The sequence below is a fragment of the Aliidiomarina sp. genome, from assembly GCF_022565475.1.
Classification (GTDB): Bacteria; Pseudomonadota; Gammaproteobacteria; order Enterobacterales; family Alteromonadaceae; genus Aliidiomarina.
Map to the genome: position 1 here is coordinate 1 of NZ_JAIUMR010000008.1, position 57,671 is coordinate 57,671.

Annotated in this window: 48 protein-coding genes, 1 tRNA gene and 1 pseudogene (1 of these 50 running past the window's edge); 24 read left to right on the forward strand and 26 right to left on the reverse strand. The window is 49.4% G+C overall.

From position 1 onward, the window contains the following. The coding region (locus LAT77_RS08100; RefSeq protein ID WP_290564056.1) for a hypothetical protein at nt 1-196 on the forward strand (196 nt) is incomplete at its 5' end. Nucleotides 197-395: 199 nt separating this feature from the next. Here LAT77_RS08100 and pssA read toward each other — a convergent pair. The 4 genes from pssA to rluD form a co-directional block, all read right to left on the reverse strand. Beyond that, a complete protein-coding gene (pssA, locus tag LAT77_RS08105; protein ID WP_290564057.1) occupies nt 396-1,241 on the reverse strand; it encodes a CDP-diacylglycerol--serine O-phosphatidyltransferase in 846 nt (281 codons plus the stop codon). A 216-nt stretch (nt 1,242-1,457) separates the two neighbouring features. Next, nucleotides 1,458-4,034 (reverse strand): ATP-dependent chaperone ClpB, encoded by a 2,577-nt coding sequence (gene clpB / locus LAT77_RS08110; RefSeq protein WP_290564058.1) that lies wholly within the window; start codon nt 4,032-4,034, stop codon nt 1,458-1,460. 132 nt (nt 4,035-4,166) lie between these two features. After that, nucleotides 4,167-4,898 carry a peptidoglycan editing factor PgeF gene (gene pgeF / locus LAT77_RS08115; protein WP_290564059.1) on the reverse strand — a complete coding sequence of 244 codons (732 nt, stop codon included), beginning with the start codon at nt 4,896-4,898 and terminating at the stop codon, nt 4,167-4,169. Then, nucleotides 4,895-5,863, reverse strand: a complete 969-nt coding sequence (rluD, locus tag LAT77_RS08120; protein ID WP_290564060.1) for a 23S rRNA pseudouridine(1911/1915/1917) synthase RluD — start codon at nt 5,861-5,863, stop codon at nt 4,895-4,897. The genes pgeF and rluD overlap by 4 nt, the downstream gene beginning before the upstream one ends. 175 nt (nt 5,864-6,038) lie before the next feature. On the opposite strand from rluD, the gene LAT77_RS08125 reads away from it, so the two are divergent. Then, entirely contained in the window at nt 6,039-6,764 is a 726-nt protein-coding gene (locus LAT77_RS08125; protein WP_290564061.1) for an outer membrane protein assembly factor BamD, read from the forward strand. Nucleotides 6,765-6,800: 36 nt separating this feature from the next. On the opposite strand, the gene glnB is transcribed toward LAT77_RS08125, so the two are convergent. The 4 genes from glnB to LAT77_RS08145 all read right to left on the reverse strand — a co-directional run bounded on the left by glnB (nt 6,801) and on the right by LAT77_RS08145 (nt 10,023). Next, nucleotides 6,801-7,139 carry a nitrogen regulatory protein P-II gene (gene glnB / locus LAT77_RS08130; protein ID WP_290564062.1) on the reverse strand — a complete coding sequence of 113 codons (339 nt, stop codon included), beginning with the start codon at nt 7,137-7,139 and terminating at the stop codon, nt 6,801-6,803. 26 nt (nt 7,140-7,165) lie between these two features. Beyond that, on the reverse strand, nt 7,166-8,785 hold the full coding sequence (locus tag LAT77_RS08135) for an NAD+ synthase (protein ID WP_290564063.1): 1,620 nt from the start codon (nt 8,783-8,785) through the stop codon (nt 7,166-7,168). Between the two features lie 62 nt (nt 8,786-8,847). Further along, nucleotides 8,848-9,381: a DUF1285 domain-containing protein gene (locus LAT77_RS08140; protein ID WP_290564064.1), complete on the reverse strand. Its 534-nt coding sequence runs from the start codon at nt 9,379-9,381 to the stop codon at nt 8,848-8,850. A 33-nt stretch (nt 9,382-9,414) separates the two neighbouring features. Then, on the reverse strand, nt 9,415-10,023 hold the full coding sequence (locus LAT77_RS08145) for a response regulator transcription factor (protein WP_290564065.1): 609 nt from the start codon (nt 10,021-10,023) through the stop codon (nt 9,415-9,417). A 301-nt stretch (nt 10,024-10,324) separates the two neighbouring features. Here LAT77_RS08145 and LAT77_RS08150 point away from each other — a divergent pair, with 301 nt between their 5' ends. Genes LAT77_RS08150 through pdxH form a run of 3 tightly spaced genes read left to right on the forward strand, consistent with a single transcriptional unit; the run spans nt 10,325 to nt 13,758 of the window. Next, on the forward strand, nt 10,325-12,082 hold the full coding sequence (locus LAT77_RS08150) for an amidohydrolase (RefSeq protein ID WP_290564066.1): 1,758 nt from the start codon (nt 10,325-10,327) through the stop codon (nt 12,080-12,082). Nucleotides 12,083-12,124: 42 nt separating this feature from the next. Beyond that, nucleotides 12,125-13,075, forward strand: a complete 951-nt coding sequence (locus tag LAT77_RS08155) for a DUF3369 domain-containing protein (RefSeq protein WP_290564067.1) — start codon at nt 12,125-12,127, stop codon at nt 13,073-13,075. Nucleotides 13,076-13,116: 41 nt separating this feature from the next. Further along, complete coding sequence (pdxH, locus tag LAT77_RS08160; protein ID WP_290564068.1) at nt 13,117-13,758, forward strand: pyridoxamine 5'-phosphate oxidase; 642 nt, start codon at nt 13,117-13,119, stop codon at nt 13,756-13,758. Here the strand turns inward: pdxH and LAT77_RS08165 are convergent. Further along, entirely contained in the window at nt 13,755-14,837 is a 1,083-nt protein-coding gene (locus LAT77_RS08165; RefSeq protein WP_290564069.1) for an Ldh family oxidoreductase, read from the reverse strand. The genes pdxH and LAT77_RS08165 overlap by 4 nt on opposite strands. Before the next feature lie 173 nt (nt 14,838-15,010). On the opposite strand from LAT77_RS08165, the gene LAT77_RS08170 reads away from it, so the two are divergent. The 7 genes from LAT77_RS08170 to aceA all read left to right on the forward strand — a co-directional run bounded on the left by LAT77_RS08170 (nt 15,011) and on the right by aceA (nt 24,043). Beyond that, nucleotides 15,011-16,015, forward strand: coding sequence for an ATP-dependent 6-phosphofructokinase (locus tag LAT77_RS08170; RefSeq protein ID WP_290564070.1), 1,005 nt, complete (start codon nt 15,011-15,013; stop codon nt 16,013-16,015). Between the two features lie 71 nt (nt 16,016-16,086). Beyond that, nucleotides 16,087-17,004, forward strand: coding sequence for an agmatinase (gene speB, locus LAT77_RS08175; protein ID WP_290564071.1), 918 nt, complete (start codon nt 16,087-16,089; stop codon nt 17,002-17,004). Then, nucleotides 17,001-18,929 carry a biosynthetic arginine decarboxylase gene (gene speA / locus LAT77_RS08180; RefSeq protein ID WP_290564072.1) on the forward strand — a complete coding sequence of 643 codons (1,929 nt, stop codon included), beginning with the start codon at nt 17,001-17,003 and terminating at the stop codon, nt 18,927-18,929. Before speB ends, speA begins: the two co-directional genes overlap by 4 nt. Nucleotides 18,930-19,076: 147 nt before the next feature. Further along, nucleotides 19,077-19,152 (forward strand) — tRNA-Phe (locus tag LAT77_RS08185). Between the two features lie 256 nt (nt 19,153-19,408). Continuing rightward, the gene (nhaD, locus tag LAT77_RS08190; RefSeq protein WP_290564073.1) at nt 19,409-20,857 is read left to right on the forward strand and encodes a sodium:proton antiporter NhaD; all 1,449 of its coding nucleotides are present in this window, start codon (nt 19,409-19,411) and stop codon (nt 20,855-20,857) included. Between the two features lie 220 nt (nt 20,858-21,077). Next, nucleotides 21,078-22,670 carry a malate synthase A gene (aceB, locus tag LAT77_RS08195; RefSeq protein WP_290564074.1) on the forward strand — a complete coding sequence of 531 codons (1,593 nt, stop codon included), beginning with the start codon at nt 21,078-21,080 and terminating at the stop codon, nt 22,668-22,670. A 32-nt stretch (nt 22,671-22,702) separates the two neighbouring features. Continuing rightward, the gene (gene aceA / locus LAT77_RS08200; protein ID WP_290564075.1) at nt 22,703-24,043 is read left to right on the forward strand and encodes an isocitrate lyase; all 1,341 of its coding nucleotides are present in this window, start codon (nt 22,703-22,705) and stop codon (nt 24,041-24,043) included. Between the two features lie 35 nt (nt 24,044-24,078). Here aceA and aceK read toward each other — a convergent pair whose 3' ends face one another. Continuing rightward, on the reverse strand, nt 24,079-25,827 hold the full coding sequence (gene aceK, locus LAT77_RS08205) for a bifunctional isocitrate dehydrogenase kinase/phosphatase (RefSeq protein ID WP_290564076.1): 1,749 nt from the start codon (nt 25,825-25,827) through the stop codon (nt 24,079-24,081). Nucleotides 25,828-25,925: 98 nt separating this feature from the next. On the opposite strand from aceK, the gene LAT77_RS08210 reads away from it, so the two are divergent. Continuing rightward, entirely contained in the window at nt 25,926-26,861 is a 936-nt protein-coding gene (locus LAT77_RS08210) for a LysR family transcriptional regulator (RefSeq protein WP_290564077.1), read from the forward strand. Nucleotides 26,862-26,904: 43 nt separating this feature from the next. Here LAT77_RS08210 and LAT77_RS08215 read toward each other — a convergent pair whose 3' ends face one another. The 5 genes from LAT77_RS08215 to LAT77_RS08235 all read right to left on the reverse strand — a co-directional run bounded on the left by LAT77_RS08215 (nt 26,905) and on the right by LAT77_RS08235 (nt 35,077). Continuing rightward, a complete protein-coding gene (locus LAT77_RS08215) occupies nt 26,905-30,081 on the reverse strand; it encodes an amidohydrolase family protein (RefSeq protein WP_290564078.1) in 3,177 nt (1,058 codons plus the stop codon). Nucleotides 30,082-30,215: 134 nt separating this feature from the next. Then, nucleotides 30,216-31,577, reverse strand: coding sequence for a GntP family permease (locus tag LAT77_RS08220; protein WP_290564079.1), 1,362 nt, complete (start codon nt 31,575-31,577; stop codon nt 30,216-30,218). Between the two features lie 72 nt (nt 31,578-31,649). Further along, nucleotides 31,650-32,975 (reverse strand): MFS transporter, encoded by a 1,326-nt coding sequence (locus LAT77_RS08225; protein ID WP_290564080.1) that lies wholly within the window; start codon nt 32,973-32,975, stop codon nt 31,650-31,652. Then, nucleotides 32,975-34,327: a hypothetical protein gene (locus LAT77_RS08230; protein WP_290564081.1), complete on the reverse strand. Its 1,353-nt coding sequence runs from the start codon at nt 34,325-34,327 to the stop codon at nt 32,975-32,977. Before LAT77_RS08230 ends, LAT77_RS08225 begins: the two co-directional genes overlap by 1 nt. A 15-nt stretch (nt 34,328-34,342) precedes the next feature. Next, nucleotides 34,343-35,077: a VC0807 family protein gene (locus LAT77_RS08235; protein ID WP_290564082.1), complete on the reverse strand. Its 735-nt coding sequence runs from the start codon at nt 35,075-35,077 to the stop codon at nt 34,343-34,345. Between the two features lie 186 nt (nt 35,078-35,263). On the opposite strand from LAT77_RS08235, the gene LAT77_RS08240 reads away from it, so the two are divergent. Together LAT77_RS08240 and LAT77_RS08245 are read left to right on the forward strand one after the other, a co-directional pair. Next, nucleotides 35,264-36,283, forward strand: coding sequence for a M28 family peptidase (locus tag LAT77_RS08240; RefSeq protein ID WP_290564083.1), 1,020 nt, complete (start codon nt 35,264-35,266; stop codon nt 36,281-36,283). An 84-nt stretch (nt 36,284-36,367) separates the two neighbouring features. Beyond that, nucleotides 36,368-37,732: a serine hydrolase gene (locus LAT77_RS08245; RefSeq protein WP_290564084.1), complete on the forward strand. Its 1,365-nt coding sequence runs from the start codon at nt 36,368-36,370 to the stop codon at nt 37,730-37,732. A 33-nt stretch (nt 37,733-37,765) separates the two neighbouring features. Here the strand turns inward: LAT77_RS08245 and LAT77_RS08250 are convergent, their stop codons facing one another. The 3 genes from LAT77_RS08250 to LAT77_RS08260 form a co-directional block, all read right to left on the reverse strand. Then, nucleotides 37,766-38,197 carry a hypothetical protein gene (locus LAT77_RS08250; protein ID WP_290564085.1) on the reverse strand — a complete coding sequence of 144 codons (432 nt, stop codon included), beginning with the start codon at nt 38,195-38,197 and terminating at the stop codon, nt 37,766-37,768. A gap of 171 nt (nt 38,198-38,368) precedes the next feature. Continuing rightward, nucleotides 38,369-38,743 carry a DUF2200 domain-containing protein gene (locus tag LAT77_RS08255; RefSeq protein ID WP_290564086.1) on the reverse strand — a complete coding sequence of 125 codons (375 nt, stop codon included), beginning with the start codon at nt 38,741-38,743 and terminating at the stop codon, nt 38,369-38,371. A 120-nt stretch (nt 38,744-38,863) separates the two neighbouring features. Continuing rightward, entirely contained in the window at nt 38,864-39,301 is a 438-nt protein-coding gene (locus LAT77_RS08260) for a PH domain-containing protein (RefSeq protein WP_290564087.1), read from the reverse strand. A gap of 451 nt (nt 39,302-39,752) precedes the next feature. On the opposite strand from LAT77_RS08260, the gene LAT77_RS08265 reads away from it, so the two are divergent. Both LAT77_RS08265 and LAT77_RS08270 read left to right on the forward strand, forming a co-directional pair. Further along, nucleotides 39,753-41,105: a triple tyrosine motif-containing protein gene (locus LAT77_RS08265; protein ID WP_290564088.1), complete on the forward strand. Its 1,353-nt coding sequence runs from the start codon at nt 39,753-39,755 to the stop codon at nt 41,103-41,105. 48 nt (nt 41,106-41,153) lie between these two features. Further along, nucleotides 41,154-41,657, forward strand: a complete 504-nt coding sequence (locus LAT77_RS08270; protein ID WP_290564171.1) for a GGDEF domain-containing protein — start codon at nt 41,154-41,156, stop codon at nt 41,655-41,657. A gap of 471 nt (nt 41,658-42,128) precedes the next feature. On the opposite strand, the gene LAT77_RS08275 is transcribed toward LAT77_RS08270, so the two are convergent. Both LAT77_RS08275 and LAT77_RS08280 read right to left on the reverse strand, forming a co-directional pair. Then, nucleotides 42,129-42,293 carry a hypothetical protein gene (locus tag LAT77_RS08275; RefSeq protein ID WP_290564089.1) on the reverse strand — a complete coding sequence of 55 codons (165 nt, stop codon included), beginning with the start codon at nt 42,291-42,293 and terminating at the stop codon, nt 42,129-42,131. 12 nt (nt 42,294-42,305) lie between these two features. Continuing rightward, nucleotides 42,306-42,890 (reverse strand): DUF6338 family protein, encoded by a 585-nt coding sequence (locus LAT77_RS08280; RefSeq protein ID WP_290564090.1) that lies wholly within the window; start codon nt 42,888-42,890, stop codon nt 42,306-42,308. 585 nt (nt 42,891-43,475) lie between these two features. Here LAT77_RS08280 and LAT77_RS08285 point away from each other — a divergent pair. The 6 genes from LAT77_RS08285 (at nt 43,476) to LAT77_RS08315 (ending at nt 49,050) form a co-directional block, all read left to right on the forward strand. Then, the gene (locus LAT77_RS08285; RefSeq protein WP_290564091.1) at nt 43,476-43,748 is read left to right on the forward strand and encodes a CopG family ribbon-helix-helix protein; all 273 of its coding nucleotides are present in this window, start codon (nt 43,476-43,478) and stop codon (nt 43,746-43,748) included. Next, nucleotides 43,745-44,026, forward strand: a complete 282-nt coding sequence (locus LAT77_RS08290; RefSeq protein ID WP_290564092.1) for a type II toxin-antitoxin system RelE/ParE family toxin — start codon at nt 43,745-43,747, stop codon at nt 44,024-44,026. Before LAT77_RS08285 ends, LAT77_RS08290 begins: the two co-directional genes overlap by 4 nt. A gap of 561 nt (nt 44,027-44,587) precedes the next feature. Continuing rightward, nucleotides 44,588-45,682 (forward strand): class A beta-lactamase, encoded by a 1,095-nt coding sequence (gene bla, locus LAT77_RS08300; RefSeq protein WP_367118145.1) that lies wholly within the window; start codon nt 44,588-44,590, stop codon nt 45,680-45,682. Nucleotides 45,683-45,829: 147 nt separating this feature from the next. After that, the gene (locus LAT77_RS08305; protein ID WP_290564093.1) at nt 45,830-46,165 is read left to right on the forward strand and encodes a hypothetical protein; all 336 of its coding nucleotides are present in this window, start codon (nt 45,830-45,832) and stop codon (nt 46,163-46,165) included. Nucleotides 46,166-46,230: 65 nt separating this feature from the next. Further along, on the forward strand, nt 46,231-46,770 hold the full coding sequence (locus LAT77_RS08310) for a hypothetical protein (protein ID WP_290564094.1): 540 nt from the start codon (nt 46,231-46,233) through the stop codon (nt 46,768-46,770). Nucleotides 46,771-46,872: 102 nt separating this feature from the next. Further along, entirely contained in the window at nt 46,873-49,050 is a 2,178-nt protein-coding gene (locus LAT77_RS08315) for a S41 family peptidase (RefSeq protein WP_290564095.1), read from the forward strand. Between the two features lie 237 nt (nt 49,051-49,287). Here LAT77_RS08315 and gcvP read toward each other — a convergent pair whose 3' ends face one another. The 3 genes from gcvP to gcvT form a co-directional block, all read right to left on the reverse strand. Continuing rightward, entirely contained in the window at nt 49,288-52,170 is a 2,883-nt protein-coding gene (gcvP, locus tag LAT77_RS08320; RefSeq protein WP_290564096.1) for an aminomethyl-transferring glycine dehydrogenase, read from the reverse strand. A 111-nt stretch (nt 52,171-52,281) separates the two neighbouring features. Next, nucleotides 52,282-52,671, reverse strand: a complete 390-nt coding sequence (gcvH, locus tag LAT77_RS08325; protein ID WP_290564097.1) for a glycine cleavage system protein GcvH — start codon at nt 52,669-52,671, stop codon at nt 52,282-52,284. Nucleotides 52,672-52,736: 65 nt separating this feature from the next. Next, a complete protein-coding gene (gene gcvT / locus LAT77_RS08330; RefSeq protein ID WP_290564098.1) occupies nt 52,737-53,822 on the reverse strand; it encodes a glycine cleavage system aminomethyltransferase GcvT in 1,086 nt (361 codons plus the stop codon). A gap of 166 nt (nt 53,823-53,988) precedes the next feature. Here gcvT and LAT77_RS08335 point away from each other — a divergent pair, with 166 nt between their 5' ends. Continuing rightward, nucleotides 53,989-54,840, forward strand: coding sequence for a LysR family transcriptional regulator (locus tag LAT77_RS08335; RefSeq protein WP_290564099.1), 852 nt, complete (start codon nt 53,989-53,991; stop codon nt 54,838-54,840). Here the strand turns inward: LAT77_RS08335 and LAT77_RS08340 are convergent. The 3 genes and pseudogenes from LAT77_RS08340 to pepP form a co-directional block, all read right to left on the reverse strand. Further along, nucleotides 54,837-56,033 (reverse strand): annotated as a pseudogene (locus tag LAT77_RS08340) (FAD-dependent oxidoreductase); the annotation flags it as partial. The gene LAT77_RS08335 and the pseudogene LAT77_RS08340 overlap by 4 nt on opposite strands. A 16-nt stretch (nt 56,034-56,049) precedes the next feature. Next, nucleotides 56,050-57,231, reverse strand: coding sequence for an FAD-dependent monooxygenase (locus LAT77_RS08345; protein ID WP_290564100.1), 1,182 nt, complete (start codon nt 57,229-57,231; stop codon nt 56,050-56,052). Next, nucleotides 57,228-57,671, reverse strand: the end of a protein-coding gene (pepP, locus tag LAT77_RS08350) for a Xaa-Pro aminopeptidase (protein ID WP_290564101.1). 903 nt of this gene lie beyond the right edge of the window; the window shows 444 of its 1,347 coding nt (coding positions 904-1,347); the start codon falls outside the window, past its right edge; the stop codon is at nt 57,228-57,230. The genes LAT77_RS08345 and pepP overlap by 4 nt, the downstream gene beginning before the upstream one ends.

The following is a 57,671-nucleotide window of genomic DNA, read 5'->3' on the forward strand; positions in this document are numbered from 1 at the left end:
TACCGAAGTAGCTTTGGTCGATGCAGTTCTGATGCAAGTGCCCACACAGATTGCTTGGCTTGATATATTGTTAAAGAACGTTTTGCTTCGGAGCTTGCCGAAGCAGGGAAGCGAATTTTACGCTACCTACCGAAGAAGTCAAGAGCTTGTAAATGATTTTTTCAAGTCTTTCCTCTGTGTTGCCAGTTCTCCCTGACAACGGATGCGCATTATAGAGATCCCAGCGTCTTGATCAAGCACTTTTTTCAAGTTTTTTAGCGTTTGCCGAGATAATAACCAAAATGCCCCGAAAGTGATTAAAAACCACACTTCAGGGCATTGTTATTAACATTTCGTCTACATTGAAAGTACCTTGTGGGTACACTCAAATAGACGACTTTCTACTGCGGAAAGAGCTATTCTTTTGATTTATCGTTCACTTCCTCAGCTTTAACCTCTTTTTCACTGCTTTTCTCTTTGCTTGCTTTGACCGAAGCCTCTGCTTTATTCGTGCCGTCTTCTTGTGGGTCGCCTAAGATGTGCTCCAACTTTAACTTGCTGACACTTTTTATGGTCATCACTGGGCCCGAGATCGCATAGATAGTAAAAAGAATAAACAGAACAATAGCCGGTGCTGTAGCGACAACGACAAAAATAAGGACCACCAGCAAGAGAACGAGGAAGTTTACGTTTTCGCGCCAATCAAGATCTTTAAATGAATGGTACTTAAAGTTACTCACCATGAGCAAACCACAGGCGATCGTGAAGAAAACAACAATATAACTTACTGAATCAGGATCGATCTCATAGCGCGCACCGACCCAAACTAAACCGGCAACAATTGCTGCCGCACTAGGAATCGCTAAACCTTGGAAATATTTCTTGTCCGCAGTGCCGTGCGCTGTATTGAAACGTGCTAACCGCAATGCACCACCGGCAACAAAGATAAACGCAGCCAGCCAACCGAGCTTGCCTACATCATGTAGCGCCCAATTATAAGCGACTAATGCAGGTGCAATGCCAAAAGAGACGATATCGGCCATGGAGTCATACTCAGCACCAAACTCACTTTGTGTATTGGTTAGTCGTGCAACTCGGCCATCAAGACCGTCAAATACCATGGCAACAAAGATTGCGATAGCCGCAAGTTGGAAATCACCATTCATTGACGCAACAATTGCGTAAAAGCCAGAAAATAATCCAGCTGTAGTCAGTAAGTTTGGTAACAAATAGATACCACGACGTTTATTTTGTTCTGGCATAGAGAGTCCTGAGTGGCCACAAATATTGAATTGCTAATTTCTTAGCATACCATGAACATCTGATGGGATGCCAAGTCTCCGTTTACCGCAGACTGAACCTGACTGTGCAGTTTAGTGTCGGTGTGCTTCGCTTCAACGTCTTGGCAATAATAAAACATCGCTAAAGAAAAGCGCGGGTACACACAAAGGTATACCCGCGCTTTTTCAGCTATAAAATTAGCCTTGTCGCATCACTAAGCCATCATCACCGGCATCGACGTAGATCTCCACTCCGGGAACAAACTCACCCGCAAGTATTTTCTGCGCTAACGGGTTTTCCAGCTCCGCTTGAATTGCGCGTTTCAATGGGCGCGCACCATACACAGGATCGAATCCTGCTTTACCGAGTTGAGCCAGAGCCGCGTCGGAAATTACTAAACGGTAATCGCGATCGGCTAAGCGTTTAAACAAACGTTGTAATTGAATTTTCGCAATTCTTTGAATGTGTTCATTGTCCAACGGATGAAACACAACGGTTTCGTCAATTCGGTTTAAAAACTCAGGCCGGAATGAGCTGGTTAACACATCCTGCAGCATGGCTTTCATGCCGTCATAATCTACCTGCCCCGCGTGCTCTTGAATCAAGTGCGAACCTAAGTTTGAGGTCATAATAATGACCGTATTACGAAAGTCGACTGTACGTCCCTGACCATCGGTCAAACGCCCATCATCCAATACTTGTAAAAGGATATTGAAAACGTCTGGGTGCGCCTTTTCAACTTCATCAAGTAAGATCACTGAGTACGGGCGACGTCGAACAGCTTCAGTTAAGTAGCCGCCTTCTTCATAGCCTACGTATCCCGGAGGCGCGCCAACTAGACGTGAGACCGAGTGCTTCTCCATAAACTCCGACATATCAATCCGAACCATTGCGTCATCGGTATCGAACATGAAGTGCGCCAGCGCTTTGCATAACTCAGTTTTACCGACCCCGGTTGGTCCTAAAAAGAGGAACGAACCAATTGGCCGATCTGGGTCACTCAAACCAGCTCGAGAGCGACGAATCGCATTGGCGACAGCCACGACCGCCTCATGCTGACCGACAACCCGCTGATGTAAATTGGTCTCCATCTGCAACAACTTATCACGCTCGCCCTCCAGCATTTTCGCCACGGGAATGCCGGTCCAACGCGATAGCACCTCGGCAATCTCTTCATCAGTAACACGATTACGCAGCAACGACATCTCTTGCATTTCTGCATTCAGAGCCGCTTCAAGTTTTCGCTCGAGGTCTGGAATTTTGCCGTATTGCAATTCGGCCATACGATTCAAGTCGCGGGCACGATTTGCAGCTTCTAACTCAATTCGTGCTTGGTCGAGTTGTTCCTTAATGTGCTGATGCCCCTGCACGGCAAGTTTTTCGCTGTTCCAAACTTCTTCAAGATCGGCATAGCTTTTTTCCAGCGATGTCATTTCCTCTTCCAAAGCCTCGCGCCGCTTTTTACTCGCGTCGTCCTTTTCTTTCGCCAACGCTTGGCGCTCTAACTTAAGCTGAATGATTCTGCGCTCAAGGCGATCAAGTTCTTCAGGCTTGGAGTCCATTTGCATCCGAATACTTGATGCGGCTTCATCTATAAGGTCAATTGCTTTGTCCGGTAGTTGACGATCGCTGATATAACGATGTGACAAGGTAGCTGCCGCGACAATCGCAGGATCAGTAATTTCAACCGAATGATGGATCTCATACTTTTCTTTCAAACCACGCAGTATCGCGATGGTGTCTTCAACGGACGGCTCATCGACCAAAACTTTTTGGAAGCGGCGCTCAAGCGCAGCATCTTTTTCAATATATTGACGGTACTCGTTTAAGGTGGTCGCACCCACGCAATGCAATTCACCGCGGGCTAATGCAGGTTTAAGCATATTACCCGCATCCATTGCACCTTCCGCTTTACCCGCACCGACCATGGTGTGTAACTCATCAATAAAGAGAATGACGTTACCTTCTTCTTGCTGTAGCTCATTCAGAACGGCCTTTAAACGTTCTTCGAATTCACCGCGATATTTCGCACCGGCGAGCAAAGCACCAAGGTCGAGAGATAAAACGCGCTTATGTTTGAGACCCTCGGGCACCTCACCATTAATAATTCGTTGCGCCAACCCTTCAACAATGGCGGTTTTACCCACACCGGGTTCACCGATAAGGACAGGGTTGTTTTTGGTTCGACGTTGCAAAACTTGAATGGCTCGACGGATCTCTTCATCACGCCCAATCACCGGATCGAGTTTTCCTTGCTCGGCACGCTCGGTCAAATCAATCGTGTATTTTTGCAATGCCTGCCGTTGCTCTTCTGCATTTGGGTCATCAACATTTTGGCCTTTGCGCATGTCTGCAATCACCTTTTCAACTTGATTAACTGTGACTCCTTGGCTCTTCAGGAGTCCACCGAGCTTTCCTTTGTCTTCGGTAGCAGCAAGGATAAATAGCTCACTAGAAATATAACTATCTTGACGTTTTTGCGCGTGTTTATCGCACAAATTAAGGAGATTAATGGTGTCTCGCGACACTTGCACATCACCACCGGTGCCCTGCACTTCTGGAAGCGATTCAAGTAACTTGGTCAATTCACTGCGGAAAGTCGCTATATTAATACCGAGCTGTTGCAGCAAAGGTCGCACAGTGCCACCGTCCTGATTTAACAGGGCAAGCATAATATGGACGGGTTCGATAAATTGATGGTCTCGCCCAAGCGCCATGGATTGGGCTTCTGCAATAGCAGATTGAAATTTACTGGTTAGACGATCCATTCGCATGCTGTACCTCACAAAAAGCTGACAAATACCTATGTCACTAATGTGGGTATGATTTGAACAGTTTCAAGGCCTTTATGAATTTTTGTAAACAATTATTTACGAAGGGGTATAGCAAGGTCTAGCTTCTGTCGGTTATTCCATCCAGATCAATGAAGCCATACGCCCAGTCTGGCCATCGCGACGAAATGAAAAGTAATCTTCGGCATTGGCATAGGTGCATATCTGACTTGCTTCGATGGTATTGACGCCAAGCGAGCGCAACGTTTGGCTGGCAATTGCTGTAAGATCTGCAAGATATTTTTCACCATAAGGCTTAAATGCGGACTCATGTTCTGTATTCAAGTCCAGCATGGCACTGCGCACGTCGTCACCCACTTCGAAGTGCTCAGAGCCTATTGCAGGACCTAACCAAGCGTGAATACGCTGCGGTGACGAAGAAAATTGCTCAAGTGTGGCACGAATGATTCCAGCAGCTAGACTGCGCCAGCCACTATGAATCGCGGCAATCTCGCTGCCATCATCAGCAGCAAGTAGAATGGGTAAGCAATCTGCTGTTTGAATCGCTAACACGGTTCCTTTCACGTTCGTGTATGAGGCATCGGCTTCGGGGGTGTCGGCACAGGCTCCGGACATAAGACGAACCACCGTATTCTCATGTACTTGATTCAACCAGCAGGGTTCATGTGGCAATTTTAAGGCTTGGACCAAGCGCTGTCGATTCTTCTGCACTGCAGCGGGAAGATCACCAACATGACTGCCCAGATTTAGCGAAGCAAACGGTGCCGCACTTACACCACCATGTCGGGTTGTACTAAACGCACGTACGCCGGTTATGGTGTTTAGTTGCGGCGTTAATCCCATCATGCTTCGCCGTGTTCCTTATAATCCGTGCGGAGAACGCGCAGCAACTCTTGCATATCTTCAGGAAGCGGTGCTGTCCATTCCATCATTTCGCCAGTGCCCGGGTGAACAAGCGCCAAGCGTGTGGCATGTAATGCTTGGCGATGAAAACCGCGCATCACCTCCATAAACTCTGCCGAGGCTTGTTTTGGCGGACGTGGTCGCCCACCGTATTGAGGGTCACCCACTAAGGGATAAGACAAATGGGCCATGTGGACGCGAATTTGATGTGTACGGCCACTTTCCAAGCGCAAACGTAAACGCGTGTGCGCACGAAAACGCTCCGCCACTCGATAATGCGTCGTTGCCGGCTTTCCATTCGGGTGCACGGCCATGTGCGTACGTTTCGTCGGATGACGTCCAATCGGTGCATTGATTGTGCCGCCGGCGGTCATCACGCCAATCGCTATGGCTTCATACTCACGGGTAATCTCGCGAGCTTGCAACGCTGCAACGAGCGCTGTATAGGTCGCGATATTTTTCGCAACCACCATTAATCCAGTCGTTTCTTTGTCGAGTCGATGGACAATTCCAGCGCGCGGCAACTGCTCTACTTGCGGGCAATGGTGCAGCAATGCATTTAATAACGTCCCATCAGGTGTACCGGCACCTGGGTGCACAACTAGGCCTGCTGGTTTGTTCAACACCAGCAAATCGTCGTCTTCGTAGACAATATTCAGCGCGATGTCTTGCGGCTCAGAGAACACTTCCGCTTCCAACTCGGCTTGTAAGTCGATCTGTTGACCTGACAATACTTTCTCGCGAGGTTTAACGACAACAACGCCGTTCACCGAGACCTTACCGTCAAGGATCCAGTTTTTTAAGCGCGAGCGAGAAAAATCAGGGAACAATTCAGCGAGTGCCGAGTCCAATCGGCTACCCAGTAAATGTTCAGGGACAATTGCTTGTTGTTGGATAATATCAGTCATAGAACCTGTACTTTGTGCCTGCTACTGGCGTGTATTAGTTGCAGCACGCGGATTCAACGCGCGGCTGTGCATTAATTCGAATGTGCGTTACAATCGCAAATCTGAGACTATTGTACTTCAGATAGCAACAAACATCCCAGCAATTCAACGGAAATAATAAGAGAACACAACAACCATGAGAGTCGTTTTAACCATTGCAGTTCTTAGTATGCTCGTTTTGAGCGGATGCTCCTCGAAGCCCGATGACGTTGCTCAACGTTCTCAAGTCGATGAAATGTATCAATTAGCCCAAGGTATGATTCGTAGCGCTCGATTCTCTGATGCCGCCAACGTTTTACGTTCAATCAATACTCGCTACCCGTTTGGGCCTTATGCACAACAAGTCCAACTGGACCTTATTTACGTTGAATATAAAACCGGTAACCAAGATCGCGCATTAACGGTCATTGACCGTTTCTTATCACTCAACCCGAACCACGCCGATAATGACTACGTCCGCTATATGCGCGGTTTAGTTCATTTGCAAGCTGAAGGTAGTTTTTTCCAAGACGCTTTTGGTATTGACCGCAGTGACCGCAATCCAGTCTATGCAGAACGAGCGTTTGACGATTTTGCCGAACTGATTCAACGCCATCCGGACAGCCCTTATGCCGCCGACGCACGTGCGCGCATGGTTGGCATTCAAGCGCGACTGGCGCAACACGAGCTCGCCGCCGCTGAGTATTATTTACGTCGTGAAGCGTATATGGCTGCTGCCAACCGGGGAATCTATATTATCGATAACTTCCCGAACGTTGTTGAAGTAAAGCGTGCGCTGGAAATTATGATTGAAAGTTATGATGCGCTAGGGCTGACGAATCAAGCGAGCGATGCTCGACGCGTTTTAGCGGCTAATTTCTAAGCTCAGCCGCACCGCCCTGAACAACCCATGAGGACGCTAAATAGCGTCCTCATTTTCTTCACCCGTCCGAATTCGAATCACACGCTCAACACTGGAGACAAAAATCTTTCCATCACCAATTTTACCGGTTTGTGCGGTTTCAATAATCACTTCCACACAACGCTCCACATCATCATCGGCAACGACAATCTCGAGCTTCACTTTCGGTAAAAAATCGACCATGTATTCAGCACCCCGATAGAGTTCGGTGTGCCCTCGTTGACGGCCAAAGCCTTTCACTTCTGACACAGTCATACCGGCGATTCCAATTTCAGAGAGTGCAGCGCGCACATCATCAAGCTTAAACGGTTTGATTATCGCTTCGATCTTTTTCATTTTTGTATACTCTCCGAGCTATTGAATCAGTCTTGCATCAAAGCGCCGACATATTGATTGGTAATTGGGTAACGGCGATCTTTGTTAAAGTTGCGACGGGTCACTTTCGGCCCCGGAGCTCCTTGTTTGCGCTTGTATTCGTTGCGTTCGATCAGACGAATCACGTCTTTGACGGTTTGACGGTCATAGCCAAGCGCGACTAAATCAGCAACCGAGAGATCGCGCTCCGCATAACCATCGATTATTTCATCTAACGTGTCATACGGTGGCAATGAGTCTTCGTCTTTTTGATCAGGCGCCAACTCTGCCGAAGGTGCTCGGGTAATGACGCGTTCAGGAATTGCCGGTGATAGCGTGTTGCGATACGTCGACAAACGATAAACGAGTGACTTTGGCAAATCTTTAATCGGTGCAAAGCCACCACACATATCCCCATAGAGGGTGCAATAACCAACAGCGAGCTCACTTTTATTTCCCGTTGTTAGTAATAAACTACCATATTTATTCGACAGCGCCATCAATAAGACGCCACGACAACGGGCCTGCAAGTTTTCTTCAGTGGTGTCTTTTGGGGTATCAGCAAACAACGGATTTAAAGTCGTCAAGAAACTTTCGACCATGGGCGCAATCGGCACAATGTCAAATTGACAACCAAGCCACTTTGCTTGTTCTTCAGCGTCACTAACACTCATTTCTGCGGTATAGTGGTAAGGCATCATCACCGCACGAACCCGATCCGCACCGATCGCATCAACCGCGAGCGCGAGCGTTAAAGCTGAATCTATCCCACCGGAAAGTCCGAGCAACACTGAGCGAAAGCCATTTTTTTCAACATAGTCACGCAAGGCAAGAACCAATGCTTGATAGATACTCGCTTCGTTCTCGACAGCTGCCGGTAATTCATAGGCGTGTGGGGTGTGACCAGAAAACTCAACGGATTGATAAGCAGTTTGGCAATGTGGCAAATGTGCTGAAACCGACCCAGTCGCATCCATCACTAACGAGTTACCATCAAAAACAAGCTCGTCTTGGCCGCCAACTAAGTTCACATAAACCAAGGGGATTTGATTCTCGACGCAACGCGCTCTCAACACCTGCAAGCGCTGTTCATATTTGTATTCTTCGAACGGCGACGCATTCACCGCAACAAGGATCTCTGCGCCTGCTGCACGTGCCTGCGCTGCCGGCTCTGGATGCCACAAATCTTCGCAGATCAACAAGCCCAGCTTGGTTCCTTTTAGTTCAAAAACAGTTGCGGAATCTCCCGGCTTAAAATAGCGAAGCTCATCAAATACAGCGTAATTGGGGAGTCTTTGCTTGCGATAATGTGCAACCTCTTTGCCATTATGAAAAACACTCAACACACTGAAATAATTGCCGTCTTCGTAAAATGGATAACTGACAGCTGCCGCTGTTGTTCGCGTTGCTGCTTTGATACGCTCAAGCTGCTGATTGATTCGACGATGAAAGTCGGCTCGCATCAATAAATCTTCGGGTGGATATCCGCACAGCGCGAACTCTGGGAAAACAATCAGATCATCTTGGCTGTTGGCAGCTATAGCGGCAATCATCTGATCCGTATTGGCAGCAAGCGCTCCCACAGTTGCATTGATTTGAGCAAGACAGATTCGCAAGGACGTCGACATGAGGTTCTCTTCACTAGAAATAAACGGCGCAATCATAGCTGAAGCGCTGAAACGGGGCAAATTCAAAGCGCGGTAGCGGACAAAGGAAACACATCATCGCCACTGCGCAGTACATACTCAGTTTGCTCTTTTGTGATTTGCTCTTCAGCGATTTCGGCCCATTGATAATAAACATTTCGATGCACCCGCGCGTAAAGTTTATCGCGAATCATCACGGCGGGCTGATCGTGAATGATCAGTAATGGATGTTCTTGCGAAAGAAGATAGGACTCACCAATATTCGTTTCAACTTGAATTAAATTGTGCGCCATCTCTGTGGGAACATGCGCCCAGGACACAATGAGGAAAGGAAGGTCTTCAACTTGAATGCGAACTTTTTCAACCGGAGTGACCAGAAAGAACTCATCACCTTCTTGTTTAAGGACCGAAGCAAACAAGCGAACAAGCGGCTGACGGGTGATTTCCGATCCCATATAGAACCAGCACCCATCCGCTTTAATGACAATATCGATGTCACCACAAAAGGCAGGATTCCATCGCTCAACCGGCGCCTTATGTTGAACCTCTAATTGCTGTTGTAACTGCTGTAAATTCATCTGCGATCCTTGGGTTAAGTCAAGAGACCCGCATTAACCTTGGCGCAAGAGATACCAGAGCGTCGCTTCCGTTCGATTCGACACTTTTATCGCTTTAAAAATTGCCGACAAGTGCACTCGAATTGTCCCTTCGGTGATCCCTAAAATGCTCGCGATCTCTTTATTCGACAAGCCCTGCGCTAATAATTGCATGATTTCGCGCTGGCGTGGCGACAATTTCCGCTCAGCCTCTGAAGGCGCATTCGACCCGATTGCGCGCACATCAGGCAGGTAGGGTTTATTCTGTAGCAAACCATGAATTGCTAACTTGACCTCTTCAGCACTCGAATTCTTGCACAAGTAGCTTTGCGCACCTTGAAACAAAGCCGGCTGCACATCCCCGCTTGCTTCGCGCCAAGTAAACAAGGCAATGTGTGACTCAGGAGCAGACTGCTTTAACGTATTTGCAATGTAACGATGATCACAGTCAGGCAAATCTAACTCGGTAAAAATCAAATCGAACGTCTCACCCGATTCAAGGTAGTCCCGGGCAATCGCCATAGTGGTTGCTTCATAGATAGCGATCGAGCCTGGCTGGGCTGTGATTAAATGAATCAGCCCTGTGCGCGTAATAAATTGTGGATCAATAATTAAAATCTTCATAAATTTATGGGGCTCGTTTTTAAGCGCTAGTATCAGCCGAATTGAACGCAGTTTTATTGACCACGTTTAGTAGATCGAATTACTTTTTAACTAAAACACTCATTACTTTAACAAATATAGTATACAAGTCCGACGCCATTTTTGTAGTTTAGTTGCTGAATTGAGTGAAATTTGAGATGAATTCACCGATAAACTTGCCTGCTCTTACGATTTTCTTACACTGCAGTTATGCTAAAGTGACGACTTGTGAGTATAGTATCGCTAAGTTTTCGACGTTGAAATTCGATAGAGGAATCGATATATGCCGGCATTAAAGCACTTTTTCGCCCATACCATGTTGTGCGCAGCCACAGTCAGCTTTGCCCTACTGGGCGGTGGTATCGCCCATGCTAAAGCCGAAGAAGAAAAAGAGAAGGACGCTCAGGCTGTTACCGTATTCCATAATTTGAACGGTTACACGTTTAGCGGTGAACCTGGCGAGAACGCAGTTCTGAAAACCTTTCAAGTTTTGGCCGTAAAAGACGGTCGCGTGGTGGCAGTCGGTGATGAAGATTTGCTCGACGAGTTAGTTATTGACCGCCGTTATGATTTGCGCGGGCGCACGGTTCTCCCCGGACTTATTGATAGTCACGGTCACATTTTAAGTCTCGGTAGTAACCTCATTCAGGTGGATTTACGCGATCTCACGAGCCGGACCCACGCTGTTGCGGCTGTCGCTAACTATGCACATGCGCATCAGGATTTAAATTGGATTCTCGGCCGTGGTTGGAACCAAGAGTTATGGCCAGACCGTCGCTTTCCGTCCCGTCACGACCTGGATGAAGTGATTAGCGATCGCCCAGTTTGGCTGGTTCGCGTTGACGCTCATGCTGGCTGGGCGAACTCAAAAGCACTTGAGTTGGCGGGTATCAATAAAGATACGATCGATCCGCCCGGCGGCCAAATTATTCGCGATAGTGAAGGTAACCCAACCGGCGTGCTCATCGATACGGCGATGCAGATGGTGCAGCAGGTCATGCCTCCAGTCGACGAAGATCAATTAGTTGAGAGTGCGAATCTCGCCTTTGCGCATATCCTCGAGCTTGGCATTACCCAAGTTCATGACGCGGGCGTCAATGCTCGCGAATTGGAGGTCTTCAAGCGCCTCGCTGAAAACGATGAACTACCGGTTCGATTGCATTCACTCATTGCCGCAAGCGAACCAACTTTACCCGAACTTGTCGCAGCAGGCCTATATCGCAGCGACAATGACCGCTTGCAAATTCGTGGTGTAAAAGTTTACGGTGACGGCGCACTCGGTAGTCGTGGCGCGGCGCTCATCGAACCGTATTCAGATGACGAAGAAAATACCGGTCTGCTGATCACACCGGCAGAACAAGTTCGCGCTATTTTCGAACTCGTCCACAATCATGGCTTCCAAATTAATTATCATGCCATCGGTGACTATACCAACCGACTCGCACTCGACGAGTTTAGTGCACTTCTGGATCAAGAAATTGCCGCAGACGAGACCTTATCGAGCTGGAAAAACGACCCTCGGCATCGTGTCGAGCACGCGCAAATTGTGCAAGTTGAAGATATCCCGCGCTTCTTGGAGCTCGGTATTATCCCGTCGATGCAGCCGACCCATGCGACCTCGGACATGAATATGGCTGAAGATCGCGTCGGCAGTGAACGTATAGCCGGTGCATATGCGTGGCGAACCTTCCTCGATCAAGGCTCACTGATTGCCGCTGGCTCTGATTTTCCGGTTGAACTGGCTAACCCATTCTATGGCATTCATGCCGCAGTAACTCGTCAAGACCGTGAGAACCAACCGGTTGAGGGCTGGTATCCAGAACAGCGCATGACGATTCACGAAGCGATTCGAAGCTTTACCATCGACGCTGCATACGCAGGTCATTTTGACGATGTCACCGGCACCTTAGAAGCAGGTAAATGGGCTGATTTTATTATTGTCGATCAAGACCCATTCACCATCGATGCTAGCGATCTGTGGCGCATTCGAGTGTTGCATACGTTCGTCGGTGGTGATCACAGCTATCGTCGTCGGCCGTAATCACCCCATGTTTTTAGGGAAACGAATCGAAGGATTGGAACCATGACCGAGTTTTTATTCGCCAACGAGACGAAAACAACAACTGAGCAAAGCTCGACTGAGCCGTTTCATATCCTTGTTGTCGACGACGATGATGAAATTCATGTCATCACTAAAATGGCGCTGGGTGATTTTAAGCTCGATCAACGACCGTTGCAGTTTCATTCTGCCTATTCAGCGGCAGAGGCAAAGCAAATGCTCCAAGAGCGCGATGACTTTGCCTTGATGCTCCTCGATGTGGTCATGGAAGACGATCATGCGGGTTTAGAAGTTGCCCGCTGGACCCGCGAAGATCTGAAAAACCGACTGATTCGTATTGTGCTGAGAACCGGACAACCTGGTCAGGCGCCCGAAGAGGAAGTCATCGCGAAGTTCGATATCGATGACTACAAAGAAAAAACTGAGTTGACCTATCGCAAACTATTAACGCTCATGTATTCCAGCTTGCGTGCGTTTCGCGACTTACAAGCGATTGAACAGTATAAACAAGGGCTCGAGCGTATTATCCAAGCCTCGGCAGAACTGTTTTCCGCGCGTTCGGTGAGTCAGTTAAGCCAAGGAATCCTTGAACAACTTGTCGCCCTATTAACGCGTTCGAAAGTGGCGGCCTATTATAAATTGCCATTGGCAGGTTATACCGCTAGTGGGCAGGACGACGAGCAATTGCAGATTATCGCCGCCACAGGACAATACAGCGGCCGCGTTGGCGAGCAATTAAAGCAACCTGAAGTTCAACAAATTTTAGATTCTTTGCGCCAGCACAAAGACCAAGTTGCTTATGAGATTCACAATGCGACCTACTACGGCCTGTATCAAACTTCGCATGGCGCCTTTTACATGTTGTTTATTGAAGGCGTCGGCGAATTAACAGAAACAGATCAGCACTTGTTGACGCTGTTTATGAATAATACGGCCATTGCATTTGAACATTCCACATTGCTGCACTCAAACTAATACGCAGCGTGTGACTACTCACTTGTTAAGGTGTATGCAACATGAGTTTGGAACAAATTCGTCGCGACTACGAAAGTCGCACGCTCGAACGTCACGATTTAGTCGACTCCCCTTTTCAACAGTTCGAAAACTGGTTTAACGAGACACTTAACGACGGTCTCGGTACCGACCCAACCGCGATGGTGGTTGCAACCTGTGCCGACAACCAGCCGTTACAGCGGATTGTATTGCTTAAGCATTTCGACCAACAAGGTTTTGTTTTCTACACCAATTACAACAGTCAAAAAGGCCGTCAGCTTGCGCACAATCCGCACTGTAGTTTGCATTTTGCTTGGCTCCCGCAAGAGCGCCAAATTCATATCCAAGGGCAAGCGCAACGGTTAACTGAAGCGCAAAATCGCCGTTATTTTCAATCGCGGCCGCGCGCAAGCCAGATTGCAGCATGGGCCTCGAGTCAGAGTGAACCAATTGACAGCCGCGAAGCTCTTGATGAGCAGTATCGCAGAATAGAAGCGCAATTTAGCGACCAAGATCCGCTGCCATTACCGCCACATTGGGGCGGCTTTTTAGTCAAACCAACCCAGTTTGAGTTTTGGCAAGGGCGCCGCGCTCGTTTGCATGATCGCTTCCGCTATCAGCGCAACGACGAGCAGAGCTGGATCTTGACGCGCTTGCAGCCTTAAACGGCTGCAAATAACGGCAATTCAACCCCTAACTTTTTGGCCACATGCACCAACCGTGGCCACGTTAACTCATCGAGAAGCACACCGTGCTGCATTTGCTCGTGGTAATCATGCCAAGCGCGGTCACCCGGTAATCGTGGAGGCTGTTTTGAGTCAACGGGTGTCGCGTCTTGGCAACGTCGCGCCAAGTCAGCGACGACGTTTTGAAACGTCTGTTCTGAGGTAAACGCCAAGGGGTCAGTGACTTGGATATACACTGAGTTAAACTCACCGTCCGCCCCACCCTGCTCGCGCCCATAGCCCGACAGTCCCATGGTCAAGAGCTCACTCATTAAACACAAGCCATAGCCTTTAAAACCAAGATCCGCGCCACCGAGTGGTAATAATGCACCACCGTGATCGATGTATTCACGCGGGTCATTGGTGACTTCGCCACTGTGGCTAACAATCGCAGGCCACGGCAGCTTCTCATGCCGGTCATAGGCTTGCCGAACCTTACCCGCAGCGGTCACCGAAAAACTCAAATCAAACATGATGCTTTGCTGCCGATACGGCACTGCGAAGCCAAACGGATTCGGCGAGAACACCCGGCTCTTCGCGCCAAAAGGCGCTACACTGGCTTGCGCAGGCGTGCTCGCCATCATCGAAATGACCATCCCCTGCGAGGTCGCGAGGTGCAAGTAAGCCGCCAGACTTGCCACATGGTCACAGCGTTTCACCACGAGCGTTGCCGTGCCACACTGCTTCGCCTTTTGCACCGCCTGCTCGACCGCCAACGGTACCACGTACAAACCGGACAGGCCGTTGGCGTCCCAATGTGCAGTCGCTAGGCGATCTTGGACGATATTCACCGCGCCGTCGCCGCGCGCTTTCCCCTGTTGTATCTGTTTAATATTATAGGGAAGACGCCGGAGGCCATGGGTACGAAAGCCGAATAAATCGCCATATACGAGACTTTTTGCCATACCATCGGCGATATCGTCCGCTGCACCGGCCTGCCGCAAACTGGTACTGGCAAAATTCAATAAGTCAGCATGGCGAACCCGCACGGCTTGCGTTTCATTTTGGTTTAATTGCACAACAACCACCTCAGTTGAAAAATCTTGCCTCAATCGCTTTGAATTCACGGTTTTTACTAGTCAATAGCCATGAAAATCTGTAAAAATGGTTGGTTCTAACAATTTCATCGGCCAAATGCGATTCATACTGTAACGACCGATGTAGAAGTATTGCAAGTTATAAGGAAGGCTCCATGAAGAAAATCGCAGTAATCACCAGCGGTGGCGACGCCCCCGGCATGAATGCATGTATGCGCGCTATTGTGAATACAGCTTGGCAACATGACCTTGAGGTGATCGGCTTTCGACATGGCTTTCGTGGCATCGTAGAAGACTTAAATGTGCCTTTGCACCCAGACGACATGCGCTTAGTAAGCCAACGCGGCGGTACTTTTTTGAAGAGTTCGCGTTACCCAGAGTTTCGTGAAGTCGAAGTCGCCCAAAAAGCTGCAGCTGTTTTAGACAGTCACGGCATTGTTGGTCTCATCGTCATTGGCGGTGACGGTTCATTTCGCGGTGCACACCATCTGAACCAATATTGGGACGGCCAAGTCATTGGTGTTCCCGGCACCATTGATAACGATTTAGCCGGCACTGATGTGACCATTGGCTTTGCCACCGCGGTCGACACGGCGATGGACGCAATCGACAAAGTCCGCGAAACCGCCGAAGCGATGGCACGAGTTTTTATTATCGAAGTGATGGGGCGACATGCCGGATTCATCGGTTTACATGCTGCCATTGCGGCAGCGGCTGAAGCTATGATTCTGCCGGAACTTGAACCACAGCCGAAGCTTGCCGAGTTAGCCGATGGTATTTTGCAAGCCCGCGCGGCTTTCCCCGACAGCAGCTACGTGGTGATTCTCTCAGAAAACCTTTGGCCGGGTGGCGTTCATGAACTGAGCAAGAATTTAAGTAAAGCCACTGGGGTTACCTGTCACCCCTGCCCACTCGGGCATATTCAACGCGGTGGTCGTCCGAACGCGCAAGACCGTATCTTAGCCATGCAACTCGGTGCCGCAGCTGTTGATGCGATTTTAAGCGGCGAAACTGCTATTATGATAGGCCTAGAACAGGAACATGTGGTCACCGTCCCGTTGCATCTGACATTTGAACGAGACAAGCCACTCGACCCAAGGTTAGTACAACTACAACTTGGCTTACAGGGTGTAAATATCGCTTCAAAAGGCGACGAATAAACCGCATAATGTCGGCCTTTTTTTGACCATCAAGGTCGTTGGCAAATTTTAACGTTAGAGGGTATTTGGAATTGGCTAATACGTTTCCTATTCCGGTCCATTTAGACGAGCCGGTTCGTGCTTACTTCGGTGCTGAATTAGCAACCGCGATTACCAGCAATCACAGTTATGTGATTGGCTTTGGTTTCGACGGCACCGCCTGCTTTCGCAAAGGAACTCGCTATGGGCCTGACGGCTTGCGCGCAGTTTCGGAAGATATCGAATCCTACTCACCCTATCTCGATTTAGACCTCGAGGACTTTGAATTCTTCGACCTTGGGAACCTACAACTTGGTGAAAGCACCGATGTAGAGTCACAATGGCGTCATGCCAGTGACGACTTTGCCAAGATTTTTGGTGCTATTGATCTGGCTGCTGAAGGTGTCAAAGTGATGACGCTCGGCGGCGAGCATTCAATTTCGTATGCACCGATTGTTAAATATCTCGAGCAATACCCAGATCTTGTTCTCGTTCATCTTGATGCGCATGCGGACTTACGGGACGGCTTCACTGGCTATCATTACTCGCATGCGTCCATTATTCGTCGTGCTCTGGACCATTTCGGACCAGGCCATGAATTGATTCAATATGGCATTCGTTCTGGCACTCGCGAAGAGTACCAGTACATGCGGGAACATAAGACGGTGCGGACATCGCGCAAAGATTTTCTCGACTCGATTGCAGCAATACCAGCCGATCGACCGATTTATCTGACCCTCGATCTTGACTACTTTGACCCGTCATTTTTACCGGGAACCGGAACCCCGGAGCCAGGCGGTGAAGACTTCCATTCATTTGTGAGTCTCACCAAATTATTGCGCGATCGTAATCTCGTTGGTTGTGACGTGGTCGAGTTATCGCCACAAATCGACCCTACCGGGAATTCCGATGTATTTGCGGCCAAAATCGTCCGTGAATTGATGTTAGTGTTGGAGGACAGCCGTAAATGAGTGATAGCAAGCAAGCTTGGACGATCGACGATGCCGAAGATTTATATGGCGTAAAGCGCTGGGGTGCGGGTTACTTTAGTATTGGCGAGCACGGCAATATTCAAATTTCACCGAATCATCGCAAACCCGATGTCTACATTGATATGGCTGAAGTGTTGGCAGAAATGGAAGCCGAAGGCATTCAGTTTCCCGCGGTTATTCGCTTCCACGATATCCTCCGTTCACAGGTCGAGATCCTCAATGAAACCTTCCGTGACACCATTGAGACCGCAGGCTACGAAGGCGAATATGTCGGAGTTTATCCGATCAAAGTAAACCAAATGCGGGAAGTGGTCGAAGAGATCATGGACGCTGGCGAACCCTACAATTATGGCCTAGAGGCTGGCTCGAAGCCTGAGCTTATGGCCGTAATGGCCTACAACGAGAATCCAGAAGCGTTAACCATTCTGAATGGCTACAAAGACGAAGACTATTTGACCATGGCTCTATTAGGCCGTCATCTTGGTCGTAAGATGATCGTCGTGGTGGAGAAGTTTTCTGAATTAGAAATGCTGGTGCGTCTCGCGAAAAAATACAAAGTTGATCCGATGATCGGCTTGCGCTCGAAAATGATGGTGCGTAGCACCGGCAAATGGTCAAGCTCCAGTGGCGATCGCGCCAAGTTTGGCTTGAGCATCGCCGAAATCGTTAACGCTATGGAGTATCTGCAACAACACGATATGCTCCATTGTGCCAAACTTCTGCACTTCCATATTGGCAGCCAGATTTCTGATATTCGCAAAGTCAAAGAAGCGATTACCGAAGGTGCGCGTTTGTACGCCAAAATGGTGCAAATGGGCATGCCACTCGAGTATTTGGATATCGGTGGTGGTCTCGGTATCGATTACGACGGCAGCAGTACGACAACTGATTCATCGCGCAACTATTCAACTGACGAATACGTTGCTGACGTGGTCTACGGCGTGAAGCAAATCTGTGACTTAGAAAAAGTCGCCCACCCGAACCTTGTCAGTGAAAGTGGCCGGGCTATCACCGCTCACCATAGCTTAGTGGTCACCAATGTGGTCGGCGAAATCAACCCCGGCGCGACTAACTTCGACATCACTGCCGAAGACGGTGAGCACGTGTTAGTGAGTAACATGCGCGAACTGGTTGGCGCCAATGACTTGCACCCGCAAGAGCGCTATAACGACGCAGCAGCCTACAAACAAAGTGCCTATGAAGCGTTCAAGCTCGGGATCCTGAGTATTCGTGAAATGGCGAAAATCGACACCATGTATTGGTTGGTGTTGACTGAAGTTCATCAGAAACTTGATGAAGAAACTCGTCAGATTCAGGAGCTTGAAGAGCTCGAAGACACCCTCGCCAGCCAATATCTCGCCAATATGTCGATTTTCCAATCGGCGGCAGACACGTGGGCGATTGGCCAGTTACTTCCTATCGTGCCGCTGACACGATTGCATGAACAGCCGGAAGTACGTGTTTCAATTGCCGATATTACCTGTGACAGCGACGGCAAGATTGGCAAATACATCGAAAATAACTCGATTAGCGACAATATCCCGATGCATCGCCTGAAACGTGGTGAAAGCTATCCAATCGGCATGTTCTTAACGGGTGCTTATCAAGACGTAATGGGCGACATGCACAATCTGTTTGGTCGCTTAACGGAAGTGCACATTTTTAGCCATGACGATGAGCCGGGCGCATTCTACATCGAAGAAATCGTTCCGGGCCATTCTGCCGAGAAAGTGTTGGAAACCATGCAATACAACACCGACTACATGGCCAAAATGGTAAAAAAAGCCATCGATAAACAAATTCGCAAAGGAAATTTGGCGCCACGTGAAGGCGTACGTTGGACTGATTTTTATGAGCGCTGTTTGGCTGGAAGCACCTATTTGCGTTACGACAAGAAGTCTTAAGGGAATAGCGAAGCGAACACACTGCTCAGGAAACTCGGAAAAATGGGCATTTCCTGAGCAGTTAAACCTGAAAGCGCAAAAAGCGGTTGACTTCAATCCGAAGAAAACGTTTAATTGCACCCACAACGCATCGCGTTAACCGTATTTGCCCAGATAGCTCAGTCGGTAGAGCAGGGGATTGAAAATCCCCGTGTCGGTGGTTCGATTCCGCCTCTGGGCACCATTAAAGAGAAGCTCGTCCAATTGGACGGGCTTTTTTATTGGCTTTTTTTCAGCAACTAGACTTTAGTCGCAGTTACCCCAAAATTGCTGCTGTTTTTTCAAAGTAAGTACTCGCAATATTATTTATTTATGCTAATCTTGCGCCGCCTTTCCGCCCCCGCTTCTGCATGATTGGAAGAACCCGGAGAAGGCAGGCCACTTCTGTTCGCACTACCAGTGCGTTTGCCCCGCGCTGGAAACTCGCTAGGTTTAAGAAAATGAAACTCGCAATAGGATTGCTTACCCTCACCCTCGGACTTTTATTTAGCCCGATGGCGTTTGCTGCTGCGCCTGAACTTGATCTCACCCGCTCTGGTATTGGTTATCTTGCCGTTGGAATTTTTATCATCGCTTACATTTTAGTCATGGGCGAAGAGAAATTACATATGCGCAAGTCCAAACCGGTTCTCGTTGCCGCTGGTATCATTTGGATACTGATTGGTGCCGTTTACACGCAACAAGGCATGCAAGAGGCTGCGGAAACTGCGTTTCGCCATACCCTGCTCGAATTTGCTGAACTCATGCTATTTTTGCTCGTCGCCATGACGTACATCAATGCCTTGGAAGAGCGACGGCTATTTGATGCGTTACGCGCATGGATGATCCGCCGCGGTTTCAGTTATCGCAGCTTGTTCTGGATTACCGGTATCCTTTCTTTCTTTATTTCACCGATTGCCGATAACTTAACAACTGCGCTCCTAATGTGCGCCGTGGTGATGAAGGTCGCCGAAGGTGATAAACGCTTTATTGGAATCTGCTGTGTCAACATCGTCGTCGCAGCGAACGCCGGCGGTGCATTTAGTCCGTTCGGCGATATTACCACACTAATGGTTTGGCAAGCCGGCATGGTCAGCGCCCAAGAGTTCTTGGTGTTGTTTATTCCATCGGCAATCAATTTCTTAGTACCCACGGTGATCATGAGCTTCTTCATTGAGAACCGTAAGCCAAGTGCTGTAAACGAAGACGTTGAGCTCAAGCGCGGTGCATTCCGTATCATGACCTTGTTCTTACTTACCATCGCGACGGCCGTGGCCTGTCATACCTTGCTACACCTGCCGCCGGTATTAGGCATGATGATGGGACTTGGCTATTTGCAATTCTTCGGCTATTTCCTGCGCATGACCTTGCCTGGATCGCTCGCGCGGAAGCGGGCGATGGCGGAACGTGCAGGCGACCAAGAGCGCTTAAAGCGACTCGGAAGCGTGGTTCCATTTGACGTCTTCAGCCGGGTCTCTCGCGCTGAATGGGACACGCTATTGTTCTTCTACGGTGTAGTTATGTGCGTGGGTGGTCTTGGTTTCCTCGGTTATCTCGCACTGATGTCAGACTTCCTCTTTACCCAGTGGAACCCGACCTACGCAAACATTGTGCTTGGCATGGCGTCAGCTGTGATCGATAACATACCCGTGATGTTTGCGGTGTTGACCATGCAACCGGAAATGTCACATGGCCACTGGCTCTTGATCACCTTAACCGCAGGCACCGGCGGTAGCTTGTTGTCTGTGGGTTCAGCCGCAGGTGTCGCGCTCATGGGTCAAGCGCGTGGTTACTACACCTTCATGTCGCATTTAAAGTGGGCGCCGGTAATTTTCCTTGGTTATCTGGCAAGTATTCTTGCGCACCTTTGGTTGAACAGCGCCTCATTTCAAGTATTTGGCCACGTTTAAGGTTAAATTTTAAGCACCATTCAAGCCCTCGAGAGCCCTGCTCCGAGGGCTTTTTTCATCCCTCAATAGACAACTAGTTGACCACTATTCACCGAATTTATGACGCACATGCATAAGTTTTGTGAATGGCTATCATTAAAACCATAAATTGGATGAATAGTAGTTACGGGCACATACTGACCTCAACGCTTAACAACGAACTAACAAATTAGGTCATCCTATGAGCACTTCAGCACAAGTCTTAACCTTTACCGAAACGCTTAGCTCAGAATTTGCCACGTTATACAGTGACGAAGCCAAAGCCCTCTTGGTCGATTTGACCCGTAAGTATCGCCCTCGCCTCGAGCAACTGTTAGCTGCGCGTGAAGAAGCACAAGCCCGATATGACCAAGGGCAACTTCCAGATTTTGATTCTGCCTCGCAATCCATCCGTGAGGGTGATTGGAAAGTCGCCGATATCCCGGCTGATTTGCAAAAACGTCATTTAGAAATCACTGGTCCAGTTGACCGCAAGATGATCATTAACGCCCTCAATGCCGACGTTGACGTATTCATGGCCGACTTCGAGGACGCGCAGTCGCCAACTTGGGACGGACTTATGCAAGGGCAAATCAACTTGCGCGACGCGAATCTCGGCAACATCGACTACACCGACCCGAACAGTGGCAAGCACTACGCCTTAAAAGAAAACTCTGCACTGCTCATCGCTCGCGTCCGCGGCCTGCACTTACCAGAAAAGCATCTGTTAGTGGACGGGAAACCCGTTCCCGGTGGTCTGGTCGATGCAGTTCTCTATTTTCTCCACAATTACCAAGTTCGCACCGCTCATGGCAGCGGCGTCTATTTCTACGTTCCTAAACTGCAGCATCACAGTGAAGCACAGTGGTGGAGTGATCTGTTTAGTGAGTTAGAGGATTACGCCCAACAACCACGCGGTACGATTCGCTGCACGGTGCTGATTGAAACGTTACCTGCTGTTTTTCAAATGCACGAAATCCTGCACAGCCTGCGTCACCATATTGTTGGCCTCAATTGTGGCCGTTGGGATTATATTTTCAGCTATATCAAAACCCTCCGAGCGCACGCTGACCGCGTCTTACCTGACCGCCAAGTCGTCACCATGAATCAGCCATTTTTAAGTGCCTACTCGCGCTTACTAATTAAAACCTGTCACCAGCGCGGTGCCTTGGCGATGGGTGGTATGGCGGCTCTAATCCCAAGTAAAGATGCACAAGAAAATGAACAGATTTTGGCAAAAGTACGCGCCGACAAAGAGCTTGAATTCAGTAATGGCCACGATGGCACCTGGATCGCCCACCCAGGATTGGCGAGTACCGTGCGCGAAGTAGTTGCCAAACACATTGGTGATTACCCCAACCAATTGCATGTCTTGCGCGAACAAGACGCGGACATCACCGCTGCCGAATTACTCGAACCAAGCGCAGGTGAGCGCACCGAAGCAGGCATGCGCACCAATATCCGCGTTGCATTGCAATACGTTGCCGCTTGGTTATCCGGAAAGGGCTGTGTACCGATTTATGGATTGATGGAAGACGCGGCTACGGCTGAAATTAGCCGTACTTCAATTTGGCAGTGGATTCAACATGGCAAAACCCTAAGCGACGGCCGCACGGTCAGTAAAGACCTGTTCCGTACCATGTTGAGGGAAGAAGCGAGCGTGGTGAAAGACGAAGTCGGTGAACAACGCTGGCAGCAAGAAAACTTCGCGACCGCTCAGGATTTACTCGAAAAAATTACCACAGCGGACGAGTTGACCGAGTTCCTCACGCTACCTGGTTATGACTATCTCTAATTAAAATCGACAACACGACAAGGAATCGACGCATGGCTACTCCAACTCATTTTCAAAAAGCAGTCCAAGAACTTCAAGAGCAATGGGACAACAGTCCGCGTTGGCAAGGTGTGCAGCGCACCTACAGCGCCGAAGATGTGATCCGCTTGCGCGGTTCACGCAAAATCACTTATACCCATGCCGAAAAAGGTGCTGAAAAACTATGGCGCCTCGTCAACGGTGCGGCGCAAGAGAAGTTTGGTAAGAACTATGTCAACGCACTTGGCGCACTGACTGGTGGTCAAGCCGTACAACAAGTCAAAGCCGGTTTGCAGGCCATCTACTTGTCTGGTTGGCAGGTGGCTGCAGACAATAACTCAGCAGCTAGCATGTACCCAGACCAATCACTGTATCCGGTGGACTCAGTGCCAAAAGTCATTGAGCGAATCAATAATTCATTTGCTCGCGCTGACCAAATCCAGTGGTCAAAAGGGATTGGTCCTGACGACGAAGGCTATATCGACTACTTTGCGCCGATAGTGGCGGACGCTGAAGCAGGTTTTGGTGGTGTACTGAATGCCTACGAGCTGATGCTGGGTATGATCAAAGCGGGTGCTGCTGGCGTTCACTTTGAAGATCAGCTTGCCTCAGTGAAGAAGTGTGGGCATATGGGCGGAAAAGTTTTAGTTCCCACCCAAGAAGCCGTGCAGAAGTTAATCGCAGCGCGCCTCGCTGCAGACGTCGCTGGCACGGAGACTCTGATTGTTGCGCGTACTGATGCGAATGCGGCTGATCTGTTAACCAATGACGTCGATCCCAACGATACGCCATTCTTAACCGGTGAACGTACGGCGGAAGGCTTCTACCGAGTGAACGCAGGTATTGATCAAGCAATTTCTCGCGGCCTTGCCTACGCACCGTATGCCGACCTCGTCTGGTGCGAAACTGCAAAACCTGACCTCGATGAAGCGCGTAAATTTGCCGAAGCGATTCATGCAAAATATCCAGGTAAACTGCTGGCTTATAACTGCTCGCCGTCGTTCAACTGGAAACGTAACCTCGATGACGCCACCATCGCGAAGTTCCAGCGTGAGCTTGCTGCCATGGGTTATAAGTTCCAGTTCATTACTTTAGCTGGCGTGCACAACATGTGGTACCACATGTTTAACTTGGCTTATGACTACGCGCGGAACGACATGTCTGCTTATGTCAAACTGCAAGAAGAAGAGTTCGCCTCGGCTGACCGCGGCTATACCTTTGTAGCACACCAACAAGAAGTAGGAACCGGCTACTTTGACGACGTCACGAATGTGATTCAGGGCGGTCAGTCTTCGGTCACTGCACTACGCGGCTCAACGGAAGAAGAGCAATTTAATAAATCACCGGCAGCATAAACTGCCCTTACGCTTCCTCATTTTCCCGCTGTCGGTTAGTCCGGCAGCGGGCTTTTTTCATCATATTTAACATGTAGAAAACGGATGTCCTGCGGATACGGGAAAATATCCGGTAGAATACCGGCGGCGATTCGCTCCTGCTGAGCTTGCCAAAACTCAGCTTGGGCAAGCTCCGGATGCAGTTCAAGAAATAGCTCTCGCAGCCGCTTTTGCGGGAAAACATAAGTCGGCAACTGCTCCGGGAACACATCATTTGGAGCCACTGACAGTGAATTACCGTCCATTAAGCTGTCGTCATACGACTGTGCTTTTGGCAAACTACGAAAATTCATCTCATGCAAATACTGCACCTCGTCATAATCATAAAAAACCACGCGACGCGTTCGCGTCACACCAAAGTTTTTTAACAGCATATCGCCGGGAAAAATATTCGCCGCCATCATTTCTTTAATCGCTTTACCATAGTCGGCAATAATCGCTCGAGTTTCCTCTTCGTTCGCATATTCCAGATAAATATTCAGCGGTGTCATGCGTTTTTCGATGTATAGATGGCGAATAATCACCAAATCATCTTCAAATTCGAGTGAGCCGGCAATCGATGTTTTTAATTCGGCCAGTAAATCCTCTGAAATACGGTTTAACGGTAACGCAACATTGGAGTATTCAATGGTGTCGGCCATCCGGCCGACCCGATCATGGCGTTTAACTAACTGGTATCGCGCCAGCACCGTGTCGCGGCCAAACGGCTTGCTTTCCCCAAATTCGTCGCGAATAACTTTGAAAACATAAGGGAACGACGGCATGGTGAATACCATCATAACCAAACCACGAATTCCCGGAGCAGCCACCAGCTGTTCATCGGCGTCACTAAAGTGATGAAGTAACTCGCGATAGAACTCGGTCTTGCCTTGTTTGTGCAAGCCAATCGACGAGTATAATTCAGCAAGCGTTTTGCGTGGCATGATGCCTTTCAGAAAGCGTACCAGCGCGCTCGGAGCACGGCACTCGACCATAAAATAGGCACGCGAGAAGCTGAATATGATGGTCATTTGATTGACGTCGGTAATCAATGCATCGACATACAATTCGCCGTCGCTATTGACCAGAACCGGTACAATAAAGGGATAACTCTGCGACTCGGTGACAATCCGACCGACCACGTAAGCCGCTTTATTTCGATAGAACGGGTTCTCGAGCACATCGACACGCAATTGGTGCGCACTGAGTGCACGGACTTTCGCTTGCCGTTGAAACGAACGCATGAGTTGCGCTACGCTGCTTTCTAGGTCAGCAAACGGCGCTTTAAAATCAAACTCAGTAATTAAACGTCGAAGTGTATCTTGCACCCCTTCCGCCACGGGGAAATATGAACGGTATTCACTTTCTATGGGTAGGGGAATGCGTCTGGCTAATGTTGACTCGACAAAAATGAACTGATTGTGGAAGTAACGCCGATGAAAGAGCTTACAAAATACTGAATTAAAGAAGGTTTCGGCGAGCTCCGCCTGAGGGTGAAACTGCAATAGTTCTTCATAAAAGGTCCGCACATCCTGCCACAAAACCTCGTCCGGTTGTTCGGCAATGCCGTCTTTGCGCAACAAGGCAATGGTTTCTTTGACGCGTAAGTCATAGAAAGAGATACGTTCGCGCGCTGCTCGTTGCAGTGCCCGCCACTCGCGCTGCGCAAAGTGAAATTTCGCTTCCGCCGTAATCGCACTAAAGCGTTGATAGTGGCGATGAAATCCGTGCAAAATCACCCGGGCTATCCGCCGACATTCGGCCATCCTTCTTGCTCCAAATCCTGTTGTTGATTGCAGTTCTATCACTGTGCTTTATAATTCCATTCATCCTATTTATATCTAGCCAATAGAGCAAACCCTTTATGAACCATTTTCGCAATCTTGATCTCAACCTGCTGGTTTATCTCGATGCACTGTTGCGGGAGCAGAACGTGACCCGCGCAGCCGAACAGTTAAATATTACGCAGCCGGCAATGAGCAACGGTTTGAAGCGATTGCGAGCGATTTTAAATGACCCGATTTTAGTGCGCACCAGTGACGGTATGGTTGCCACAGAGCGGGCGTTGGCGATGCAATCGCAAGTGCAGAAAATTTTGTATGCGGTCGAGGAAGTGATTCAGCCGACCCGCACGTTTACCGCAGAAACGAGCGATCGTGTGTTCCGCATTATGATCTCTGACTATGCTGCATCGACCTTGATGTCGCCTTTATTAAAAGCGTTGCGCGAGCACGCACCGCACGTCACCATCGACTTAATGACCCCAAGTGATGTCAGTTTTCATGATGTTGAAAACGGCAAAGTTGATATCGCCATCAACCGTTTTGACGATTTACCGCAGTCGTTTCATCAGAAGCTGCTGTGGCGCGACGACTTTACCTGCTTGGTACAAAAAGACCATCCGATCCTCGCGAACTATAACCTTAAGAATTACCTCGACGCCCAGCATTGCTGGGTGAGTAAAACGGGTTTTGGTGTCGGTATCGGTATGACCCCAGACGCGGTACAGAAACTCGGTTGGGTCGACGAGGCCTTAGCTAAAATCGGTAAACAGCGTCGCATTCGTGTGTTTACGCGGAACTACCATGTCGCAATGCATTTAACCTTGGAAGGGTTAATCGCTACATTGCCAACCCGAGCAGCGAAACTTTATGAAAATCATCCAGAGATGGTTTTACGTGAGCCGCCCTTTGCAATTCCGCCGATTGACCTACAAATGATCTGGAGTCCGCTGTTGCAACATGACGAGGGCCACAAATGGTTCCGTCAACTGGTCGCTGAAGTCGCTGAAGACCTATAAAAAAAGCACTCCGAAGAGTGCTTTTGGTTCTGTAAGTTAGTCCTTACTCAAAATAGAACGGTTTGCGTTCGCGAGCATGACGACCAAGTTCATTCATCGACTCAGCGTCAAACAAGCGACCGTTGACCATGGTATGGGTCACGCGATCACTGCTACGCAAATCGCGTAAGACGTCGCCGTCAATGATGGCTAGGTCAGCAAGTTTACCCGGTTGAATCGAGCCAATCGCATGTTCCATACCCAGTGTCTTCGCCGCATCATAGGTCGCGGTGCGCAGTGCTTGGTGGGCAGTCATACCGCCCTGCTCCATCATCCAAATCTCCCAATGCTGGGCAAGACCTTCACGCTGACCATGCGCACCCGCCGTCACCAAGACACCGCGATCTTGCAACTGCTTAGCACCTGCAGCGACATTGATGTGGTTATAGTGATGCGACGGAGCAATTTCACGACGCATAGAGCGAGGACGCAAGACGCGTTCAGGCACGTACTTGCTTAACCGTGGATGATTAAATACATCCGTATGTGCATACCAGTAGTTCTCACCCCAGATACCACCATAAGCAACACCGAGCGTCGGTGTGTAACCGGTTTCAGTTTGCTGCCAGAACTGCAAGACATCGTCGTGCATCACTTCCAGTGGAATCGCATGCTCAATCACAGTATGACCATCAGCGATCATGCTGAGGTTATGCTGGTGCAATGAACCACCTTCTGGCATCACCATCATTTCCAGTTCGCGTGCGGCTTGAATGATTTGTTGACGCTGGTCACGACGTGGCTGGTTATAGCTCTTCACCGAGAAAGCACCAACTTTCTTCATCCGCTCTAAGTGGAATAAAGCATCATCCAAGCTGTCCACATGCGCAGTTGCACCTGGGCTATTCGCACCGTACAAAATGGTTCCCGTTGAGAAGATCCGAGGACCGACAATCACGCCCGCTTTTTGCTTCTCACTGGCAGCAAAAATCTGCGACGTATTGTTCGACGGGTCATGAATCGTCGTCACCCCAAAGGTCAAACCGGCGTATAGCATCCAGTTTTGCTGAGGAATAATCTGGTTTTCACCTTGCGCACCGTGAGCGTGGGTATCTATCAGACCTGGAATAATGGTCTTGCCTGACACATCAATCACTTCCGCTCCGCGCGGAATGTCGACGCTATCACGTGCGCCGACGGCGGTAATCTTATTACCCGTCACGACAACCGCGCCGTTTTCGATAACTTCATCACCGTTCATCGTCACGACTTTCGCACCAACGAACGCAATGGTTTGATCCGGCACATGCACTGGTTGCGAGAAACCGATGTTCATACCGTCGGCAACCAGCTGCTTGTCTTCATTCCCTTGAATCGAGAACATACCATTCAAATTCGCAGTATAAAGCTCTGGGCCTAAGGTCCAGAACAAGCTGCTGCTGTCCGCTGTCCAGTTGATATTATCGCCAGCCCGCTTAGAAATCTGTTGCACTGGGAACTGACGGTCGCTTGGACCAATCGAAATAGGCTGACCACGTTCCACAAACGGCGTCACATAGACGCGGAAACGCTCGGCAAACGCTAAGTATTTGCCATCTGGTGACACTTTATATTCAGTTGCGTGGCCCGAACGATACAACGTACGACTCTCACCCGTGGCGATATCGATACTGCGTAATTCTGGACCACCTGCGCCGAAACCGTTGACGTAAACTCGGTCATTCTGCGCGCCGAACTGCGGGTTCGAACCTGCACGCGAGAAACGACGAGGCTCTTCAGCGTCTAACGCTAAATGATACAAACCGCTGCCTAAACCGTGTTTCGGGTCGGTTAAGTAGCCACCGCTAACTTTGCGGTAAACAATCGACTGACCGTCCGGTGCGAAAACTGGCTCAACAAACTTACCTGGACCGGTTGGCAACACGCGCTCACGATTATTGCGCAGGTCACGCAAGATAATCTGACCTTGCTCTTGATCATGCCAAGTGGTGTAAACCAAGTACCGGCCGTCACGCGAGAACGCTGGGAACTGTTCAAAGCGCTCGTTTTGACTGGTTAGCCGCTCAGCACTACCACCATTTAAGTCGCGCACATAGAGATAACCCAAAGCTTCGTATATTGCGCGGTTCGCGTCTGGCGAAATAGCCGTATGACGGAGCATCCGCACATCAAACTCGTCCGCTTCAATATGCTGACGGAAGCGCACAGCTTGTTGCACTTGCTTCTCGGTTTGTACTTCGAAGCTAATATTCGCCACCTGACCGGAGTTCACGTCGAGTTTATGCACACCACCGTCGGCATAGAACACGATGTGGTTAGAGTCGTCAGTCCAATTCATGTGTGGATACACGCCATGAATCGCCCACGTTTCCTGCATGTCGCGGCTTAAGTTGCCATAGACTTCGCGGCGCTCACCGGTTTCTAAGTCATACAAATACAATTTACTTTGGAAATCGTCACGGCTAACAAAGGCTAAATATTTACCATCTGGTGACGGTGTTGGCCGAATCGCGCCGCCAGCACCAGAAATAATGGTCTCAATTTCGCCGGTTGCCAGTTCATAGCGCTTAATCGAGTAAATGCCAGCCACTGAGTCTTTGTTGTAATGAAAGGTTTGACCGGGCGTATCGTCTTGCGAGTAATACACATATTTGCCGTCTGGCGAGAATGCTGGTTCGCCGAGATCTTTTTGATCATTTGGCCGTGCGGTTAACATCACGCCTTGACCACCAGACTTGTGATACATCCAGATTTCACCAGCACCGAGTGAACGGCGCGCGGTGAAGTGCTTACGTGCAACTAAAAACTCACCGTCGGGGCTCCAAGCTGGACTATTCAGCAAACGGAAGTTCTCGTTGGTCACTTGCCATGCTTCACTACCGTCCGCTTTCATCACCCAAATGTTGTCACCTCCACCTTCGTCCGAGGTATAAGCGATATACTGACCGTCGGGGCTATAGGTCGGCTGCATGTGCCAAGCAATCCCGCCACGCAGTAATTCGGCCTGACCACCACCGGCCGGCATGCGGTAAATGTCACCAAGCATGTCGAAGATGATGTACTGACCATCGGGACTAATGTTGACACTCATCCAAGTGCCTTCAGTAGCCTGGATTTGTACGGTTTTAAACTCGCCCTGAGGTTCGCTAACGGACCATTTCTCAGATGCTACGGCCGTGCCAGTCACAATAAGTGACGCGGCTAAGCCGAGAGCAGGGATGATCTTCTTTAAGGTAAACATGAATCTTCCTCTGTTGTGATGCTCTTTCGTTTGTAGCGAGCTTCGCGGCTAATGTCCACCGGTTCGCGATTAAGCTCGCTTCTCTTGCGATGTATCGGTCATTTTTCATGTGCTAGCCAACTTGTACTAGCCAATCAATGCAGTGCCATCGCCAGCCCAACCACGATCAACGCCGCCAACATGGGCACTAATACTGTGACAACAAATATGTCGCGATAGGCTTCTTTGTGGCTTAAGCCCATCAAAGTAAACAAAGCGATGACCGCGCCTGAATGCGGCAAGGAATCAAGGCCACCGGCAGCGAGATTTGCAATCCGGTGCAGCAGCTCTGGCGACACACCACTTTCCAAGTACGCCGGCGCTAAGCTCGACATAAAGATCTGCAGGCCACCGGACGCCGACGCGGTAATCCCAGAAATCAGGTTTGCGGAAATGAACACCGACAACAAATCCGGCAGCTGCAAGCCCAGTAACCACGCTGCAAAGGCATGAAAGCCCGGGGTTTGAATGACGACACCACCGAAACCAATCACCGCAGCGGTGTTAATCAACGGCAATAAGGCATCGTCGGCACCTTGCCCTGCGGTTTTGACAAAGTTTGCTCGCACTGGAGGAAACAGCACATAACACAAGGCAGAGCCACTTAATAAGGCAAAGCTGGCCCAAAGAATCGGCTGTGTTAAGGCAAAACTAATCCAGTCGGCACTAACGCCGGAGAGCATTAAAAGACGCGGCAAGACAATCAAGAAGAGGACGGCAAGTATCGGTGCAATTGAGCGCGCTAGGCCGGGCAATCGCGCGTCACCTTGCGGTGCTAATGCAGCCATTTGCTCGTCTTTGGGCGTAGCTTGATAGCCTTCGCCGTTGCTAATGGCGGTGCGCCATTGCTTCTCGAGGTACCACATACCGAACCCGGCCATTAAAATCCCCGCAAGAACCCCGTACCAGCCACCGGCAAAAAGATCCGTACCAAGCGAGTTGGCAGCAATAACGTTGTGAATCGAGGGTGTGCCCGGCAATGCGGTCATGGTAAAGGTGCCGGCACCCAGCGCAATCGCTGCGGCATAGAGGCGACGCGGGATATTGGCTTCTTTCATTAACGTGACGCCAATTGGATACATGGTAAAAATGACGACAAACACAACGACGCCACCATAGGTGAGTAAAGCGCAAACTAGCATGGCAATGAGCAAGGCTCGCGGTGCTCCGAGCCAACGGGTAATGGCCATAGCCACCCCTTGCGCCGCATGACTTGCGGCCATAATGCGACCGAACAGTGCGCCACACAAAAACAGCAAAAGGAAGTTGCCGGCAAAACTAAACGCGCCGGACGCGCCGAAGGGGAAATGCTGCAAAAAGACTTCTTGCAGTGCCATCCCATTGGTTAAACCAATAACCAAAATCGAGAAAAGGACGGCCAGTAGGATATTGACGCCGCGCAGCGCCAAAACAATCAGTAAAACCAGTCCCGCTAGTAAACCCAGATGACCAAGCATGTATGTGCTCCCGCTGTTATTTTCATTATCTGTTCATGAAAGTAGCAAAGAAGCACTGAAAAAAGCTAGTGTTTAGGGCACCTCGGTTTCACGCGCTTGACGGCTGGCTTGGGAAAGTCCATGGACTCGGGCAAGCAACACTGCACCAATCACAAAGAAGCTAATCACTAACAGTAAGGCGTTTTGGCGCGAGAATAAATCAGCAACAATGCCGAAGGTGGCCGCCAACAGCATAGCTAAACGATTGAACATGCCCCACAAGCCAAAGGCACTGCCGTCGCGCCTTGGGCCTGCTAACAGTGCCACTAACGAGCGCGACGAAGCCTGTATCGAACCAATCCCCGTACCCGCCAGTAACGCGATAATTAAAAACACATCGCGCACTGACCAATTGATCGCAGCAGCCAGACCATGAATACCGTACATGCCGCTAATCGCAATAATCCACAAGGCGATGACCACAAACAAAACTTTGCGCGCACCGATATAACGTTCAATCACACCGAAGGCAATCGCGCCGAACAATGCACTAAACTGCGTCGCTAAAAACACCGCCACCAGATCTTGCTGACTTAAACCAAGTTCGCCAGTACTGTAGATACCGATGAATTTAACCACCACTTGGACGCCTGCCATGTAAAACAAAAACGCCCAGAAAAACTTAAACAATAACGGCTGTAGTTTCTGTTGTTCGGCAAGATTGAGGGTACGTAGCCACTGCCTCCAACTACCAGACTCCTTAACTAACTTAGGTTTTGGCGTCGGTAAACGCTCACGAACCAAAACAAATGTCGGAATCGCGACAATGACAAAGTAAATTGAAATGGCAATCATCGCCCACTGATGCTGGCTAATGTATTGCTCCGTGGCGGTATCGGGATCGGCGCGAATGATCATCAAGCTGACCATCACCATACTGACGAAGCCACCGATGTAGCCCAGCCCCCACCCGAGTCCGGAGACGAGTCCCATATTTTTGCGAGTCGCCAGCTGCGGCAAGAACGCTGACATGATTGCTTCACCGAGCATCCACGCAGTATTCGTAATCAGAATAATCGCGATGCCCCACCAAATATCGCCGGGTCCGACCCAGTAGAGGGTACAGGTGAAGCTCGCGCAAACCGCCGTGCTCCAGGCAAGGAGGCGTTTTTTCGAAACGCCTTGATCGATCCAATAGCCGACAATGGGCGATAGCACCATAGCCAGCAAAGTCGAGCCAATAATCGCAATCGACCAATAGGCATCACGCCAAACACTATCGGCCGGCACGATGTAAGCGACAAAAAATGCCGAGTAAACAAACGAAATAACAATCGTGGTGTAGGCTTGATTGGCGATGTCGTACATCGCCCAGCCAAAGATCTCCCGTTTGCGGGCATTTCTCTGTAATTCAGCCACTAGTCAATTGCCTCTGTTTCAACGATACCATTGCGGTTAAGAACAACTTTCCAGCGCTGAATATCTTCCCGATCACTCCAACGTTCGCGAATGACCAAATTCAACACCGAACGCTTCTCGACAATATCTTTCACCACTTCATTACCGTCTTGGCGATAAATCGGATAGGTGCTCTGTTCTAACAAAGGCGAAAGCACTTCCAAGTCAAGAATGACGGTTTCACGCGTGGTTGCATAGCCACTCAAAAATCGCGACGTCAGCATTTTCGACCAACTGCGGTAATGGAGAATCGTTTCCCCGCGCTGCGGCGTATTCGCCTTGCGAGCTTTCTGAATGGTATCGGGCAAGTCCGCGAACTGCTTAAAGTCAATCCATTCGAGCGATTTACCCACCATACTCTCGTTGTTCGGATCTATATACTGGTGCCGCCATTTCGGTCGGCCTTTGCGCAGCCAGAGCCAGAGCTTTTGGCGAATATCGTCTTTGAATACTTCCCGCACCGCATACAACAGCGCCACCGCACCAATGAATACCGCCGTAATATCGCCGAGGGTGTCACGGGCGCGCAACACAGCAAACGACACCGCGGTCATGACAACCGCTGCCACACCCGCTTTAACAAAGCGTTCCTCGATGTTACCGAGTTCTTGACCAACCCGGCGCAAAGTCACCGGAAACTCAATTAAACGCCTTAACAAACGCATTTTGTTCGACATCCGCGTGCTGTCTGCGTTAACTCGCTCCGAGTTATATTCGTGTTCAACGCGATACTTCGCTTCGCGTCGGGCAACGCGTAACAACACTTCGCGAATATCCTGTTCGTCCGCCGCAAATTCGAGCTCAGCCGCCAAACGAAGGAACTGTTGCTCGGAAAACCACGACAAATAATTATCAATATTGGTGTAGTAGCGGCGCATGGCATCGTCTTTGGGCGAGCCACGACGCAGTCGACGAATAATGGTGGCGCTTAAATCGAGCAGTTCCGCTAATGCCTCACGCATGTTCTCAGGGCGCTCACGCAAAATACGTCCGACTTCCTGTTCCATCGCTGTCACATACTGAAACGCGTACAAACTCAGGCTCAAACGATATTCCGAAGTCGGCCGATCTTGCTGTTTTGCAATGCGCTGGACCAGACGACTGCGCACCAAGGGCTCGAGTTGCACTTGGCTGTGATACGTACGGTTGACATGAAACGCTTGATGATAAAAAGCGCGCTCGGAAATAAGTTCCGGCGTCAGACTTAGTTCGCCTGGAATAAACAAACACAAATCAAGCTCATGCTCGGGATAGTCACCCAAGTCACGCACGATCCGCAGGCTAAACGCTTCATTACTGTCAACAGTAACCAATTTAGCGGTAACTCCTTACTTCTTTTGATCGACGAGAAAGGCTTCGACAGACTCGCCCGCTAATGCACTTATTCTAGCGAATAAATAGAAAATCGCACCGAAAAGCACCAACATGGTGGGAAGCACAATAACCGGAAAACTCAACGCCGTCATTTGCGCAATTTCACTATTAAACGCTTCACTCCCAGCGGGGCTGACCACAATTTTTCGCGCGAGCACGAAATTCAACACGGCAGAAAGGAAAAATGCGCCAGCCACACCATTGCCGGCATTATTCACCACTCGCCGAAACGCAGCCACGTTGTTGCGCGCTTGCAATGCGGCATTGAGTTTATTGGCATCAATCATCTTCGGGTTCAGCAGCATTTTCTCGACAATCGGAAAGCGTGTGTAACGGCTAAACCACACGGCAAGGCCAATAATGCCCGGCACGGCCGCTTCTTTAATGGCGATGTATTTCGGATCTAACTCAAGCAAACCAATACCACCGGTGAGTAACACACTGATTAGGCCGAGAATTGAAAAACCGTTGATTTTTCGACGCTTCCATAACTCCCAAGTACCGAAACCGAGTGGAAAGGCGAGCGCGACCACGAGCGCAGTTGCAGGGCCAAGTCGCTCTGGGCTACTCAGCTGCATCAGAATGATCACCGGCAACACAATATTAAATAGAATATTCACCATCAAGCTTGGCTCTTTATCATGCTGCTCTGCGGGTGACGACGTAAGTGGCTTTTGCGGTTGATTCATAATGACCTATTCATCGAGAGTATGGAGACGCACTTATAGTATGTGAAAATCAGTCATTTTGCAGCTGCAATTGGCGGTGTCAGCGATGCTGCTCGGCTGAAACTCGACAGAACAAGAAAGATTCCGCTAGAATGCGGAAGCAAAAATTTTAATCGCCTGCAGCGACCTCACTTTAATGGAGCCATCATGGGCCTGATGACAAAACAGCACGTAAAACGTTTTTGGCCGCTTGGCCTGCTCATTCTTATTCTGATTCTTGCCTGGTGGCCCGGCAAACCGATTTACCTCCATGTTGCGACGCAAATCGAAGCCGAGCGGATTGCTGCTATTACGCCCGACCAAGGTGCCGCACAAACGCCTGAGCGCTTGAGTATCGACCGCATGATGACCGACCTCCATTGGTTAGCCCATGAAGATCGTGCCGGTCGCTTTCCCGGTACCGAAGGTGGCTTAGCCGCCCGCCAATACATTGTCGACCGCTTCGCTGAACTTGGGTTAATTCCAGCGGGCAGCGACGGCTACCTGCACGCCTTTGACCACCCCGGCGTGGAAGACGCCGCCAACGTGCTCGGCACCATTATTGGTAGCAACCCTGAGCTACCGAAGATTGTCATCACGGCTCATTACGACCACCTCGGTGTGCGTGGTGACCGTATTTTTTACGGTTCTGATGACAACGCATCAGGCACCGCCGCGTTGCTCGAAATCGCTCGCTACTTCAGCGAAAACCAACCGACGCACACCTTATTATTTGCCGCTGTCGACAGCGAAGAACATGGTTTACTCGGCGCCCGTGCGCTCTTCCGCACCGGGCATTTGAATCCAGACGACATCGCCTTTAACGTCAACATGGACATGCTGAGCCGAGACACCGATGCGTTGCTCTTTGCGGTTGGCACTTATCATCACCCTTGGTTACGCGGACTCGTACAACGGGTACAGCGCGAGAGTGGCGCACGCATTGTCATGGCTCATGACCGGCCGTGGTGGCGCGCAGGTCGCACCGATGACTGGACATTAAGCTCAGACCATGGCGCGTTCCATGAAGTCGGCATTCCGTTTATCTACTTCGGTGTAGCGGATCATCCTGACTATCACTCACCACGCGATACGTCAGACCGTGCTGACGTTGATTTTTTCCGGATTACCGCAGAAACGTCACTGAGCTTTATCAAGCTGATTGACCAAGTGCTGGCGGAAAAATAACCAGTCATGTTACAGTAAAGAAAGCGACACATTGATGCATTGCAGGCTATACTGCGCGGATAACAATAAACGAAGACATGATTCATGAGCAAAATGACGTTTAGCCAAATTCTGATCAGCGCGACCGCTGCTTTATGTAGCTTTGCGATTGCAGCGTCAGCGCAATCGGCGAGTACCGCACAAAAATCAGACACACATACAGTCATCCGCTCCTTGCTCGAGCGTCAGCAGCAAGACGTGTCATTGTTTCCGCAGTTTCAAGAGCGCTTTCAACACTTATTAGCCGCGGACAACGTACCTGGCGGAATATACGCCATCGTTCATCGCGACCGCATCGTCGAAGTACAACCATTTGGCGTTCGCGCAGCAGGTAGCTCGGAGCCTGTCGACGGCAATACCGTTTTCCGTATCGCTTCCGTTTCGAAAACCTTCGCCGGCACATTAACTTCGTTGCTCGCGCAACAAGGCATTGTTGATTTGCAGGCGCCCGTACTCAATTATGTACCGGACTTAAGCTTCAAAAACCCAGAGTTCAACCGCTCGCTTCGCGTTGAGCACCTTGTCGCCCAGAGCACTGGAGTTATCCCGAATGCCTACGACAACCTGATAGAAGCGAACATGGAGCGACAGCAGATTCTGCCCCACTTCAAACGCATTAACCCAATGTGTACGCCAGGCGCGTGTTATGGCTACCAGAACGTTCTATTTAGCCTCATCGAAGACGTGGTTGAAGAGCGCACCGGCAAATCCTACACCCAACTGGTTGAAGAGAACTTATTTGCACCACTTAATATGCAACATGCCTCGTTTGGACTCGACGCCTATCTCGCGAGTACAAATAAAGCAGCCCCGCACATTCGCGGCCGCAATGGTTGGTTCTCACGCGAAGTGGGTCCTCACTATTACCGCTATGCCGCAGCTGCCGGCGTCAATGCGAGTGCCACCGACTTAGCGCAGTGGCTTATCGCGCAAATGGGTTATGCCCCAGACGTGCTGCCAACCGAAGCTATTTTAGCCTCACGGGAAAAGCGCATTCGCACCACGCGTGACCTCCGCCGTCGTAGCTGGCGACCGTTTCTGAATGATGCACACTATGGTTTAGGTTGGCGAGTCTATGAATTCCTTGAACACGAGCTGGTCTATCACGGTGGATGGGTGCAAGGCTTCCGCGCCGAGATTGCTTATTCACCCGACTATGAAATAGGCCTCGTAGTACTGATGAACGCAGAGTCATCGGTAATGAATGAAATTGCCCCAATGTTCTGGAGCCATGTCATCCCACTGATGCAAGAAGAACAGTGGGTGCCTTACCGTTATGCGAATAACATCCGCTTGAGCGAACCCAAGCATTTCGACACACTTGATCGTGCGACGGCAGAAACCCCACAACGAAAACCGCTTCCATTTGGAGAGCCCCAGTTAATTCCGAGTGGCGTGCTGACGCCTTAATTAGCTTTTGGCTTGTGAAAACGAGTTAGGAACTTAACCGAAGTATAGCTCACGATATCTACTCAGCACGATAAACATCCAAACCTTCACCATCAAAGCACTCCCTAAGATGAGTAAAGTGACGGCTTTCGTTTGGTAGAAAACAACAAAATCAGCCCCCGAATCAGTCACAGCGTTGACCATGAGCACCACATTAAAAAACACAAACAGCACAAGGATTACTTTTGCCAAAAAATACAAAATACGCTGAAAAAACAGAATGCCAAGGCCAACAGGAATCAGAATTAACTCAATAAATAGGTTGAAGTCTATTGTCAAAACACCTGTCGCAACAAATTGCTGACCTTTGTCAACTAAACCGAAAAGTCCAAAAACTAAAAAAATCGCTGCGACCAACTTCAATGCGAATGGACGTCTTTTCGTCGTTGTTGTCGAAACTCCATTTTGCCGACTGTTTTCGTTCATTTTTATGTTCCTTATAAATAGTTCTTCTGACTAGTGAATGCTCATGACTGAGGTGGAATCAGATTCACACCGGAGTATCTCGGAAACAAGTCTAAATAGGCGATAAGGTACCCATATTCTCTACTCGTAAGTCGCCCGCGTTTATGTTCCTGTGACACTGTGCGCCTCGCTTCACGTGCGACTGGATGATCTTAAGATTTTATCCATCTTGCGTCCCTTAGCGAGCTCGTCAACTAATTTGTCTAGGTATCTGACTTGTTTGGTTAAAGGCGTTTCGATTTCTTCAATCCGGTAGCCACACATCAAACCGGTAATCAGATGGGCATTTGGATTCAGCGTTGCTTGTGCAAAGAATTGCTCAAAGGTGACCGGAGTCTCAATGTAATACTGCAATTCCGTCCCTTCGAAGCCCGTCAGCCATGTAATGACTTGATGCAGCTCGTCCACAGTGCGTCCCTTGCGCTCGATTTTCGTCACATAATGCGGATAGACCGAGGAGAACGTCATATTCGCCATTCGTGCGTCGTGCTCTTTGGTAGTTGTCATGGGAAGCTCCTTACTGGCTTATTACTGGCTTATTACTGGCTTTTTTCTGGCTTAGTACACTTCTAGTGTCGACAACCTGAAGAAATTCGTGAGGCTGGCCATTTAGCCGTGACAATATACTTAACGCGACTCTTCTGTAATCGTCAGTGATTTTCCGCACCGTGCCTCCAAGTCTTGGATAAAGGCTTCTTTATCCTTTGGTGAGATCATAATAGTGCCCCAGCGCCCATAATTAATCTGCAGTCGATCCAGCGACAACGCTGGACTCGACAATGGATTTGACGTCGGCGTGACACTCTGAATCTGATTAACGGGCACTTGCCATTTGAACGGCCCGCATCGCACAATGAGATTGGTGTCGTTTAAAGTGTAGTTGGTGCTTTTCATCAACCACAAGGGAAAGCCAGCGCCAACAATGAGCGCAGGTATGGCTAGCATAATTGCACGAATTTGTCCGGTCATCAGCACCGAAACAAAGACAATGAAAAAGACACTGACAATAGCGACCAAGACCAGTACAAACCATGTGTCAATCTTCGATGTATAGACCCGCTCCATGCTTATCTCCCCAAGGTAACCACGTAATCGTCAACGGCCGTAACAACAGCTGCGCCGAACAAAGTACGCCAAGAATCGGTTGCATGCCCGCTTATTCTTGACTCAATAATGTAGATCATAACTAGTTTCTAACCAATAGACAGTGACATATTGCGCTAATTTAACAATATTGAGGGATAGGATCCGAAATTGGACTTGGCTCATAAGTCGTTTATTCTCAATTCAATGACTAATCACCATTGAGCGGATAAGAGCTTCACATTCTGGTGGTGATTCACGCGGCAGACATTGGCCCCGAAAAAGGACCCAAACACGTGAAAAGTCTCTCTCGATTCGCATCCACCTGTTTGACGAACACGGTCGTCATGTAAATCACATCAACCGTGAGGCAGGTTTGCTTGCTAATGCCGTCAATCATCTCACATTAGATCGGCAAGGTGGACTCTGGGCTATGCTACAACACGGTGAACAGTTGCTGATCGCTTATCATCAGGGCGTATTCGCCTTGGAGAAAGACAGTGAGAACGCCAAGGGCGTTCTGCAGGTCGGCGCTCCGGTTTTTGTCTTGAAAGCCTCAGATTCCATTCCGAATCGCGTCTATCTGGGCACACAGAATGGACTGACCGCGATGGAGTATGACGGCGAAAATTGGCAACCGTTGGAGTTCACCGATGCTCTGCCCTTTCCCATCCGTAGCATGGTCAATGCCCCAGACGGATACACTTGGCTGGGAACCGACTTCTCAGGGGTAATCCGTTTGCAGCTAGACGACTCATTGTTTCCAAGTACCCCTGACTGGACAAGATTTGCTGAGCCGGAAGGATTCACCTCAACCTTTCAACTCGAACCTACGCTCATCGATGGCAAGCTCTACATCGCACGCAGCGACAGCTTGTATGAGCTCGCTGAATCGGGCGATCGCGTCAAGATAACTCGTGATTTTGGTTCGTTTTTTCCACAGGTCGAGACGTCAATCTGGAATGCCCACAAGGACAACTCTGGTCGACTCTGGATTCACCGATTCGAAAATAATCCACGTCGCAGTGAGCTGGGATTTGCCGTGGAAATTGATGGTGATTACCAATGGCAGTCTCCGAGCTATTTGCGCGCACTCGACAACCACCATCTACCAACCTTTTACGCGGATGACTCTGGTATCTTGTGGTACGGTGGTGCACCTGGCCTCTTTCGCATCAATCCAGAGGCGACACCTCCGGAAGAGTACCAGTACAGCCTGCGGCTGCGTGACATTCGTGATAGCGAAGATCAATCGTTACTGGCGCTATTAGCCGAAGAAGGCGCATTAACTGTGCCTTACGCCGATAATCGCCTGCGCTTTGAATTCGCGGCGCCCAGTCATGTTCAGCGCGAGGCTATTCGCTATCAAGTGCGCCTTGATGGACTGGACAGCAACTGGTCACCCTGGTTTGAAGAGCCTTCGATGACCTACACAGGCTTACGCGAAGGCAGTTATCAATTTCAGGTTCGAGCACGCGATGCTCAAGGGAATATCAGTGCGACCACAGCCATCGATTTTCGGATTTTAGCACCTTGGTATCGCAGCGTTAGGGCTTACCTTGTCTTCGCTCTGGTCGCGCTGTTCGCCGGACGAGCGTTGCTGCGTTGGCGATTCAGTCGACTCGAAACACAGAAACGCGAACTCGAACATCAGGTTCACGAGCGTACCCGACAACTTGAGGAGGCCATGGTCACCGTTCAACTAACCGGCCTGCACAATCGACGGTATCTGGAGCGCTTTCTGGAGCAGGATTTAGCCGGTGTGCACCGCCTGTTTGATGATTAGCAACAATCTGGCGGCGCCGCCCCTGCTCCGCACGGCCATATTTTTTACCTGATTGATATCGATTATTTTAAAACAGTCAATGACACGCGCGGGCATTCAGCCGGTGACCGCGTACTCGAACAAATGGGTAACTTGCTCAAATCCATCTTCCGCCCAGCTGATCATCTCGTGCGTTGGGGCGGCGAGGAATTTCTAGTTATTGCCCGCCATTTGCCTGGAGATCAGGCGGTGCAAATGGCCGAGCGGGTCCGGCAAACAGTAGCCGAGCATGTCTTCGAGGTCGAACAAGATGCCTGTGTACGCTTGAGCTGTTCAATAGGCTACGCGCCCTATCCGCCTCTGGCCGATGCGCCACAAGCGGTAAACTGGTTGAGACTGGTGGATTTAGCAGATACCTGCCTGTACACAGCCAAAAGCAATGGTCGCAATCAGCATGTCGGCATAGTCCCCGGTGCGTCAGCAATGACGATTGAGGAGCTTGAAACCATGCTAAGCGATCCGCCGCGTTTGACGCCGGTTCCGGGGATCGAGGTTGTTAGATCTACAGGATAGAAGTTAGGTTATTTTGTGGATCTGACGCAAAGCACACGGGCGGAAAAACGCGTTAGCGTTTGACGTCCCAGCAGCCGCAGGCTGCGAGTGATGCGTATTGTTAGCTTTGATTGCGTTTAAATGCATAATATTGTTTGAAAAAATATAGATATACACCAATAACCACAGCTAATAGCAAGAAATAAATATTGCTAAAGATAATACTATTTACAGCAAAAATGGATGAAATAATAACTGCCCAGAAAAGTTTGCGTGGCTTTGAGTATTCTACCTTTACAAAATATCCTTTCTTGAGCGCCAACATTTGTATGACAAGCAGTGCAACTATTACAACGAACACAAGAAATTGCGCATTTAGAAACGAAAAACTATCCATTTACTCTGGTCTCCCTAAAAAGCTAACGCCCAAAGCAGCGGCGCGCGTCAGCGCGTCCAGCCCGAAGGGCGAGGCTGCCTTTGCTTGTTATACACTTATTCATCACCCGGAGGATTATTAGTTGGGTTATCACCGCCACTAGTAGTTGGAACATAGCCCCCTTGAGGTTTAGGGTCACCAGCTGGCTTCGCTGGTTGATAGCCCTTCTCGGTTTTTTGGGGAGTGTAGCCTTCATTGATTGGTTTATTTTCGTTAGACATAAAGCCTCCTGTTTAGCTTCTTAGCTCGATATGGGATATTTCACTCGACAGAATTATTACACCTGCCGTATTATTTTTGGCTCTTTCGAAGCCACCTTTGTCATTAAGCAACCAAGTTTCTTCCAGATAAATTTGTTCTGGTGCTGGAGCGCTTGAAGCAAAAGACTTAGCAGCGTATCGGCCAGCTATGATTGTGCCATTTTTTAAAGTTACTTTAACCCAATATGGCTTCCGCTGTGCAAATATGTAATCCCACGGTTTGGCCGTTGGATGTGGTGCATTTCGCTGAAAGAAGTTTCTTGTTCTTAGATATTTCCAGATCAGCACCCAAATAATTGGTGCAATAAAAAGCACAAAGACATAGAAAAGATAATATAAAAACTTGCACGAATCCTGGAGATTTCCGGATTCAATTGAAATTATCGGAAAAATTAGCAGGGCATAGTTAATGGAACTGTAGGCAATGGCATCTATGAGCTGATCGGATGTAGCTCTTTCCGTGCCCGGAAAAGCCAGCTGATAGGCTTTGATACTAATGAATCCTGGTATCACAAATGCAAGAAACAACGCCAGCTTATCTATTTCCCATATATCCATTAAGAGCTCCATTGTTGGATAGTGTATAACATTTATATATGAGGCATGCACGGTGTATCGAAGCGGCAAAATCGTGGGAGGTCTTGTTGATATTGGTGTATTCAAGGGTGCTCTCTGCGCTCTTACGCATACAAACCGTGCATGCGTAATTATTTTTATCCGCGCGACGTTACTGCCACTTACTTTTCATTTAACTATTTGACTCTAGTCGTATTAATCGCGCAAGGCAAGTCGATAATATGCGCGATGTCGCACCAAACCGAGCATAAATGGAATAGCGGTATACATTACAATTATGTGTTGGAATCAAAAACAATGGAAGTTAGCTTATGCCGCAAAGCCCGTTTATGGTCTACATTGTTGAGTAAATAATAAGCAAGCATGCGATTAAAAATGTGCATGCGCATTTTGCACCGTGAGAACAAAGGGAGGCGTTCGTGAGAACCTCAGTATTTACCAGTCTTTCAAGTTTTTTCTTGCCGTCAATACACCGCGCATGCCTAGTATATAAATGTTAAATTTTTTGCCTACCCTTGTAGACTATGCTGTAATACGTTGTAGTCATCCAATTCGAGGGTCTTAGTCATGAGCGTCACCACAGTTCGCCTTCAAGCAGAAGTTGAAAAGCATCTGGAAGCAATCGCCAGCAGGCTGCACCGTAGCAAAGGCTGGGTGATCAACCAGGCATTGTCGGAATACATAGAAAAGCAGCAACTTGAGCAAGAGCGATGGAAACAAACGTTAGAGGCAATGGAGTCTGCTGCCCAAGGCAAGGTTGTTGATGCCAGCGAGGTTCACAGTTGGCTTAATAGCTGGGGAACCGATAACGAGCAGGATGCGCCGAGGTCAGGTAAGTGAAGTTGGTTTACACGGACGAAGCCATTGATGATTTGAAACGTCTCAGGGAGTTCATTGCGGTGCACAACCCGTCGGTGGCAGCCAGGATTGCCTCCGAACTGGTTGGCAAAATCGAATTACTTCCAGATTTCCCCAAAATGGGCACGCCAGTTGAAATGGCACCGGTGCCTGACTCTGTTCGAGATATGGTTTTCGGAAAATACGTCGTTCGATATTCAGTTCATGCCAGTGCCATCATTATTCTCCGGGTGTGGCATGGCCTTGAGGGTGAGAGATAGCAATTTAACCAAACGCGGCACCCGGACGCCCTTGTCTCCGCTTCGCTACGTCAAGGTCGCTGGTGCGCTCTGCGTTAGGTAACTATGGAAGAATTTAAAGCCACATTGGTATTTTCCGACAGAGCTAACGATGGTGCTTTGAAGTCGAGTCTGGCGGCTGGTTCTCGCAAGAATGCTCGAGAACTGATTTTATGATTGGCGGCCTCATATACTTTAAAGAGTTTCTTGTGATTGGCTTAGATACTTGTGTCAGTGTGATAAGTCAAAAGGCGCCTGTGATACTAAAAAGCACCTAACAAGTTGCTTATCTTCGTTCCGAACACAAAAATCGTGTCCTCCACAGAACTGCATGCGTTGCAACGTCGCCTTCACTACCAAACCATGCATGCTAGCCGAGGCGAACCCTAGAATGTCCTTTTCTGACATTATGCGAGACCAAATGAAGCTGGCTAATGTTGGTATAATGAAGGTGGTCGATGGCTAGGGTAAAACTGATAAGTGCTCAAGAGTTGAGTGTAATGCGAGGATCCGGTCGGCGTCTGGTAACTGTCTTTGATTACCATGAAGCAAGACGGATATATCGCTGATTGCAGCAAGATGTGCATGATCGGTGATGTGACACCGGTCGCTAGGCGTTTGGTTGATAAGACCTATGAGGCCATGTGGGCAGGAATTGGCCGCGAAATGCACGAGGAATCACAAGTTTTGCATTATGGTCAGGCCGGTAAAGGCTTAGCTCTGCAGGAAGGAATGGTGCTGTTTCAAAATTCTATGCTCTGGAGATTAGTGGTGAAGTTTAAAGTCGTTGTTGCGTGTGCTGTTTTGTTCTTTCCCTCACATTTGATTGCTGATGAAGGCGTTCTATTTAGTGAGCTAAGACGTATTGAAAGCGATCTTGATGCACGCGTTGGCTTCGCCGCTTACGACACTGAAACAGGCATGAGGTGGGAATATAACTCCGATCAACGTTTTCCATTAACGAGCACATTTAAAACCTTAGCATGTGCGGCACTGTTAGAACGTGTAGACGCCGGAAGCGAACAACTCACAAGGAGCATCAGTGTTGCATCGTCGGATCTTGTAACCTACTCCCCAGTTTTAGAGGCGTATGCCGACAACCGTGACATAACTCTTGCAGAGCTTTGCGAAGCTACGATGACAACAAGCGATAACACAGCGGCCAATCTTATTTTGCAGAATTTAGGAGGGCCAGAAAGTATCACCGCATTTGCAAGAAAGTTAGGCGATGATGTTACGCGCTTGGACCGCTGGGAAACAGAGCTTAATGAAGCCGCACCAGGCGATGAGCGAGATACAACGACACCAAACGCAATGATTGGTAACCTCGAGCAATTGCTACTTGGCAATGTTTTAACAGAAGCGTCTATAGACTTACTAAAGATGTGGTTGGTTAATAACCAAGTTGCAGATGGATTGTTTCGGTCCGTAAAACCCAGTGACTGGATTATTGGCGACAGAACTGGTGCAGGCGGATTTGGCTCTAGAGCTATTACTGCAATTATTTGGCCTCCCGAACGAAAACCCACATTCGTAGTATTTTACATAACAGAAACAACAGCCTCATTCGAAGAACGCAATACTGCAATAGCGCAGCTTGGGCGTGTTCTTATAGAACTAATAGAATCGAACGAGTGAGTGTTCCGCGCCCCTCGGGCGCTCTCAAGTTGCGCGCATGCGTCGGGCGTTATACAAAGAACGTTCCTCTTGACGCACGTGCCCAACAGCGTACGATGATGGTGTTTCTCGCGCAAAACTAAGAATAAAAAAATAAAAGGAACTTATATGAAAATCTATCCTTACTCTGGCATCAAAACCGTTAATCTTGGACCTTTGTTAATTGCAGCCCGCTTAATCGGATTTATCAGCTTCATCCTCTTTGCAATCGCGATCACTTTACTGATTGTGCCACCGTTTCTTGAATCTGGTGTGATTACACAAGACCTTGGCTCCGGTACCTCGCTTACGTTCACCAAACCCAATTATACTGGCTTGGCAATCGTTGGTTCTCTCTGGAGTGTGGTGAGTGCGCTAGCAACACTTGCTTTCAGTGGCCTATGCGCTGCGGTAGTTTCGTTAGAGTATACCTACACTCAATCAAAGCAAGCAGACACTGAGTAAGTATCCAATAAAGCGCGCCGATAACTCTACTTAGGTTCGGCGGCTTTCACTTCATGGAGCTTTATATGCTTATCAAACTAATCACACCCCTAGTCTTCATCGCCCTCTTACTCTCGCCTGCAACTGCAAGTGCAGAGGACAATATCGAGCTACAACGCTTATTTGAATCCGACCAAAATGCTCGGCGAAACGCCGATATCGATTGGGATGAACTGAGTGTGTTGGATAAAGAAAATCGCACCAAAGTCTCGGCAATGCTTGCACAAGGAGAAATCAAAACTGGGCTCGACTACTTTCATGCTGCCGTTATTTTTCAGCATGGCGACAGCGTGGACGATATTCGTTTAGCGCACTCGTTTGCCACCATTGCCGCGCATTTAGGCTTTGACCGCGCAACATGGATGCAAGCCGCGTCTTGGGACCGCTTACTTATGTATTTTGATCAGCCGCAGTGGTATGGCACGCAATTCAAAATCGACGATGACGGTCAATGGCATCTGTACGATATTCAAGAAGGTGCGGTAACTGACGAACAACGCGCTGAATGGCGGGTTCCGTCACTCGCAGAGTCAAAGGCTCGTGCGGAACAGCAGAATCAGAATTAACCGTTCAACGGTCGTAACTACAGATTGCTGCTCTGCTTCAACTTTAAACAGATTTTTAGTTCGCAGTCGTTGGGATCGAATAACAAGCTAGGGAATTGCAAAATGCGATTATTTTTAATCATTGTCTTACTTGCCTCGTCTTACTCGGCGAATTCTGCGGACTCATTCACAGAGTTCAAAATAGGTGATGATGGTCAGATTAGGGATTGGCTGTTATCCGATGATCGCGCTATTCGAGCCGACACTGAAGTCCGCTACGAAAATCAGGTTAGCGTTAAAATAGATAACGACCTTTTTAACGCAAGTACAAATTATGTTCTACGCTCCTTCCCCTTAAACTTCGAAGCAGAAACCATTGAAATCCGCGCCCGAATTCGGACTAAGGATACTGGCGCTTTTGCAGGCGCAAATATTTTTCTTCGACAAGATATCTCAGGTAATGCGGTCGAATTTACCAATAGCCAGCCGTTTGTGTCTGCAAAAGATAATAACTGGCATGCAGTGCGCGTCGCACAAGCCGTCAATTCGCATGCTGAGTCAATCGTCATTGGAGCTTTCCTCGCTGGTCCGGGAGCTGCTTGGTTTAGTGATGTAGAGTTTTGGGTTGACGGCAAATTAATTACAGAACTGCCAGCGTCAAACAACACTTCCGTTGCGGCGACCGAGCGCTCTTTAAGTGACTTGCAAGAAATCGAGATTAATTGGCAAAAGTTGGATGTGACGACCGCCAATGACCTAGCAAGGTGGATGAAAGTTTGGGGATTTTTTAAGTATTTTCATCCCGAGGTAGCTCTGGGCACCTTGGATTGGGACTTTATCTTTGTAGAATCCGTCCAATCATTAGTCATGGGTGATGACGTAAACGACATCATCAATACTGTGTTGGCGCAAATTGGTATTCCTGAGGAATCAACAGAAAAGGTTGCTACCCAGTCCAGTCATATCCTTGTCGAGCCCATTCTTGACTGGTATTTAAACGATGAGGTTTACGACAGCCAAGTTGTAGCCGCTATCGAGAGCATTCGGTCAAACCGGCATAGCTTTGGCGAGAGTGCTTACGCCTTTAGCGACCAATTGGCTCTTCCTGTATTTGCTCGGGAAAAGCAACTTTCCTCCAATAATCTCACCTGGGAAATACGATTACTCGTGCTTGCACGCCTGTGGAACGTGCTTGAATACTGGTTCCCTTATCGTGAAGAAATTCAATCAGACTGGTACGGTACACTCAGTCAACTAACGGTCAAAACCCTCGAAACACAGAGTGAATTTGAGTTTAAAAAGATACTCGAAGAGCTACTGACTCATTTAAATGACGGTCATGCGGGTCTATCTGAAGCGATCTTCAAAGAAGGATCTTGCTATCTGCCGTTCACCCTTCGTCGGTTAGAGGCAGACATTATCATCAGTCGGATTCATAAAGATTTACCCGACTCCAAAGTATTGCTTGGAGACCGTATTATTGCCATTAATGGGCAATATATTGACGCATTAATCGAAGCTCAAGTTCCGTATTTCTCGGCCAGCAATGATTCCCATCGCGACTATTCAATTGCAAATGGACTGATGGCGCGCTCTTGCGAACAACCAACCGTGCTGACCTTGGGCAGAGACCAAGAATATCATCAAGTCGCAATTTCTGAGTATGAAGTACCAGAGCCTGCACATAGCTTACCTGGAAAAGCCGTGCAGACACTGGATGATGATGTTACTTATTTAAAAGTGGCCGGTATTGATTTCGATATGGTCGACCAGGCCATTAAGCTAAGTCGTGAAACCGGCAAGTTAATTATTGATGTTCGGGGTTATCCAAGTGAATTCATACTTTATTACCTTGGTAATCAACTTACGCAAGAGCCGTTAATGTTTGCACGTTTAGCTCGAATTGATCCTGCGTTTCCTGGGCGGCTCACCATGCTTGAGCATACCCCCACATTGACACCTCAAGAATCTGTCAATCTTGATGGTATTGTCATCTTAGTTGATGAGGCATCCATCAGTCAGTCCGAGTTCAGTGTAATGGCATGGCGAGAGCTACCGAATACAACGATTATCGGAAGTACAACCGCGGGAGCTATCGGCAATGTTCGAATCGTGCCACTCATGGATGGACTATCCGCCTATTTCACTGGGCTTCGAGTTTACGACAAGAACGGTGATGACGTTCAGTACGTTGGGATCGTTCCAGATATCTATATAAGACCCACACCAGAGAACCTTCGTGCTGGTCGTGATGTTGTTGTCGAAAAAGCGATTGAATTCCTAAATTCAATGAATGACTAAAAAGCTCTGTCAGTGCTTTTCCTCGAAGTAGATCTGTGTTGACCGAAGGCAGTGGTCATTATGTGCAGTTTGATAAGCCCGAATCGGTTGTAAATGAGCTTTTAACGCTGATACAAAAACTGGGCACTCATTGACGAGCAGGGCTTATCAATCAGAAACCTGTCATTACTCGAAAAAGCCACCCATAAAAAATGCGCGGCAGTGCCGCGCATTTTTCTTATCACAACAGCAAATCAATTACTCTTGATACGCCGACAGCGGTGGGCAGCTGCACACTAAGTTGCGGTCGCCGTAGACGTCGTCAATGCGGTTCACAGTTGGCCAGAACTTGTGGTCACGTAGCCACACTTTCGGGAAGACCGCTTCTTCAATCGAGTATGGGCGATCCCAAGCGCTGGTGATGTCCGCTAAGGTGTGCGGTGCGTTCACCAGTGGGTTGTTGTCTGCTGGCCACTCGCCTGCTGCAACTTTGTCGATTTCAGCTTTAATTGCCGCCATGGCGTCACAGAAGCGATCCATCTCTGCTTTTGACTCGGACTCAGTTGGCTCAATCATCAGCGTGCCCGCAACTGGGAAGCTCATGGTTGGTGAGTGGAAACCGAAGTCTTGCAAACGCTTCGCCACGTCAATTTCGGCAATGCCCGTTGCTTCTTTCAGTGGGCGTAAGTCGATAATACATTCGTGCGCGACACGGTCATTACGGCCGGTGAACAGAATTGGGAAGTGTTCACCTAAACGCTTGGCCATGTAATTAGCATTCAAAATTGCCACTTCAGTCGCTTCACGCAGGCCTTTGCTGCCCATCATGGCGATGTACATCCATGAAATTGGCAGAATGCTCGCACTGCCGTATGGTGCTGCTGAGACTGCGCCGTTGCCGTGCGCAAGGCCTTCGCCGTCAACCATGACGTGACCTGGTAAGAATGGTGCTAAATGGCTCTTCACGCCAATTGGACCCATACCTGGGCCACCACCACCGTGCGGGATACAGAAGGTTTTGTGCAGGTTCAAGTGCGACACGTCAGAACCGATATAACCTGGTGAAGTGACACCGACTTGCGCGTTCATGTTGGCGCCGTCCATGTACACTTGACCGCCGTGCTCATGAATAATGTCGCAGATATCACGAATCTGCTCTTCATACACACCGTGCGTCGACGGATAAGTGACCATGACACAACTCAGCTGATCAGATACCGCTGCTGCTTTCTCGCGCAGGTCGTTAATGTCGACGTTACCTTTCTTATCACAGGCAACAACAACGACTTTCATGCTCGCCATTTGCGCCGACGCCGGGTTGGTGCCGTGCGCAGACTCAGGAATCAAACAGACATTGCGGTGGCCTTCGCCACGGCTCTGATGGTAACGCTGAATAGCTAACAAGCCAGCGTATTCGCCCTGTGCACCTGAGTTTGGCTGCATCGACATGGCGTCATAGCCGGTAATGTCAATTAACCAAGTCGACAAGGTGCTGAGCATTTCTGCGTAGCCTTGGGCTTGATTCAATGGGCAGAACGGGTGCAAGTTCGCAAACTCTGGCCACGTAATTGGAATCATTTCCGCGGTCGCGTTTAGCTTCATGGTACATGAACCGAGTGAAATCATACTGTGGTTCAAGGCCAAGTCTTTGCCTTCGAGCTGACGGATGTAACGCAGCATTTCAGTTTCTGAGTGATACTGGTTAAACACTTCGTGGGTCAGGAACTCGCTGGTACGCTGCAATTCAACCGGGATCGACTGGCTGCTCTGTGCTTCGCTGTCCAGAGAGTCGACGTCTAAACCGTGGCCTTCGCCAAGGATCACGTCAAACAAACGCGCCACGTCAGCACGGGTTTTCGCTTCGTCGAAACTAATACCGAGCAAACCGTCACGGTCGATGCGGAAGTTCAGTTCAGCCGCTTCAGCACGCGCTAAAATGTCGGCGCGCACTTCACCTTCGGCTTTAATCGTAATAGTGTCGAACCAAGTTTGGTTCACTGGCGCGAAGCCCTTTTTGCTTAAGCCTGTCGCTAAAATGTCGGTTAAGCGATGAATACGACCGGCGATGTCTTTCAAGCCTTGTGGGCCATGGTACACCGCATAGAACGATGCGATGTTGGCTAACAATACTTGGGCAGTACAGATGTTCGACGTCGCTTTCTCGCGGCGAATATGCTGCTCACGGGTTTGCATGGCCATGCGCAATGCAGTCTTCTCACGGCTGTCGATCGACACACCGATAATCCGACCTGGAATCGCACGCTTGAACTTATCACGCGTGGCAAAGAAAGCTGCGTGTGGTCCGCCGTAGCCCATAGGTACACCAAAGCGCTGGGCCGAACCGAAGACCATGTCCGCACCCATTTCGCCCGGTGACTTACACGCCACTAAGCTCATTAGGTCGGTAGCCACTGCAACCAAACCTTTGTTGGCTTGAACTTCAGCAATGACTTGAGTTAGGTCGAGAACTTCACCGTTTTCTGCTGGGCTTTGCAACAAGGCACCGAATACATCGTGCTTGCCAGCGTCTTGCCACGGACCTTGAATAATCTCGAAACCAAACATGTCCGCACGCGCTTTGACGACGTCAACGGTCTGTGGGAAGACGTTGTCGGCAATGAAGAAGGCGTTCGACTTGGACTTGCTGACACGCTGTGCCATCGCCATCGCTTCGGCCGCGGCAGTTGCTTCGTCAAGTAATGACGCACTAGCAATTTCTAAACCCGTCAGGTCAATCGTCATTTGCTGGAAGTTCAAAATTGCTTGCAAGCGACCTTGGGCAATTTCTGGTTGATATGGCGTATACGCGGTGTACCAACCTGGGTTTTCCAACACGTTGCGTAAAATCACGTTCGGGATCAAGGTGTCGTAGTAACCCATACCGATGAAGCTAGAGAAAACTTTATTCTTTTTCGCAATCGTGCGCAGGCGAGCTAATGCATCACGCTCAGTCATTGAGTCGCCAATTTCTAAGAATGGTTCGCGTAAAATTGAGCCGGGAACCGTCTGTTTCGTCATCTCTTCTAATGACTCAGCGCCGACTGCTGCAAGCATGGCTGCTTGTTCTGCTGCATCGGGGCCAATATGACGGGCGACAAACTCGTCATGACGCTCTAACTGTTTTAGCGTTTTACTGCTCATGTGCCTGTATCCTGCGTAAACTCATGAATAAAAAGAATAAAGTCTCATTTTATGTCGCTTTAATTAACGACAAAGGCCCCAGCGTGACTGGGGCCTTTTCTGCATTGCAGCTTAGTCTTCTTCAATCGACGCGGCGTAGCCTTCAGCGTCAAGTAAGCCTCCAACTTCGGTTTCGTCGTCCGCTTTAATTTTGAACAACCAGCCGTCACCGTATGGGTCGCTGTTGACCAACTCAGGTGAATCTTCGAGCTCTTCGTTCACTGCGACGATTTCACCAGCGATTGGTGCGTAAATGTCCGATGCAGCTTTCACTGACTCTGCAACAGCGACGTCGTCACCCGCAGACACGTTGTCGCCAACTTCAGGTAGGTCAACGAACACCATGTCACCCAAAAGTTCTTGGGCGTGCTCGGTGATACCGACCGTATAAATTCCATCGCCCTCATCGCGGATCCACTCGTGCGACGCTGCATATTTTAATTCAGTTGGTACATTGCTCATAAGGTAATCCTTAATTCAGTCCTAATGGACACTGCCTTGTTGTTAATAGAAAAATGAGTTTGAGGTTACAGGGTGACGACTGCTTTGCCATTGCGAACAAAAGAAGGCTTCACAACCTTTACTGTAACCATTTTTTTGCGCATTTCCACTTCTGCGGTTTCACCTGCTGGCTGCGGTACTCGAGCCAAGGCAATACTGTACCCTAAAGTTGGTGAGAATGTACCGGAAGTAATCACGCCTTCGCCGCCTTCAACGACAACTTTCAAGCCTGCGCGCAATACGCCTTTCTCTTGCATGACGAGGCCAACCAATTTATGGGTGCCTGCTGCTTTCTCTGCTTCTAACGCGCTGCGACCAATGAAATCACGGTCCGCTGGCTCGAAGGCGACTGACCATGCCATATTCGATGACAATGGTGACACGCTTTCGTCCATATCTTGACCATAGAGGTTCATACCTGCTTCTAAGCGCAAGGTGTCACGTGCACCAAGACCACAAGGTTTCACGCCAAGTTCAATAAGCTGGTTCCAAATGCGACCGACAACGTCAGCTGGTATAATAATTTCGTAACCCGCTTCACCTGTGTAACCCGTCGTCGCAATAAATAAGTCGTCCATTTGCAAGCCTACAAACGGCTTCATGGCTGCAACTTCGGCTTGCTGTTCAGAGGTTAGGAGTTTAGCCACAGTCGCCGGCGCTTGTGGACCTTGCACAGCTAACATGGCAAATTCGGTGCGCTCGGTAATGGCCACATCAAACTCGCCGCTTTGCGCTTCCATCCACGCTAAGTCTTTATCGCGGGTCGCTGAGTTCACCACTAAACGGTAAGATTCTTCGTTAAAGAAGTAGACAATGAGGTCGTCGATGACACCGCCAGTTTCGTTCAACATCGCGGTGTACAAGGCTTTACCTGGCATTTGCAGCTTAGCGACGTCATTGGCGAGTAACCGGCGCAAATAGGCTTTGGCTTCTGGTCCAGTAACATCGACAATGGTCATGTGCGAGACGTCAAACATGCCTACGTTCTGGCGCACCGCATGGTGCTCTTCAATCTGTGAGCCATAGTTTAACGGCATGTCCCAGCCGTGAAAGTCGACCATTTTCGCGCCAGCGTCAAGGTGGTGTTGATAAAGCGGTGTACGTTGTGCCATTTGAATCTCACTTTTGTCGATTTTTTGGACAGCTGAATGGCAGCCATTATAGGCCGCAGAATGCAAAGCAACAAATTAAAAAGGGCAATAGCTGCATTTAGAAAATTAATGAGGATAATGCTAGTATTGAAATTATTAATAAAATAACCACACAGGCCAAGTTGTTATGAAACATATTCCTTTGGAAAATTTGCGGGCTTTGGTCACCGTCACCGATTTGCAAAGTTACACGCTTGCGGGCGAGCATCTCGGTCGCTCGCAGCCAGCCATAAGTTTGCAGATTAAACGACTCGAAGAGCAGCTCGACAGCGTCCTTGTTGAGCGTCATGGGAATAAGTTCAAGCTCACGGCTGCCGGTCAGGATTTGTATCAGGCGGCACGACAGATTCTTGGCCTGCATGATCAATTACTCTCACGCTTTACCACCGACTCGGTGTCTGGTCAGGTGCGTTTGGGCATTCCCAGCGAGTTTGCGACGGCTTTGTTGCCGCGGATCCTCGGTCAGTTTTCCAGTAGTTATCCGCAAATTAGTTTAGAAGTGACGTCAGGCTTGAGTCGTGACCTCCGTTTAGGCGCCAGCCGCGGTCAATTCGATATTATTTTAACGGTTGCTGAGCAAGCCCCCGCGGATGCAGTAAAGGTCAAAGAAGATGCGCTGATTTGGGTCGCCGGCCGCAGCGACTATCAGTGGCCGCAACAGTTGCCCTTGGTGGTGGCCGCTGAAGGCTGTATTTATCGACGTCGCGCACTACAAGCGTTAAAGCAAAGTGCCACGGCGCACCGAATTGCTTACACCAATAGCGATTTAACCGGAATTAGCGCAGCTTTGAAAAGTGACTTGGGCATTACGGTTTTAGCCAAGAGTTCGCTGCCAGCTGACTTAGTTGAATTAAAAAATACCGAGCTCCCAGCGTTGGGAACGGTCGGCATTTATATTGAGCGCCATACCCAGCGACCGAACCCGGCCGCTGAGCATTTATTGGCGTATCTGCAGGACTATCTCAATCCGACCAGTTAGATTTGATTCGCTTGCTGAAGGAAGAAGTCTTTCAGCGGGTTTGCTTTGTCCACGGCTTTCAAGCCCACTGCCCGCGCTAACCGCAATACGGGGTTACGCGGTCGGAACAACTGGTGAAAACCTTCCATCGTGGCAATATGGCGCAGTGCTGCGGTTTTTCGCGCCCGCTCGTAGTGGCGCAATTGCCGCTGTAACTGCGCGTCATTCCATTGCCCATTCAAGCTACCCAATTGGTTCAGCTGTTGGGCTAATAAGTAGGCGTCGCCAAAGCCTAAATTCACGCCTTGGCCGGCGAGCGGATGGATCGTATGCGCGGCATCGCCAACGAGGACTTGCCGCTGATACACCCAACGCTGGGCATAACGCATGGTCAGTGGAAAGCTCACACGCTGGCTGACACAGGTCAATAGCCCTAAACGATTGTCACTGGCGACCGTAAGCGCCTGATTAAATTGCGTTTCGTCGAGCTGGCACAGTCGCTGCGCGTCTGTCACCGGTAAACTCCAGACAATCGACACTTCATGTGGATCGGCCATGGGTAATAGCGCCAGCGGGCCACCCGCATGGAAGGCTTGGCGAGCGATACCCTGATGCGGCAGACTGGTTTTAATCGTCGCCACTAAGCCCTGTTGTTCGTAATCACGATGCACAACGGGTGTTGCTACATGTTGACGTAGCTTCGAATTGCCACCGTCAGCGGCCACCAGCAATTGCGCCAGAATAATGTCGCCACTGTCGAGTTGCACGGTAACGTCTTGTTCTTGAAACTCCGGCATCTCGACGCTGACACCATGAATTAAGTTCACACCGAGCGCGTCTGCGGTTTGCCACAGCGCGGTTTCAACCACGGCATTTTCGACAATGCTACCGAGGTGGGGCAAATCAGAATCTGCTGCATTAAATTGAATTCGGCCGAAACTATCCTGATCCCAAACGTCCATACCTTGATAGTCACACCGACGATCATCCGGCAGACGCTGCCACGCACCCAGTTCCCGCAGCCATTGCTGCGCTTTTAAATTAATCGCACTGACACGCAACGTCGGTTCGGCAGGAAAATCGTGCGTGCGCGCTTGCTGCTCGACCACAGTCACTTGTCGACCGGCTTTTGCCAAAGCGCAGGCCAATGCAAGGCCAACCATGCCGCCGCCAACAATTAACACTTGAGTACGTTTTAACGCCATCCTGTCCTTCTTTTCTCTGGTTCGCTTAAATCAAGCTACGAAAGCCCATGGCTTTGCGCATCAATGGCCGACTTAAATAATCAAATGCGCGCATGGCATACAAACCCTTGCTGCGAATATGTCGCCACAGGGTTTCGGTCGACGAAAACACAGTCACCAACCCATGGGTTAAGGTGATGATTTCTTGATAGTCGCGCTCGCGAATTAGCTGGTATCGATTCAGCTGTTCAACACTGGCAAATTGCTCTTCGTCTAAGCTCGCGGCTAAATCAAGAATGTCGCGTACAGCAAGATTATACCCTTGTCCGGCGACCGGGTGTAAAGTGTGCGCAGCATTACCTAAAATCGCAAAGCGATGGCCGACGAAACGCTCCGCCAATGCTAACTGCAAGGGGAAAATCGCTTGTAGCTGCACGGACTGCAGCTGTCCTGGCGCGGGACCAAACACGGCTTGCGCACAACGCAAATGCTCAGCCGCAGACTGCACCCGCAATGCCTCGGCTTGTTCTGCACTCATGCACCACACCAGCGCGGCTTCGTCATCTTTTTGCGGTAATAATGCCGCTGGGCCATTGGCGGTAAAGCGTTCATAAGCCCAACCCCGATGTGGCCGCTTAAACTTTACCTGCGCCGCCACCGCGACTTGTGCGTAGGGATACTCTTGCATTCCGACGCCTAATAATCGTCGCGTCAACGAGTTCCCACCTTCGCTGACAACGAGTAAATCAGCGTCCAAGACGCTTTCGTCGTTTAAGGTCAGGCGATAACCGCAATCGGTTGCTGCGAGTGTGGCGATCGACGTGCCGAAACGGTGATCAACCGAGCTAGCGGCGCAGGCGGCACTGAGCTGCTCTTGCAGCAACCCGGCCATGGCCACATAACCAAGCGCTTCCACTTGCGCCTTCTCCGCGTGCATGGTCATACTGCCCGGCGTATTCGCGTCAGACACATGAATATGTTGAATAGCTGGGCTTTTCGCCAAATCATCGCGCCAAACACCATAATCCGCTAGTACCTGCTGCGTTCTTAATGCCAAGGCCAAACCGCGCGGATCTTGCCGCGGTGTGCTCGCTTGTTGATCCAGCACAATTACGTGAAATTGCGGAAATTTACGTTGCAGTACCAGCGCCGTTAAACAGCCGGTTAAACCGCCGCCGGCGATGACAATGGTTTTCTTTGCAGTTGCTGTTGTTGCTTCAGGCTTCATGAAACCGCTCGCCGTTGCGTGACGGCTGATTCTCCAGCCATCAGTGCTTCAATCGCTTCAATCTGTTTCGGCACTGCCGCAGTTAAGTTCTCAAAGCCGTCAGCGGTCATCAGAATATCATCTTCAATCCGCACCCCAATACCTCTGTAGGCTTCAGGTACTTGCACATCGTCCGGTGCGAAGTAAAGTCCCGGTTCGACCGTAAACACCATCCCCGCTCGCAGTGGGGTCGCCTCGCCTTCGAGTTCGTAGCGACCGACATCATGCACATCTAGACCCAGCCAATGCCCGAGCCCATGAATGAAATAGCGCCGACAGGCTTTGTCAGCCAATAAGCACTGCAAATCACCTTGCAAAATGCCTAGCTTGAGTAGACCTTGAGTCAGTTCGCGCAAACAAATGTCGGTTAAGTGCGGCAGCGTCGTGCCCGGTTTAATTGC

What these genes read in the sequence shown, in the direction of transcription:
- pssA (WP_290564057.1), bottom strand. Translation starts at nt 1,241, where the DNA reads ATGCCAGAACAAAATAAACGTCGTGGTATCTATTTGTTACCAAACTTA.
- clpB (WP_290564058.1), bottom strand. Translation starts at nt 4,034, where the DNA reads ATGCGAATGGATCGTCTAACCAGTAAATTTCAATCTGCTATTGCAGAA.
- pgeF (WP_290564059.1), bottom strand. Translation starts at nt 4,898, where the DNA reads ATGATGGGATTAACGCCGCAACTAAACACCATAACCGGCGTACGTGCG.
- rluD (WP_290564060.1), bottom strand. Translation starts at nt 5,863, where the DNA reads ATGACTGATATTATCCAACAACAAGCAATTGTCCCTGAACATTTACTG.
- LAT77_RS08125 (WP_290564061.1), top strand. Translation starts at nt 6,039, where the DNA reads ATGAGAGTCGTTTTAACCATTGCAGTTCTTAGTATGCTCGTTTTGAGC.
- glnB (WP_290564062.1), bottom strand. Translation starts at nt 7,139, where the DNA reads ATGAAAAAGATCGAAGCGATAATCAAACCGTTTAAGCTTGATGATGTG.
- LAT77_RS08135 (WP_290564063.1), bottom strand. Translation starts at nt 8,785, where the DNA reads ATGTCGACGTCCTTGCGAATCTGTCTTGCTCAAATCAATGCAACTGTG.
- LAT77_RS08140 (WP_290564064.1), bottom strand. Translation starts at nt 9,381, where the DNA reads ATGAATTTACAGCAGTTACAACAGCAATTAGAGGTTCAACATAAGGCG.
- LAT77_RS08145 (WP_290564065.1), bottom strand. Translation starts at nt 10,023, where the DNA reads ATGAAGATTTTAATTATTGATCCACAATTTATTACGCGCACAGGGCTG.
- LAT77_RS08150 (WP_290564066.1), top strand. Translation starts at nt 10,325, where the DNA reads ATGCCGGCATTAAAGCACTTTTTCGCCCATACCATGTTGTGCGCAGCC.
- LAT77_RS08155 (WP_290564067.1), top strand. Translation starts at nt 12,125, where the DNA reads ATGACCGAGTTTTTATTCGCCAACGAGACGAAAACAACAACTGAGCAA.
- pdxH (WP_290564068.1), top strand. Translation starts at nt 13,117, where the DNA reads ATGAGTTTGGAACAAATTCGTCGCGACTACGAAAGTCGCACGCTCGAA.
- LAT77_RS08170 (WP_290564070.1), top strand. Translation starts at nt 15,011, where the DNA reads ATGAAGAAAATCGCAGTAATCACCAGCGGTGGCGACGCCCCCGGCATG.
- speA (WP_290564072.1), top strand. Translation starts at nt 17,001, where the DNA reads ATGAGTGATAGCAAGCAAGCTTGGACGATCGACGATGCCGAAGATTTA.
- nhaD (WP_290564073.1), top strand. Translation starts at nt 19,409, where the DNA reads ATGAAACTCGCAATAGGATTGCTTACCCTCACCCTCGGACTTTTATTT.
- aceB (WP_290564074.1), top strand. Translation starts at nt 21,078, where the DNA reads ATGAGCACTTCAGCACAAGTCTTAACCTTTACCGAAACGCTTAGCTCA.
- aceA (WP_290564075.1), top strand. Translation starts at nt 22,703, where the DNA reads ATGGCTACTCCAACTCATTTTCAAAAAGCAGTCCAAGAACTTCAAGAG.
- aceK (WP_290564076.1), bottom strand. Translation starts at nt 25,827, where the DNA reads ATGGCCGAATGTCGGCGGATAGCCCGGGTGATTTTGCACGGATTTCAT.
- LAT77_RS08210 (WP_290564077.1), top strand. Translation starts at nt 25,926, where the DNA reads ATGAACCATTTTCGCAATCTTGATCTCAACCTGCTGGTTTATCTCGAT.
- LAT77_RS08215 (WP_290564078.1), bottom strand. Translation starts at nt 30,081, where the DNA reads ATGTTTACCTTAAAGAAGATCATCCCTGCTCTCGGCTTAGCCGCGTCA.
- LAT77_RS08220 (WP_290564079.1), bottom strand. Translation starts at nt 31,577, where the DNA reads ATGCTTGGTCATCTGGGTTTACTAGCGGGACTGGTTTTACTGATTGTT.
- LAT77_RS08235 (WP_290564082.1), bottom strand. Translation starts at nt 35,077, where the DNA reads ATGAATCAACCGCAAAAGCCACTTACGTCGTCACCCGCAGAGCAGCAT.
- LAT77_RS08240 (WP_290564083.1), top strand. Translation starts at nt 35,264, where the DNA reads ATGGGCCTGATGACAAAACAGCACGTAAAACGTTTTTGGCCGCTTGGC.
- LAT77_RS08245 (WP_290564084.1), top strand. Translation starts at nt 36,368, where the DNA reads ATGAGCAAAATGACGTTTAGCCAAATTCTGATCAGCGCGACCGCTGCT.
- LAT77_RS08250 (WP_290564085.1), bottom strand. Translation starts at nt 38,197, where the DNA reads ATGAACGAAAACAGTCGGCAAAATGGAGTTTCGACAACAACGACGAAA.
- LAT77_RS08255 (WP_290564086.1), bottom strand. Translation starts at nt 38,743, where the DNA reads ATGACAACTACCAAAGAGCACGACGCACGAATGGCGAATATGACGTTC.
- LAT77_RS08260 (WP_290564087.1), bottom strand. Translation starts at nt 39,301, where the DNA reads ATGGAGCGGGTCTATACATCGAAGATTGACACATGGTTTGTACTGGTC.
- LAT77_RS08265 (WP_290564088.1), top strand. Translation starts at nt 39,753, where the DNA reads ATGCTACAACACGGTGAACAGTTGCTGATCGCTTATCATCAGGGCGTA.
- LAT77_RS08275 (WP_290564089.1), bottom strand. Translation starts at nt 42,293, where the DNA reads ATGTCTAACGAAAATAAACCAATCAATGAAGGCTACACTCCCCAAAAA.
- LAT77_RS08280 (WP_290564090.1), bottom strand. Translation starts at nt 42,890, where the DNA reads ATGGATATATGGGAAATAGATAAGCTGGCGTTGTTTCTTGCATTTGTG.
- LAT77_RS08285 (WP_290564091.1), top strand. Translation starts at nt 43,476, where the DNA reads ATGAGCGTCACCACAGTTCGCCTTCAAGCAGAAGTTGAAAAGCATCTG.
- bla (WP_367118145.1), top strand. Translation starts at nt 44,588, where the DNA reads ATGAAGCAAGACGGATATATCGCTGATTGCAGCAAGATGTGCATGATC.
- LAT77_RS08305 (WP_290564093.1), top strand. Translation starts at nt 45,830, where the DNA reads ATGAAAATCTATCCTTACTCTGGCATCAAAACCGTTAATCTTGGACCT.
- LAT77_RS08310 (WP_290564094.1), top strand. Translation starts at nt 46,231, where the DNA reads ATGCTTATCAAACTAATCACACCCCTAGTCTTCATCGCCCTCTTACTC.
- LAT77_RS08315 (WP_290564095.1), top strand. Translation starts at nt 46,873, where the DNA reads ATGCGATTATTTTTAATCATTGTCTTACTTGCCTCGTCTTACTCGGCG.
- gcvP (WP_290564096.1), bottom strand. Translation starts at nt 52,170, where the DNA reads ATGAGCAGTAAAACGCTAAAACAGTTAGAGCGTCATGACGAGTTTGTC.
- gcvH (WP_290564097.1), bottom strand. Translation starts at nt 52,671, where the DNA reads ATGAGCAATGTACCAACTGAATTAAAATATGCAGCGTCGCACGAGTGG.
- gcvT (WP_290564098.1), bottom strand. Translation starts at nt 53,822, where the DNA reads ATGGCACAACGTACACCGCTTTATCAACACCACCTTGACGCTGGCGCG.
- LAT77_RS08335 (WP_290564099.1), top strand. Translation starts at nt 53,989, where the DNA reads ATGAAACATATTCCTTTGGAAAATTTGCGGGCTTTGGTCACCGTCACC.
- LAT77_RS08345 (WP_290564100.1), bottom strand. Translation starts at nt 57,231, where the DNA reads ATGAAGCCTGAAGCAACAACAGCAACTGCAAAGAAAACCATTGTCATC.